The 57671-nt window shown below is 62.9% G+C and carries 49 protein-coding genes and 1 pseudogene (1 of these 50 running past the window's edge); 26 read left to right on the top strand and 24 right to left on the bottom strand.

Features of this window, described 5'->3' with window-relative positions; genetic code table 11:
- From G7020_RS09675 to G7020_RS09655, 5 genes are all read left to right on the top strand, one after another.
- A protein-coding gene (locus G7020_RS09675; protein WP_058151153.1) for an ABC transporter substrate-binding protein crosses the window boundary here: on the top strand, window positions 1-875 show its 3' portion. Its footprint begins 322 nt before the window's first position; only the last 875 of its 1197 coding nucleotides appear in the window; its start codon lies off the left edge, out of view; it ends in the stop codon at window positions 873-875.
- 97 nt (window positions 876-972) lie between these two features.
- Window positions 973-2625: a GMC family oxidoreductase gene (locus G7020_RS09670; RefSeq protein WP_100548552.1), complete on the top strand. Its 1653-nt coding sequence runs from the start codon at window positions 973-975 to the stop codon at window positions 2623-2625.
- A 17-nt stretch (window positions 2626-2642) separates the two neighbouring features.
- Window positions 2643-4133: an aldehyde dehydrogenase family protein gene (locus tag G7020_RS09665; RefSeq protein WP_100548551.1), complete on the top strand. Its 1491-nt coding sequence runs from the start codon at window positions 2643-2645 to the stop codon at window positions 4131-4133.
- 83 nt (window positions 4134-4216) lie between these two features.
- On the top strand, window positions 4217-4984 hold the full coding sequence (locus G7020_RS09660) for an enoyl-CoA hydratase-related protein (protein ID WP_100548550.1): 768 nt from the start codon (window positions 4217-4219) through the stop codon (window positions 4982-4984).
- 53 nt (window positions 4985-5037) lie between these two features.
- Complete coding sequence (locus tag G7020_RS09655; RefSeq protein WP_258189290.1) at window positions 5038-6225, top strand: CaiB/BaiF CoA transferase family protein; 1188 nt, start codon at window positions 5038-5040, stop codon at window positions 6223-6225.
- Window positions 6226-6330: 105 nt separating this feature from the next.
- On the opposite strand, the gene G7020_RS09650 is transcribed toward G7020_RS09655, so the two are convergent.
- From G7020_RS09650 to G7020_RS09630, 5 genes are all read right to left on the bottom strand, one after another.
- A complete protein-coding gene (locus G7020_RS09650) occupies window positions 6331-6981 on the bottom strand; it encodes a TetR/AcrR family transcriptional regulator (protein WP_058151162.1) in 651 nt (216 codons plus the stop codon).
- An 8-nt stretch (window positions 6982-6989) separates the two neighbouring features.
- Window positions 6990-7166 carry a hypothetical protein gene (locus G7020_RS09645; RefSeq protein ID WP_160328080.1) on the bottom strand — a complete coding sequence of 59 codons (177 nt, stop codon included), beginning with the start codon at window positions 7164-7166 and terminating at the stop codon, window positions 6990-6992.
- Between the two features lie 115 nt (window positions 7167-7281).
- Window positions 7282-8109, bottom strand: coding sequence for an SDR family NAD(P)-dependent oxidoreductase (locus G7020_RS09640; RefSeq protein WP_100548549.1), 828 nt, complete (start codon window positions 8107-8109; stop codon window positions 7282-7284).
- Window positions 8110-8129: 20 nt separating this feature from the next.
- Entirely contained in the window at window positions 8130-8990 is an 861-nt protein-coding gene (locus tag G7020_RS09635) for a MaoC/PaaZ C-terminal domain-containing protein (RefSeq protein ID WP_100548548.1), read from the bottom strand.
- A gap of 19 nt (window positions 8991-9009) precedes the next feature.
- Window positions 9010-9906, bottom strand: coding sequence for an alpha/beta fold hydrolase (locus G7020_RS09630; RefSeq protein ID WP_100548547.1), 897 nt, complete (start codon window positions 9904-9906; stop codon window positions 9010-9012).
- 175 nt (window positions 9907-10081) lie between these two features.
- Here G7020_RS09630 and G7020_RS09625 point away from each other — a divergent pair, with 175 nt between their 5' ends.
- From G7020_RS09625 to G7020_RS09610, 4 genes are all read left to right on the top strand, one after another.
- A complete protein-coding gene (locus tag G7020_RS09625; RefSeq protein WP_100548546.1) occupies window positions 10082-11233 on the top strand; it encodes a thiolase in 1152 nt (383 codons plus the stop codon).
- A 63-nt stretch (window positions 11234-11296) separates the two neighbouring features.
- A complete protein-coding gene (locus G7020_RS09620) occupies window positions 11297-12115 on the top strand; it encodes an enoyl-CoA hydratase-related protein (protein WP_230875422.1) in 819 nt (272 codons plus the stop codon).
- A gap of 57 nt (window positions 12116-12172) precedes the next feature.
- Window positions 12173-13306 carry an epoxide hydrolase family protein gene (locus G7020_RS09615; protein WP_100548545.1) on the top strand — a complete coding sequence of 378 codons (1134 nt, stop codon included), beginning with the start codon at window positions 12173-12175 and terminating at the stop codon, window positions 13304-13306.
- Between the two features lie 175 nt (window positions 13307-13481).
- On the top strand, window positions 13482-14288 hold the full coding sequence (locus G7020_RS09610) for a metal-dependent hydrolase (RefSeq protein ID WP_100548544.1): 807 nt from the start codon (window positions 13482-13484) through the stop codon (window positions 14286-14288).
- A 194-nt stretch (window positions 14289-14482) separates the two neighbouring features.
- Here the strand turns inward: G7020_RS09610 and G7020_RS09605 are convergent, their stop codons facing one another.
- The gene (locus G7020_RS09605) at window positions 14483-15562 is read right to left on the bottom strand and encodes a glycerol dehydrogenase (protein WP_100548543.1); all 1080 of its coding nucleotides are present in this window, start codon (window positions 15560-15562) and stop codon (window positions 14483-14485) included.
- Window positions 15563-15774: 212 nt separating this feature from the next.
- On the opposite strand from G7020_RS09605, the gene G7020_RS09600 reads away from it, so the two are divergent.
- From G7020_RS09600 to G7020_RS09585, 4 genes are all read left to right on the top strand, one after another.
- Complete coding sequence (locus G7020_RS09600) at window positions 15775-16569, top strand: enoyl-CoA hydratase/isomerase family protein (protein WP_100548542.1); 795 nt, start codon at window positions 15775-15777, stop codon at window positions 16567-16569.
- A 6-nt stretch (window positions 16570-16575) separates the two neighbouring features.
- Window positions 16576-17472 carry an alpha/beta fold hydrolase gene (locus tag G7020_RS09595; protein ID WP_100548541.1) on the top strand — a complete coding sequence of 299 codons (897 nt, stop codon included), beginning with the start codon at window positions 16576-16578 and terminating at the stop codon, window positions 17470-17472.
- A complete protein-coding gene (locus tag G7020_RS09590; RefSeq protein ID WP_100548540.1) occupies window positions 17465-18244 on the top strand; it encodes an enoyl-CoA hydratase/isomerase family protein in 780 nt (259 codons plus the stop codon). Before G7020_RS09595 ends, G7020_RS09590 begins: the two co-directional genes overlap by 8 nt.
- Window positions 18245-18345: 101 nt before the next feature.
- Entirely contained in the window at window positions 18346-19410 is a 1065-nt protein-coding gene (locus G7020_RS09585) for a dihydrodipicolinate reductase (RefSeq protein WP_100548539.1), read from the top strand.
- 15 nt (window positions 19411-19425) lie between these two features.
- On the opposite strand, the gene G7020_RS09580 is transcribed toward G7020_RS09585, so the two are convergent.
- From G7020_RS09580 to G7020_RS09535, 10 genes are all read right to left on the bottom strand, one after another.
- Window positions 19426-20391 carry a flavin reductase gene (locus G7020_RS09580; RefSeq protein WP_100548538.1) on the bottom strand — a complete coding sequence of 322 codons (966 nt, stop codon included), beginning with the start codon at window positions 20389-20391 and terminating at the stop codon, window positions 19426-19428.
- A 67-nt stretch (window positions 20392-20458) separates the two neighbouring features.
- Window positions 20459-20833 (bottom strand): limonene-1,2-epoxide hydrolase family protein, encoded by a 375-nt coding sequence (locus tag G7020_RS09575; protein ID WP_058151180.1) that lies wholly within the window; start codon window positions 20831-20833, stop codon window positions 20459-20461.
- Window positions 20834-20870: 37 nt separating this feature from the next.
- On the bottom strand, window positions 20871-21590 hold the full coding sequence (locus G7020_RS09570) for a TetR/AcrR family transcriptional regulator (RefSeq protein ID WP_058151181.1): 720 nt from the start codon (window positions 21588-21590) through the stop codon (window positions 20871-20873).
- Between the two features lie 57 nt (window positions 21591-21647).
- A complete protein-coding gene (locus tag G7020_RS09565) occupies window positions 21648-22892 on the bottom strand; it encodes an acyl-CoA dehydrogenase family protein (protein WP_181083947.1) in 1245 nt (414 codons plus the stop codon).
- A 339-nt stretch (window positions 22893-23231) separates the two neighbouring features.
- Window positions 23232-24245 (bottom strand): Rieske 2Fe-2S domain-containing protein, encoded by a 1014-nt coding sequence (locus tag G7020_RS09560; protein ID WP_058151183.1) that lies wholly within the window; start codon window positions 24243-24245, stop codon window positions 23232-23234.
- 145 nt (window positions 24246-24390) lie between these two features.
- Window positions 24391-26598, bottom strand: a complete 2208-nt coding sequence (locus G7020_RS09555; protein ID WP_100548536.1) for an acyl-CoA dehydrogenase — start codon at window positions 26596-26598, stop codon at window positions 24391-24393.
- Between the two features lie 13 nt (window positions 26599-26611).
- Complete coding sequence (locus G7020_RS09550) at window positions 26612-28171, bottom strand: class I adenylate-forming enzyme family protein (protein ID WP_100548573.1); 1560 nt, start codon at window positions 28169-28171, stop codon at window positions 26612-26614.
- On the bottom strand, window positions 28164-29330 hold the full coding sequence (locus G7020_RS09545; RefSeq protein ID WP_100548535.1) for an acyl-CoA dehydrogenase family protein: 1167 nt from the start codon (window positions 29328-29330) through the stop codon (window positions 28164-28166). The genes G7020_RS09550 and G7020_RS09545 overlap by 8 nt, the downstream gene beginning before the upstream one ends.
- Window positions 29331-29332: 2 nt before the next feature.
- A complete protein-coding gene (locus G7020_RS09540; protein WP_100548534.1) occupies window positions 29333-30535 on the bottom strand; it encodes an acyl-CoA dehydrogenase family protein in 1203 nt (400 codons plus the stop codon).
- Between the two features lie 33 nt (window positions 30536-30568).
- Window positions 30569-32581 (bottom strand): FAD-dependent oxidoreductase, encoded by a 2013-nt coding sequence (locus G7020_RS09535; RefSeq protein ID WP_058151188.1) that lies wholly within the window; start codon window positions 32579-32581, stop codon window positions 30569-30571.
- 574 nt (window positions 32582-33155) lie between these two features.
- Between G7020_RS09535 and G7020_RS09530 the strand changes: the two genes are divergently transcribed.
- From G7020_RS09530 to G7020_RS09505, 6 genes are all read left to right on the top strand, one after another.
- Entirely contained in the window at window positions 33156-34901 is a 1746-nt protein-coding gene (locus tag G7020_RS09530; protein ID WP_330165519.1) for a DUF1302 domain-containing protein, read from the top strand.
- A 39-nt stretch (window positions 34902-34940) separates the two neighbouring features.
- Window positions 34941-36320 carry a DUF1329 domain-containing protein gene (locus tag G7020_RS09525; protein ID WP_100548532.1) on the top strand — a complete coding sequence of 460 codons (1380 nt, stop codon included), beginning with the start codon at window positions 34941-34943 and terminating at the stop codon, window positions 36318-36320.
- Window positions 36321-36431: 111 nt separating this feature from the next.
- Window positions 36432-37496 carry a YCF48-related protein gene (locus tag G7020_RS09520; protein WP_100548531.1) on the top strand — a complete coding sequence of 355 codons (1065 nt, stop codon included), beginning with the start codon at window positions 36432-36434 and terminating at the stop codon, window positions 37494-37496.
- A gap of 48 nt (window positions 37497-37544) precedes the next feature.
- Window positions 37545-40040 carry an efflux RND transporter permease subunit gene (locus G7020_RS09515; RefSeq protein WP_058151192.1) on the top strand — a complete coding sequence of 832 codons (2496 nt, stop codon included), beginning with the start codon at window positions 37545-37547 and terminating at the stop codon, window positions 40038-40040.
- 88 nt (window positions 40041-40128) lie between these two features.
- Window positions 40129-40923, top strand: a complete 795-nt coding sequence (locus tag G7020_RS09510) for an SDR family oxidoreductase (protein ID WP_100548530.1) — start codon at window positions 40129-40131, stop codon at window positions 40921-40923.
- Window positions 40924-40928: 5 nt separating this feature from the next.
- A complete protein-coding gene (locus tag G7020_RS09505; protein WP_100548529.1) occupies window positions 40929-42470 on the top strand; it encodes an AMP-binding protein in 1542 nt (513 codons plus the stop codon).
- Window positions 42471-42526: 56 nt separating this feature from the next.
- Here G7020_RS09505 and G7020_RS09500 read toward each other — a convergent pair whose 3' ends face one another.
- Entirely contained in the window at window positions 42527-43138 is a 612-nt protein-coding gene (locus tag G7020_RS09500) for a cysteine hydrolase family protein (RefSeq protein WP_058151195.1), read from the bottom strand.
- Between the two features lie 122 nt (window positions 43139-43260).
- Between G7020_RS09500 and G7020_RS24275 the strand changes: the two genes are divergently transcribed.
- Window positions 43261-45603: an acyl-CoA dehydrogenase gene (locus G7020_RS24275; RefSeq protein WP_100548528.1), complete on the top strand. Its 2343-nt coding sequence runs from the start codon at window positions 43261-43263 to the stop codon at window positions 45601-45603.
- 22 nt (window positions 45604-45625) lie between these two features.
- A complete protein-coding gene (locus tag G7020_RS09490) occupies window positions 45626-46810 on the top strand; it encodes an acetyl-CoA C-acyltransferase (RefSeq protein WP_100548527.1) in 1185 nt (394 codons plus the stop codon).
- Between the two features lie 609 nt (window positions 46811-47419).
- Here G7020_RS09490 and G7020_RS09485 read toward each other — a convergent pair.
- Genes G7020_RS09485 through G7020_RS09465 form a run of 5 tightly spaced genes read right to left on the bottom strand, consistent with a single transcriptional unit; the run spans window position 47420 to window position 52556 of the window.
- Window positions 47420-48565 (bottom strand): acyl-CoA dehydrogenase family protein, encoded by a 1146-nt coding sequence (locus G7020_RS09485; RefSeq protein WP_100548526.1) that lies wholly within the window; start codon window positions 48563-48565, stop codon window positions 47420-47422.
- A 2-nt stretch (window positions 48566-48567) separates the two neighbouring features.
- Complete coding sequence (locus tag G7020_RS09480; protein WP_058151198.1) at window positions 48568-49767, bottom strand: acyl-CoA dehydrogenase family protein; 1200 nt, start codon at window positions 49765-49767, stop codon at window positions 48568-48570.
- A gap of 54 nt (window positions 49768-49821) precedes the next feature.
- Window positions 49822-51024 carry an acyl-CoA dehydrogenase family protein gene (locus G7020_RS09475; protein ID WP_100548525.1) on the bottom strand — a complete coding sequence of 401 codons (1203 nt, stop codon included), beginning with the start codon at window positions 51022-51024 and terminating at the stop codon, window positions 49822-49824.
- A gap of 7 nt (window positions 51025-51031) precedes the next feature.
- Window positions 51032-52138 (bottom strand): acyl-CoA dehydrogenase family protein, encoded by a 1107-nt coding sequence (locus G7020_RS09470; RefSeq protein ID WP_100548524.1) that lies wholly within the window; start codon window positions 52136-52138, stop codon window positions 51032-51034.
- Window positions 52139-52148: 10 nt separating this feature from the next.
- The gene (locus tag G7020_RS09465) at window positions 52149-52556 is read right to left on the bottom strand and encodes a Zn-ribbon domain-containing OB-fold protein (protein WP_100548523.1); all 408 of its coding nucleotides are present in this window, start codon (window positions 52554-52556) and stop codon (window positions 52149-52151) included.
- A gap of 253 nt (window positions 52557-52809) precedes the next feature.
- Here G7020_RS09465 and G7020_RS09460 point away from each other — a divergent pair, with 253 nt between their 5' ends.
- From G7020_RS09460 to G7020_RS09450, 3 genes are all read left to right on the top strand, one after another.
- A complete protein-coding gene (locus tag G7020_RS09460) occupies window positions 52810-53505 on the top strand; it encodes an SDR family NAD(P)-dependent oxidoreductase (RefSeq protein ID WP_100548522.1) in 696 nt (231 codons plus the stop codon).
- A gap of 38 nt (window positions 53506-53543) precedes the next feature.
- Window positions 53544-54251: an enoyl-CoA hydratase-related protein gene (locus tag G7020_RS09455; protein WP_235569245.1), complete on the top strand. Its 708-nt coding sequence runs from the start codon at window positions 53544-53546 to the stop codon at window positions 54249-54251.
- A 109-nt stretch (window positions 54252-54360) separates the two neighbouring features.
- Window positions 54361-54789 carry a universal stress protein gene (locus tag G7020_RS09450; protein ID WP_058151204.1) on the top strand — a complete coding sequence of 143 codons (429 nt, stop codon included), beginning with the start codon at window positions 54361-54363 and terminating at the stop codon, window positions 54787-54789.
- A 22-nt stretch (window positions 54790-54811) separates the two neighbouring features.
- On the opposite strand, the pseudogene G7020_RS09445 reads toward G7020_RS09450, so the two are convergent.
- A pseudogene (locus G7020_RS09445) lies at window positions 54812-56197 on the bottom strand (malate synthase G); the annotation flags it as partial.
- On the opposite strand from G7020_RS09445, the gene G7020_RS09440 reads away from it, so the two are divergent.
- Together G7020_RS09440 and G7020_RS09435 are read left to right on the top strand one after the other, a co-directional pair.
- Window positions 56181-56483 carry a hypothetical protein gene (locus tag G7020_RS09440; RefSeq protein WP_125852341.1) on the top strand — a complete coding sequence of 101 codons (303 nt, stop codon included), beginning with the start codon at window positions 56181-56183 and terminating at the stop codon, window positions 56481-56483. The pseudogene G7020_RS09445 and the gene G7020_RS09440 overlap by 17 nt on opposite strands.
- Before the next feature lie 49 nt (window positions 56484-56532).
- Complete coding sequence (locus G7020_RS09435; RefSeq protein WP_100548520.1) at window positions 56533-57138, top strand: hypothetical protein; 606 nt, start codon at window positions 56533-56535, stop codon at window positions 57136-57138.
- A gap of 423 nt (window positions 57139-57561) precedes the next feature.
- On the opposite strand, the gene G7020_RS09430 is transcribed toward G7020_RS09435, so the two are convergent.
- On the bottom strand, window positions 57562-57671 hold a 110-nt coding region (locus tag G7020_RS09430; RefSeq protein WP_219852637.1), incomplete at its 5' end, for an ATP-binding protein.

The following is a 57671-nucleotide window of genomic DNA, read 5'->3' as shown; positions in this document are numbered from 1 at the left end:
GCGCGCGCAAGCTGCGCTTGCCGTACTTCGTCCCCACCGCCTATGCCAACCGGGTGACCGGGCGTGCCGGCCACGACTATCTGTTCCGTGAAGGCGCGAGCGCGCGGATGGCCAATAACCTGCTGATGGAGTACCTGGAAACCACGTTGCCGGGAACGCGCTACTTCATCATCACCGGCGACGATGTCATCCCCAGTGGTCGCAGCAGCGACCTGGACGTGGCTTCGCGCAGCCGCGACCGGTCGACCCGGGGTCACTACCGCGAGGCGCTCAAGCAGGCGGAGCAGAGCAATGCCGATGTGCTGATTCTGATGCTCTACGGCACGGACGTGGTGAATGCCATGCGCATGGTTCACGACCTGCGGCTCAACGAGCGCATGCAGGTGGTGGTGCCCAACCTCAGTCAGGACATGGTCGAGCAGGCCGGACCGGCACTGATGAGCGGGGTGATCGGTACCGATACTTGGACTTGGCGGGTGCCTGAGCGTGAGGGTAATGATCGTGGCAAGCGCTTCGTCGCCGACTACATCGGGCGCTACCAGGGTTACCCGTCCAGCGCTGCCGCGTCGGCCTACGGCATCGTGCGGCAGTGGGCCGATGCCGTGGCGCGTGCTGGTACGACGGAGTCGGCGGCCGTGATCGCAGCCTTGAACGACCACACTTATCGCCTGCTCAAGGACGAGCAGAAATGGCGTGCCCTGGATCACCAGAACCTGCAGAGCATGTATGTGGTCAGGGTCAAACCGCGGGCCGAGGTCATCAAGGACGAGCTGAAACAGGATTACTTCGAAATCCTCGACTGGATGGAGGGCGAGGTAGCTGCGCCCACCGAGAAGGAAGTGCGCTGGGAGCGTAGTCCCGAAGGGCCGGAATGATCCCTTGACTTTGCTGTGAAAAGGCATTGGTGCAGGCGTAAAACTGATGATATGTTACTTGCTGGTAACGTAAAAGAACAAGAATCAGGTACCTGCCATGCAAGAGCAATATGACTTCATCATCGTTGGTGCAGGCTCGGCCGGTTGTGTGCTGGCCAACCGGCTGTCCGCCGATTCCGGCGTTTCCGTTCTGCTGGTCGAGAGCGGCCCTGCCGACACCGACCCGATGATCAGGATGCCGCGTGGCATCGGCAAACTGCTGGTCGCGGGCAACAGGCATGTCTGGGATTACCAGATCGATCCGGGTACCGGCCAGCCCGAAGAACTGTGGCTGAAAGGCCGTACCCTGGGCGGCTCCAGTTCGATCAACGGCATGGTCTATGTGCGCGGCGCTCCGGCCGACTATGACGCCTGGGAGGCTGCCGGTTGCGTTGGCTGGGGCTGGAAGGATATCGGTCGGCAGTTCGTTGCCCTGGAGGATCACCAGCTCGGTGCTGCGCCGTGGCGTGGCGTCGGCGGCCCGCTCAAGGTCAGCATCCATCCTGCCGGCTCGCCGCTGTGCGAGGCGGTGATCTCCGCCGCAGAGCAGTGCGGCACGCCACGGGTAGCCGACACCAACGATGTCGCCACAGTGGAGAGCGGCGCGTTCGGCTACCAGCCGCAGAACACCTGGCACGGCCAGCGCTTCAGCGCTGCGCGAGCGTTCCTGCAGCCCATCCGCGGGCGCGCCAATCTCACCGTGCTGACTGCCACCGATGTGCTGAAAATCAACTTCACCGGCACGCGCGTCGCCAATGTCAGCCTCAGGGACAAGCGCGGCACGCGCGAGATCGGTGTTGGCCGCGAGGTGATCCTCAGCGCTGGTGCCATCGAGTCGCCAAAACTGTTGCAACTCTCCGGCATCGGCCCGGCGCAACTGCTGCGCCAGCATGGCATCGACGTGGTCGCCGACCGTGCGCAGGTCGGCCGGAACCTGCGCGAGCACGTCTGCCTGCCCCTGCAATACCGGGTGCGCAGCGGCAGCCTCAACCGGGCCTTCCGTGGCCTTGGCCTGCTGGGTTCGCTGTGGCAGTACTACACGGCCAGCGGCGGCCCGCTCAGCCACGCCGCGCATGAGGCGGGCGGCTTCGTCAGGACACGCCCGGAGGTCGAGCGTGCCGATGCGCAGATCGGCGTCAGCCTGCATTCCCTGGCGGTGGCCAGGAACAACCAGGTGGTGCCGGAAAAGGAGCATGGCCTGACTTTCTACAGCTACTTCACCCGTCCCGAGAGCCAGGGCGAACTGACGATCCGCAGCGCCGATCCCGCCGCCGCGCCGGCGATCAAGGCCAACTACCTGGCATCGCAGGTTGATCGAACCGCCGCCGTGGCCCTGATCCGCTGGGTGCGCAGGCTGGTCGCACAGCCGGCGCTGGCAGCGCTGGTGGTCGAGGAGCTTGTGCCTGGCCCGCAGTACCGCAGCGACGAGGAGTTGCTCGAGGCGGCACTGCGCATCGGCCGAACCGCCTACCACGTCGCTGGCACCTGCCGCATGGGCGGCGATGCCGATTCGGTGGTCGATCCCGAGCTACGTGTGCGCGGGGTGGAGGGCGTGCGGGTGGTCGATACCTCGATCATGCCGACGCTACCCTCGGGCAACACCAATGCACCGGCCATGGCCATCGCCTTGCGCGCCGCGGAGATCATCACTGCCGGCCTGGCCAAGCCGGCCGACGCCACTCGCCAGGTCTTGGCGCAACTGCACGAATAATCACAAGAGAGACAGCCATGAGCATCGCTTTTACCGATATCCAATCCTTCTACATCGATGGCGAATGGGTGCAGCCGACCGAGGGCTACGAGCCGGTGATCAACCCTGCCACCGAGGAAGTCATTGGCGAGGCACCGCTTGCCGGTCGCGCGGAGCTGGACCTGGCCCTGGCGGCGGCGCGGCGGGCCTTCGACGAAGGCCCATGGCCGCAGCTGCCAGTCGAGGCGCGGATCGAGGCGATCCGCCGCCTGCGCGCGGCCATCGTCAAGCGCGAGGCGCTGATCAAGCAACTGCTGACCGCCGAGGTCGGCGCGGTGCAGATGCTGTTCAACAGCGCCCAGTACAACGGGGCGCTGGAGGCCATCGATTATGCGATCCAGCTGGCGCAGCGCCTGGAGCCGGAAGGCGTGGCCATCGAACTGAAACCCAATCCTTTCGACCCCGCCGCTGGAGAACTGCTGGGCTCGGGCATCGTGGTGCGCGAGCCGTATGGCGTGGTGGCGGGGATCACCCCGTACAACTACCCCTTCCTGCTCAACGTGGTGAAGGCGGTGCCCGCGTTGCTGACCGGCAACACCGTGGTGCTCAAGCCCTCGCAGTTCACTCCCTTCTCCGCCCTGTTGCTGAACGAGATCATCATCGAGGCGGGGTTGCCGCGTGGCGTGCTCAGCGTGATCAATGGCGGCCCTGATCTCGGCGCCATGCTCAGCGAGGACGCGCGGGTGGACCTGGTGACGTTCACCGGCTCCGACCAGGTTGGCCAGGCCATCCTGCGTCAGTCGGCCGGCACGCTGAAGAAAGTCCACCTGGAGCTGGGCGGCAAGTCCGCGCTGATCGTCCGCCATGACGCGGACATCGCCAAGGCCGCCGCCACCGCCGCCTTCAGTATGTCACTGCATGCCGGGCAGGGTTGCGCGCTGCTGACTCGCTATATCGTGCATAACTCGATTCGTCCGGCTTTCGTCGAGGCGGTGAAGGCTACCCTTGGCTGCCTGAAAATCGGCGACCCGGCGGATCCGACCGTAGTGGTCGGCCCGCTGATCCGAGAAAGCGCGCGGCACAAGACTGAGCGGTTCGTGCAGGCCGGACTGGATTGCGGGGCTACGCTGGTCTACGGTGGCCAGCGTCCGGCACACCTGACGCGCGGTTTCTTCCACGAGCCGACGCTGTTCGACAACGTCGACAATGCTTCGGTGATCGCCCAGGAGGAAGTCTTCGGCCCGATCGGCGTGGTGATCGGTTTCGACAGTGACGAGGAGGCGATCCGCCTGGCCAACGCCTCGAAGTTCGGCCTCAGTGGTGCGGTGATGTCCGCCGACCGCCCGGCGGCTTTCCGCCTGGCGATGAAGCTGCGTACCGGCGGGGTGGCTATCAACGGTGGCACCGGCGACTTTTTCGTCAAGGCACCGTTCGGCGGCTATAAGCACTCCGGTATCGGGCGTGAGCTGGGCAAGGATTGGCTCAAGGAGTTCCTGCTGGAGAAATCCATTACCTATCCGATTGGATGAATTCCGGCGGGGCCAGGCGGCCTTGCCGTGGCTGCTGGCATTCCGCTCGCAACGAAACAAGAGCATGAGTTTATGGAGGAGACATGTCCATTCTGTTGCGTAGGCGCGAGGGTTCTATCGAGATACTGACCCTTAACCGACCCGAGCAGCGCAATGCCCTGACGCCCGAATTAATGGAAGAGCTTTCCAGCGCTTTCGAGCAGGCCCAGCATGCGGACGAAGTACGCGTGGTGGTGGTGACGGCGTCAGGAGACAGGGCATTCTGCGCCGGCATGGACTTGAAGGCCTTTGCCGCTGGCCCAGGCGATCGCGTGCCCCGTTCCACCGCATATTTCGAGGCGTTCATCGAGGGACGCTTTCCCAAGCCGATCATCGCTGCGATCAATGCCACGGCGGTGGCGGGGGGGCTCGAGTTGATGATGGGATGCGATCTGGCAGTGGCTTCACGGGACGCGAAGTTTGGTCTTCCCGAAGTGAAATATGGCCTGTTTCCCGCCGGCTCCGGTGTATTGCTTCCGGCAAGAGTTCCATTGGCGATTGCCCTAGAGCTCGCGCTGACTGGCGACAGCATCGATGCTGAGCGCGCTTACCAGTTGGGCTTGGTGAACCGTGTGGTGGAGCCGAACGCGGTGCTGGACACGGCACTCGAGCTGGCACGACGCATTGCCGAAAACGCTCCGATGGGGCTGGCCGTGAGCAAACGCCTGATGTGGGCATGTGCGCAGGAGGGCATAGACGCCACCAGACCCCAGGTGAAAGAGTCAATCGACCAAGTATTCAACAGCGAGGATGCGTTGGAGGGGGCTCAGGCCTTTGCCCAGAGGCGCGTTCCGCAGTGGAAGGGGCGCTAAGCACCGGATGATGAAGGCATGATCCTGCCAACGGAGGAGCTATGTACGACTTGATGAGCGGCATTCGCGTGATCGAGGTGGCCGAGCATACCTATGTGCCGGCCGCAGCCATGGTTCTGGCCGATTGGGGGGCAGATGTGATCAAGGTCGAGCGTGCCCAAGGGGGCGATGCCTCTCGCCACATGCGGCTGCCGGGGGCAGACGGAAGAGTCAACCCGTTCTTTGAAACTGGCAACCGTGGCAAACGTGGAATCGCCCTGGATCTGACCCAGGAGGTGGGGAGGGAGCAGCTGTATCGTTTGATAGAGGAGGCTGATGTTTTCCTCACCAATATGCGCGCCGATGCGCGGATGAAGCTGGGCATCGAGCCGGCGGATCTGTTCAAGCGCAACCCGAAACTGATTTATGCTCGTGGCAGCGGCTACGGTTTGCACGGGGCTCTGGCCGGCGATGGCGGATTCGACTATCCCTCGTCATGGTGCCGTTCTGGGGCTGGTTTCAATCAGACCCTGCCCGGCGAGGCGCCTCCCAAACAACCAGGCTCTATTGGCGATCTCACTGGCGGCGTGACTCTGGCGGGGGCGATTGCCGCAGCGCTGTTCCGGCGCGAGCGAACGGGCAAAGGCGCAGTGGTGGACAACGCCCTCTACATGGTCGGAACCTACCTGATGTCACAGTCGCTACTGGCCACCAGCATCGGCGTGCCGACCATCCCAGTCGAGCGGCAGGCGGAAAGCTCCTTTGCCCTGGCCAACAACTACCGCACCCGCGACGGCCGCTGGATCGCCCTGTGCCTGCTGATGGAGAAGTGGTGGCCGGATTTCGTCGCGCATATCGAAAGGCCAGAGCTGCTCGACGATCCGCGCTTCAAGGATGCCGCCACGCGTCATGTGAATTCCCAGGCCTTAGTCATGGAGCTGAATGAGGTGTTTGCCACTCGTGACTACGCCGACTGGTGCACCCGTTTCAAGACGCTGGAAGGGGTCTGGGCCCCGGTTCAGAGTCCGGCGGAGGTGCTCGCCGATCCCCAGGCTCTGGAGAACGGCTTCGTCAGCCCGGTAGATGTCGACCAGGCTGGGCAATATCTGGTGGGGGTGTCGCCGGCACAGTTCGATGAGAAACCGATTGGCAAGTTGAAGGCGGGGCCGCGCTTCGCTGAACACACCGACGAAGTACTGCGCGAGATCGGCGTGAGCGATGCCGAATTGGCCGCCCTGCGGGCAATGGGGGCGATCCGCTGAGCATCTGTTCTAATCGCGGCGGTGGGCAGCAGGCTAACTCGCCTGTTCCTATCCGTCATCGTGGTAGTGCGCTAGGTGGGGGCTACCCGCCTATTTTTCGACGACCTATCGGCCGTCTGTGCCTTCGTTTGTCGTAGGGGAGTACCCCGCGAGGAAGAAACGCACCAGTTCGCGTAGGTACGGCTCGACCTTTTCATCGGGCACGACCACCCCCAGCAGGCGTTCCAGAGGGCGTCCGGTCAGTGTCGAGAAGATGATTGCCCCCTCGAGGGTGTCCGGCATGCGGGTCACACGGCTGTCATTGAGCCATTGAAAATAGGCGGTGATAGGCCCCATGAAGCCTTTCATCACAGTTTCGCGAAAATGTAGGATCAACTTGGGGAACTTGGCGCTTTCCTGGGCGCCGAGCCGAGTCATGGCGATCACCCTGGAGGAGCCCAGCTTTTCGTGGAATAGGCGCGCCAAGTCATACAAGGCGTCCGCGACTGGCCGGGACGGATCGAGGAAACTCAGGTCCAGCTCGAAATCTTTGGCCATGTGATCGAGCGTGGCCTTGAATAGTGCTTCCTTGCTTGGATAACGCCGATACAGGGCCGGTTTGGTGGTTTCGCTGGCAGCGGCGATGCGCTCGAGATTTGCGTCGGTGTAGCCATATTCAAAGAACTCCGCGGCGGCTGCCTCCAACAGAGCGGCATCGAGCTGCTTGCGGGGGCGCCCTTTGGCTTTGGTGGTTGCAAGGTGTGCTTGGTTGGTCAATGGAACACTCATTCGTCAAATGGGGCTCTGGTGATGCCCAGCGTATCGGTCGATGCTTGGCCGCCGTCGGAGTCTGCGGCCGAATTCGCCGGCCGTGATATGGCGGTTGGGCGAATGTCGAAAAGGTCGATATTCGCTTCGTTTGACAGGACAATGCCCAAGACCGCGCCGAGGCCTTCGTCCATGATTCTATGCCCGTCCCGATTCTGACGAGACGTTGACTATATCGCCACCGCCACGCTGGCACATCAGCTCCTAGGCCTCCCGCGAACGGTGGGCGAGCTTGCGGCCGGGGGCCGTTCACTGCGCATGGTACAGATCCCAGGCGCCGGTCTGCGGCGAGCGGGTCCAGCCGCTGGAGGCGATGGCGCCACCGTCCACCGGCAGGGTCAGACCGGTGACGTAGCTGGCCAGGCTGGAGACCAAGAATATCACCACGCCGGCCAGTTCGTCGGTCGAGCCCAGTCGGCCCATGGGGATGTAGCGGTTGCGTGCAGCGGCGCCGGCTTCTCCCACCGCGTCGAAATACGGCTTGAGGCCGGGAGTGAGGATCATATCCGGGGCCAGCGCGTGCACACGTATATCGTGTTCGGCCAACTCCAGGGCCATCGAGCGGGTGAAACTGATCATCCCGGCCTTGCAAGCCGCGTATACGGCGAATCCCGGCGCGGCGCGCAGGCCCTCGCTGCTGGCGATATTGACGATGGTGCCGCCGCGCCCGCCCTCGATCATGACCTTGGCGGCGGCCTGGGTGGCGGTGAGTGTGCTGATCAGGTTGAAGTCGATGTGCTTGCGCCAGCTTTTCTCGGTCTGCTCCAGGAAGGGGGTGCGGCGCACCCCGCCGGCATTGTTGACAAGGATGTCGAGACGGCCGAAATGCTCGGCGGCACGTGCCACCGCGGCGATGATCTGCTCGCTGTGGTTGACGTCGGTAGGCACGAACAGGGCGTCACCGCCTTTCTCGCGAATGGCTGCGACCAGGCGTTCGCCCGCTGCGGCGTCGATGTCGGCGATCACCACGCGGGCACCGAAATTGGCCAGGTTCTCGGCGATGCCGGCGCCCAGGCCCCCGGCGCCACCGGTGATGAAGGCGACCTTGTCGTTCAGACGAATGTCTTGGGGTGTCATCGGCGTTGCTCCTTGGCGGGTCAGTCGCGCAGCTCGACGCGGCCGTTGTTGATGACGATCACGTCGCGCTCCAGGGCGCGCACGCGGAACGAGACGAGAGGGCCGTCGACCCAGATTTCCGTGCGGAAGGTCTCGCCCGGATAGGCGGGCGCGGTGAATCGGCCGAATATCGAGGCGATGCGGCTGCCGTCGAAATCGCACACCGCCTGCATGATGGCCCGGCCGGCGATTCCCCAGGTGGCCAGGCCATGCAGAATCGGGCGACCGAAACCGGCCTTGTGCGCCACGTCCGGGTCGGCATGCAGGGGGTTCCAGTCGCCATTCAGGCGATAGAGCAGGGCCATGTTCGGCAGGGTCGGCAGATCCACGCAGTGGTCGGCGGCCCGCTCCGGTACCGCCGGGGGCGGTGCGACGCTGCGTTGCGGGCCACCGAAACCGCCATCGCCCCGGGCCAGCATGGTCTGGGTGATGGTGCACAAGGGGTCGCCGCTGTCGCGTTCGAGAATGCGCCGCTCATAGGTAATCAGTGCGCCCTTGTCGGCGCCTTTGTCGATGATGTCCACCACCCGCGACTTGCCGACCACCCGTGCTTCGGCCGGCAGCGGTTTGTGCAGGGTCAGCCCCTGTTCGGCGTGCACGATACGCACCCAGTCCAGGCCGGTGTTCAGGGTTCGTGGCCAGTAGCCGGGGTGGGCGAGCACCACGCCCATGGTCGGCACGGCCTGCAGATCCGCTTCGTATACCAGGGGCAATTGCCGGCGGTCGAGCGGGTCGCTGGCATAGCCCAGGCTCAGGGCATAGAGGATGGTGTCCTTGTGCGTGTAGCTCTGCTGGGTGTCGGGGATCTGCAGCTCGAGGAGCTTCTCGTAGTCGATGGCCATTGTGGTCTTCCTGGGGGCTTCAAGGCTGCGTGGCGAGGAGCGCACGCAGAGTACTGATCAGGGCGAGGGGCTGGTCGAACATCAGATGATGATGGCCAGTGGGGATCGCTATTGGACCGCGGGCCTGGGGCAGGGCCTGGACGATTCGCTCGGCGCGCTGGCGATTGACCACGACGCTGAGCTCGCCATAGAGGTAGTCGACCGGGCGGGTCACCCGCGCGAGCATTCGTCCGCCATCGGCCTCACGGGCACCGCCCGGGGGCAGGCTGGTGTCGAATTTCCAGCACCAGCCACCTGCGTCGCGTCGCAAGGAGTGCCGGGCCACATGCTCCACCAGTCCTGGCACGGCATCCGCCTGGGCGGGAATCAGGCGAAAGCGTGCCGCGCCGCTGGCGAGGTCCGGATACTGGTGGTTGCCACGTACCTTGATGGGTTCGGACGGCAGGCTTTCACCCTCGAACACGACATAGCTGTCGACTATCACCAGGCGCTGGAACAGCTCGGGCCTCTCGCTGCAGGCGCGCAACAGGCGCGAGCCGCCATAGCTGTGACCGATGGCGATCACCGGGGACTGGCTGATGTGCTCGGTGATTGCTGCGATGTCACCGCTCGGGGTGCTGGCGTCGTATTGCGCACGGTGGGAGCTGTCACCCATACCGGATAGATCCATGGCCACCACCCGGTAATTCTCGGTGAACCAGGGGGCGATGAAGTCCCACCAGTGGGCATGACCGCGAAAACCATGGACGAACAGCAGGGTGGGCTTATGCCTGTCCTCGAAGCCCCAGGACAGGAAATGCAGGCGCGCACCGTTGGCCTCGACATAATGCGAACGACCTGGCTGCGCCAGGGCTTTATCGAGCCACTCGGGATGGGCTGCAGCAAGGGGGGGGGGGCTACTTGGCAACTCGCTCATGTAATGCTCTTGTCCATCATGGAGGCTGAACGTTCGACAGATATCCCACTTCAGGTGCGGCTTGCACCAGCTGCAGGCATGGGTTAGCTTGGCTATTAACTGATATTATGTTAGTTATTGTAATCAAGTCCAGAACAATGCGGCCCACCTGAAAGGTCGCCAGTGGAGTGGGTCAATGGAACAGTTTCCTCGTGGTCGAGCGGCCATAGTTGGTGCGGCCACCTATGGCATGGGCGAGTCTCCCGGCATGCGTCCGCTGGATCTGGCGGCACAGGCTGCGGTGCTGGCGCTGCAGGATGCCGGCCTCGGCCTGGCCGCTGTCGATGCGCTCTTCGTCTGCACTCCGGACGATGCGTTGTCCGGGCTGAGCGCGGCGGAATATCTGGGTATCACCCCGCGCTTCACCGAGAACAATCGCACGGGAGGTTCGGCCTTCCACTCGCATGTGATAACCGCCAGCCTGATGCTAGATGCGGGGTATTGCGATACCGCACTGATCATCTACGGCAGTAATCAGCGCACTGCGTCCGGTGGTCTCGTGTCGATGCGCCTGCCGTCACCCTACGAGAAGCCCTATAAGCCGCTGACGCCCTTGTCGTCATATGCCTTGGCGGCGTCCCGGCATATGCATGAGTACGGCACCACGCGCGAGCACCTGGCGGAAGTGGCGGTAGCGGCGCGCAGTTGGGCCCGGCTGAATCCCGAAGCCTTCGCCCGCGACGAGTTGACCATCGAGGACTGCCTGAAGGCGCGCATGGTTTCCGATCCGCTCAGCGTTCGTGACTGCTGCCTGGTCACCGATGGCGCCGCCGCCATCGTGCTGACCCGCGCCGACCGTGCCCGTGACCTCCATGCGCAACCCATCCACGTTCTGGGCGCCGCCGCCGCGACCTGGTATTCGGGGGTGGATCAGTCTACCGACTTCACCGTCACCGCCGCCCGCGAGTCGGGCCAGCGGGCCTACGCCATCGCTGGCGTCGGCCAGCAAGACATCGACGTCGTGCAGCTCTACGACGCCTTCACCATCAATACCATCCTGTTTCTCGAAGACCTTGGCTTCTGCCCCAAGGGTGAGGGCGGGCGTTTCGTCGCCGACGGCAACATCGCCCCCGGTGGTTCGTTGCCGGTCAACACGAATGGCGGCGGATTGTCCTGCTGCCATCCAGGTATGTATGGGCTGTTCACCATGGTCGAGTCCTGCCGGCAACTGCGCGGCGAAGCCGGGGAGCGCCAGGTGGCTGGAGCACAACTGGCGCTTGCCCACGCCAACGGCGGCACCTTGTCCAGCCAGGCGACCATGATTCTGGGGACGGCGGACACGCTGTAGACCAGGCAAGAACCCAGGCTCCGGCAGCTCCGGCGCCCCGACCCGATAACGGAGACCCCTAGCATGAGCACCCTTTCCCGCCTGGCCGACATGCGCCACGTACGAACCGAGATCCGCGACCGCGTCGCCACCGTGACCCTGGATCGTGCACCGGTCAATGCGCTGGATTCGGTGGCCATTCGTGAACTGACGGCCACCTTCAATATCCTGGCGCGCACCACCGAAGCCAGCGTCATCGTGTTCACCGCCGCAGGGGAAAAGCTGTTCTGCGGCGGTATCGACCTGAACGATTCGGCACGTCGTCATGCGCGGCAACTGGTCGAGGACGACACCACCATCGACTTGCTGGACCCGGGCGCGGTGGTACGCGAGATGTTCCATGCCATCTACGATTGCCCGCTGCCGGTGATCGCCGCAATCAATGGCAAGTGCATCGGTGTGGGCGTGCTGATGGTCGCCAGTTGCGACATGCTTCTGGCCTCGGAGAATGCCAGCTTCTCGGTACCGGAGATCAAGGTTGGCGTGCTGGGCGGCGCCCGCCACCTGCAGCGCCTGGTGGGCCCGTTCAAGACCCGCCGGATGTTCTTCACCGGCGAGACGGTGCCGGCCCAGGAGTTCTACCGCCTGGGCGCGGTGGAAGAGGTGGTTGCCCCCGACGAGCTGCTCGGTGCGGCCCAGTCATTGGCGGCGCAGATCGCCCGCAACAGCCCGATCGGCCTGCGCCTGGGCAAGGAGTCGCTGAGCCGGGTCGAGGAACTGTCGTTGCGCGACGGCTACCGTATCGAGCAGGACTACACCGGGCGGGTGACCCGCTATAACGACTCCGCCGAGGCGCGCAAGGCGTTTATGGAAAAGCGCGATCCCGCGTGGTCCTGGTCCTGAGCGTTGTGGCAGGCATTACCTATTCAATAATCCGACTCGACGAGGCGAAGAATAAAAATGAAACAATTTCAGGTTGAGTGGTCGCAGGGCGAAATCGATCGTGTCTTGCACAAGGTGGCCGATTGTCGCCTACCTCCGGCACCAGTGGACAGCGGCTGGGCGTTTGGTTGCGATGCCGGGTTCCTCGCCCAGGTGCAGAAATACTGGGTGGAGAGCTTCGACTGGCAGGCCTGTATGGCGCGTCTGAACCGCTTCCCCCAGTATCAAGTGGAGATCGACGGCCAGCTGGTGCATTTCCTGCACGTCAAGGGTGAGGCGCAAGGGCGCCGGCCGCTGCTGCTGACCCATGGCTGGCCAGGATCGCATTTCGAGTTCTGGCAAGCCATCGAGCCGCTGGCCTATCCGTCGCGCCACGGCGGCAAGGCCGAGGATGCCTTCGACCTGGTAATACCCAGCCTGCCGGGTTTCGGCTTCAGTGGTAAGCCCGCCGGCGTGACTACTCAAAGGCAAACTGCGGTCATCTGGAACAAGCTGATGACCGAGGTGCTCGGCTACGCCCGCTATCGCGCCCAGGGCGGCGACTGGGGTGCCATCGTCACCTCCTGGCTGGGGCTGGATCATGGCGCTTCGGTGGAGGCCATCCACCTCAACATGCTCGGTTTCCGCTCGCTGACGCCGCCGCAGAACGATGCGGAGAAGGCCTGGCAGGCTAGTGCCGATGCGGCGCAGCGCCTCTACAGTGGTTACGCGGCGGTACAGATGTTCAAGCCGCAATCCATCGCCTGGGCCGCGGCGGACAATCCGCTGGGGCAGGCCGCGTGGATTCTCGAACGCTTCCATGACTGGGCCGACCTGCGTCAGCGCCCCTTCGAGACGGTATTCAGCCTCGAGAGCCTGCTGACCAACATCAGCCTCTATGTCATGACCGGCAGCTTCACTAGCGCCGCCTGGTTCTATCCGGGCGTGGTCAGGGACGGCTTCACCATTCTGCCGGCGGGTACTCGCTGCGAGACACCGACCCACTTCGCTGCCTGCAGTGGCGACGCGCTGGCTCCGGTACCGCCACGCAGCCGTGCCGAGCTGGTCTACAACCTGTCGGGCTGGAGTGACCTCGTCGAGGGGGGGCATTTCGCTGCAATGGAAGTACCGGGTCTGTTCGTCGAAGACCTGCGCAGCTGGGGCAGGGCCTGAATCTTTCCGGAACACCACTGACCGGTTGTCGCCAAGGCGATTGACGCGGGATCGCAACAAGCATACAACTGATAAACAGTCATTTGTGTTGTTGCGCCCGTTCAGGCTGCGAAAGCCGACGAGTACCGCCGAGGCCAATGCCGGTGCATCACATGACAACAAGAGGAATACTGGGATGAAAGTCCGCCAACCTGTCTTTGATTTTTCCAGCATCCGCCCCCATTGGGCGCCTGTCCGCGAGTTCGCCCAGAGCTATAACGCCTTTTCTACGGTGCCGGCCCATATCGAACCCTTCCTGGTCAAGGTGATGATGCGGGTCAAGGATGCTCTGGGCGACAAGCATCAGGCGCTGCGCGATAGCATTGAGATCTTCAACAAGCAGGAAGTGCAGCACTGCAAGCAGCACGTTGCTTTCAACAAGATGCTCTACAAGTCCGGCTATGCCGGCATGCAGGAACTTGAGAAACCCTACAAGGACGACTACACGCGTTTTCTGGCGACCAAATCGCTGCGCTTCAACGTCGCCTACTGCGAAGGTTTCGAGGCGATGGGCTCGTCGGCGGGTCAGGTGTTCTTCGAGGAGCTGGATGAGTACTTGGAGGGTGCCGACCAGGCTGCAGTAGATCTGTGGAAGTGGCACCTCGCGGAAGAGTTCGAGCACCGCGAGGTCTGCTTCCAGGCCTATAAGGCGCTGTACGGCAGTGGTCCGTTCGCCTACCTCTACCGTCTATGGGGGTTTGTTTACGCGGTCAAACATATCGGCACCCATACCGCGAAGGTTTCCGCCTATCTCATCGGTGTTGACCGTGATGGCATGACCCCGGAAGAGCGGGAGCGCTCCATCGAGCGGCAGAAGATTCTCAAGGCGAAGATTTCCAAGGCCAGCCGCAAGCGGCTGCTCAAAGTGCTATCGCCTTTCTACAACCCCGGAAAAATGGTGCCTTCGCCTGGCATGGCGGCGCTACTGGAGCGCTTCGGCTGACAGACTGTCTGGAAAGGGTACTCGGGGAGCTTGGGCTCCTCGAGTCGTTTCTAGCGGGCGGTTAACAGGCTGTTGAAAAGCTACCTGCGTTGCCATTGCTGCGTTAAAAACAGGCTCAAAATGCTCATTTACAGCTCGTAAACTGCGCTTTTTCGCCTGTTTTTGCCTTGCACTGGCTGCCTCGCCTACGTTTTTCAACGGGCGGTTAGAGTCTCGACCCGTTGAATGGCGACTTCTAGTTGATCGGCGTCTACCGCCGGAGCGAAGCGTGCGGCGCTGGGGCTGACCATGGATTTCTCCGCCAGTTCGCGAATCTCCACCGGAGTTGGTCGCTCCAGACCGAAGTCTGTCAGCCGGGTAGGCAGGCCCAACCCACGGTAGAATTCGCAGATGTCCTGGATGAACGCGATATCGCGACGCTCCATGACAAGCTGCACCAGCAGGCCGTAGGCGACATGGTCTCCATGCAGGGTGCCCTTGGCCCGTTCCAGATAGGAGAAACCGCGTGCCAGCGCGTGGGCCAGGGAAAGGCCACCGTTCTCAAAACTCAGAGTACTGAGTAGTACCGTGGCTTCGATCAGGGCTTCGAGGTCATCGTCGACCCGCTTTTCCTGAGCGGCGCACATGGCGGCCACAGCGTGTTGGCGAATGACTTGGTAGCAGGCTTCGGCCGCCATCAGTCCGGTCAGTGACGCTGGTGTACCGAGCAGAGTGGTAGCACCCGCCGCTGCACAGGCCTCGGCCTCGAACTTCTTCGAGATGGCATCGCCGATACCGGCGCGCAGGAAGCGCACGGGGGCATTGGCGATGATCTGACTGTCCACGAGTACCAGTTCCGGGTTGCGTGGCAATTGCAGGATGTCCTGCATGATGTGGTTCTCGTCGTAGACGGCGATGGCTGCGCTGGCGGGCCCGTCGTTGGAGGCAATGGTCGGCACGCTGACGCTACGTGCACCAAGCTTGAGCGCAACACCCTTGGCGGTGTCCAGCGCCTTGCCGCCTCCCAGGCCAACGATCATCTGCGCCCCGAACGCCAGGGCCTGCTCCGCCAGTTCGGCAATCGCGGCGTGGGTGATTTCTCCGGGAAATACCCGCAGTTCGGAGGTCAGGCCGGCTGCCTGGAAACTTGCTGTCACCCGCTCGCCGAGTAACCTGGCCATGTCCGTATCCGTCACTACGAACGCATGACTGCCCAGAGGCCGGCAATGCTGGCCCAGGGCGTCCAAAGCACCAGCGCCCTGAACATAACGGGAAGTTGCCGCGAAAATCCTCATGAAAAACTCCTGGGACATGGGGGGGCAGCGTCTGCCTTGATGGCTACGGGGCATCAGGGCAGAGGCCGCCTGCTTGGGTATAACTGACCTTTGATCATCTCATCTCACCGGCTTTTCTTGCATGCAGGTAAGTAGTGCTATACATTCTACACAGAACTGACCAAATGTCAGCTTTTGAAAAACCTACCGCCCGCATGACCTGGAGAGCGACGATGAATTTCGCTGACTACAAGACGATGACCTTCGAACGCCGTGGCCGCGTTCTTACCGTGACCTTCAACCAGCCCGAGAAACTGAACACCTTCGCCGGGGAGTCGCATACTGAGCTGTCCTGGCTGTTCTATGACCTGGTGGAGGACAAGGAGAGCGATATCATCGTCCTCACTGGTGCTGGTCGTGCCTTCAGTGCTGGTGGCGATATCGAGTACATGCAGTGGCTGCATGACAATCCGGTCGAGTTCTACCGTTGCGTGCGCGAAGCCAAGCGCATCGTCAATGGCATGCTGGAATGCGACAAGCCGATCATCTGCAAGGTCAACGGCGATGCCATCGGCCTGGGTTCTACCGTTGCAGTGTTCGGCGACGTGATCTTCGCCGCCGACACCGCTCGCTTCGGCGACCCGCACAACAATGTCGCACTGATCAGCGGTGACGGTGGCCAGATCATGTGGCCGTACCTGATGGGCTATGCCCGCGCCAAGCATTACCTGTTCACCGGCGAAAAGCTGACTGCAGCGGAAGCCGAACGCTTCGGCCTGATCAACAAGGCCATGCCAGCAGCAGAACTGAACGACTTCGTCGATGCCTACGCCGACAAGCTGGCTGCCATGCCGGTGCAGTCGTTGCGCTGGAGCAAGTCGACCATCAACGTGCCGCTGCGCCAGATGGCCTCCAGCATGATGGACGTGGGCATGGCCTATGAGGCGATCTCCTCGCAGCATCCAGACCACGTTGAGGCCATCGCGGCCTTCCGTGAGAAGCGCAAGCCTGTGTTCAACAAGAAGTAAGCGCTAATGGGCATTGCACAGGAGCACGAGCAGGCGCAAGTACCCGCCTGGCTCACCTGGGCAATGCAGCGTCCGGGCCGTTCATGCTTTCTTGAGGTGGACGGTCGGCGCCTGCATTACCTGAGCTGGGGCGAGGACAGACCAGAGCGGCCAGTGTTGCTGCTGGTACACGGCATGCGTGCCCATGCTCACTGGTGGGACGCCATCGCCCCCTATTTCAGCGAAGATTATCGGGTGGTCGCTCTGGACTTGTCCGGCATGGGCGACAGCGATCACCGGCAGAGCTACCCGGATCAATTCGGCGCTCTGGATATCATCGACCTGATCGAAGGTGCCGGACTCGGTTCGGTGATCGGCGTGGGTCACAGCTATGGTGGTTCACGGTTGCTGCGCGCCTGCGCCGACCGTCCCGAGCTGTTCAGGCGTCTGCTGGTGCTGGATTCGTTCATCGTGCTGCCCGGTGCCGAGATCCCCGTCGATACTGCCAACACCGCCAGCAAACGCTACTACCCGGATCTACCCAGCGCCCTGCGGCGCTATCGGTTGATGCCGGAGCAACCGAACCCGGTGCTGCCGATCCTGGCGGCCATTGCCCGTCACTCATTGCGTGAGGAGGATCAGGGCTGGTGCTGGAAATTCGACCTCAACCTGCCGCTTGGCGTGGCCCATGAAGAAGTTGGCGTCAGCCTGCTACCTCGTGTGCCGCGTCCGGTGGATGTGATCTATGGCGAGTGCAGCCCGGTGGTCAGCCGTGATGATGCGCAACAGGCGGTGGACCTGCTGCCCCTGGGGCGTGGTCCGTTCGGAATGCCCGGAACCTACCACCACATGATGATCGACCAGCCCCTCGCGGTGATCGCGATCCTGCGCGGGCTGCTGGCTTCTGGAGAGAAACATGAGTGAACTGGTCCTGCAGGAGAGGCACGGCGCTGTCGCCGTCGTCACCCTGAACAACGAAAAGACCCGCAATGCCTTGTCACGGGACATGCTGTTCGCCCTGGCCGAATGCCTCGAGGGCCTGAACGACGATGCCGACGTGCGGGCCATCGTGCTCAAGGGGGCCAATGGGCATTTCTGCTCGGGCGGCGATGTATCCGGTATGTCTGCCGAGCGACCACTGCCGGTAGGGCGCGGGCGGATGGTACTCGGTCATCGGGTAATCCGGGCGGTACTGGAAGGCACCAAACCGGTGGTGGCGATGGTGGACGGCTATGCCGCCGGGGCCGGCTTCTCCCTGGCGATGGCGGCCGACTTCGTAGTGGCTGCGCCCACTGCCAAGTTCGTTTCGTCCTTTGCCAAGGTGGGCCTGATCCCGGATCTCGGTCTGCTCTGGACCTTGCCGCAGCGCATCGGCCTGGCCCAGGCCAAGCGCATCTTCTACAGTGCGCGGGTCGTCGCCTCGGGCGAAGCGGCACAATTGGGCATCGTCGACGAACTGCTGGCGGAGGGTGCCGACTTGCAGGCTCGCAGCCTGGAAATCGCCGCCGAGTTCACCGCCAATGCGCCATTGTCGGTCGCTCTGGTGCGCTCGGCTCTGGCCCGTGGTGTGACCTGCCTCGGCGACGCCCTGGACTACGAGATGGACAACCAGGCTGCACTGTACCTGACCAAGGATCATCGCGAGGCGGTGGATGCCTTCCTCAACAAGCGTGCGCCCGGCTTCGTCGGGCTGTAGAGCAGGGCGGCAGTCGCCACAGTGATTTTGCCAAGGCCCCGGCTCAGACGACCGGGGCTTTGTTTTTCGGGTATGCACAGCCAGGCAGTGGGAGACAACAGATGACTTTGCGCGTTATCGTTTGCTACACCGGTGGCGTTGGCCGGGAACTGATCCGCCAGCTGCTACGCAATCCGGCTTTCGAGCTGGTCGGGGTGCTGGTGCATGGCGCGGACAAGGACGGGCAAGACGTTGGCGAAATTGTCGGGGGCGCTCCGGTTGGCTTGATGGCCACGCGCGACATCGCCGCGCTCACGGCGTTGCGCGCTGACGTCATGTCCTGGCATGGGCTGAAGTGGGAGCCGGAGGTGGTCGCCCACTTTCTTCGTGGCGGAACCAGCGTCTATTCCGGGATCGGCGGCTGGTACCTGCCGAGCCAGGCGGAATACCGGATGCTGCAGGAGGCCGCCGGGCAAGGTGGCGCTGCGCTGGTTGCCGGCGGCAACATTCCCGGCCTGATCAGCGATGTGCTGCCGCTGTTCTGCTCGGGCTATTCCAGCGATATCCGCATGGTCAGGGCCTGGCAGCGCAACTACATTCCCCACTATCCGTCGGCCGTGCAGATGGGCCAGTACCTGGGCATCGGTCAGCCCTTGCCCGATGCGCCTTTCGACCCTGCGGCGGCACCGGCGGAGATCGACCGGTTGTGGATGTGGGGCATCGCCCAGTCCGCCGCCCTGGTGGCCCAGGGACTGGGGGTGGTGATGGATGAACTGCGCCTGACCAACAAGGAATTTGGCCCATCGAAAGCCGATATGATCCTGCAGCCCAGCGGGCTGGCCGTGGCCAAGGGCACGGCCGCGGGGGTGCGCTGGACCTTCACCGCCTTCACCCAGGGCACGCCCTTCTACGAGCTGGTCAATGAGCAGACCACGCGCCTGGACATCGGCCCGGGCTGGCGGGATACGCAGCAAGCGCTGAATTGGCGGGTGGTCATCGAAGGTTCGCCAAGCATCCAGTGCGAGCTCGGGCTACTGGCCGAGGCGGATGCGCCAGACCACGTCGCCGCCCTGAATGCCGCTCGCGCGCTGAACTTCCTGCCGCGCATCGCTGCGGCGGCTCCCGGCTGGCGCAGCGTGCTGGATGTACCGGCCCCGGTCGGCAGCCTGCGTCGAGCGGGGGCCTGACGGCGTGAGCGGCACCTATGTTGGTGATGGACTCCGGGCAAGGAGCGGCTCGCTGGAGGCGTGGGTGTTGCGGATCACCTTCCACAGCAACTCCTTGAGCAGCAGGATTTCGCAGGGCTCCATGCCACGTTCCGCCTCGTCCTCCAGCGCCTTGGTGGCAGCGATCAGGTCGATAGCCACGCTGCGCCCCGCGTCTGAAAGCCGTACGCCATCGCCTTCGCGCAGCAGGATCAGGCCGCGCCGGGATAGCTCTTTCAGCACCGTGGGAATATTCAGGCAGGGATCGTCGATGAGGGTACGAATCTGCTCCGGCGGCAACTGACCCTGGGCCAGCAGGATGTTCAGTACATAGGCGTCGGCCTCGTCCAGGCCATGCACCTTCAGGATCGGTCGATGGCGCTGGATGAACTGGCGTGTCGTGCGGTAGGCCAGGTAGTTCAGCCAGTTGCGATCGAACCCGCTGGCGGTGCCATCCGCGAGACGTGCACCGGAGGCTGGCGCCGGCTTGTGCAGGGTATAGGCATAGCGCCCGGCCAGGTAGGCCAGCGGCTTGCGCTCGCAGTGCTCGACGTCGAGCACCTGGCCAATCAGGATGATGTGGTCGCCGCCTTCGTAGCGGTGGGCGACACGGCACTGCAAGCGGGCGGCGCAGTCGTGGAGCAGCGGTATCCCGTCGTGGCCACGGGCGATGGTGAGTTCGGCGAACTTGTCGGCGCCGCGCTGAGCGAAACGGTTGGAGAGGGCTTCCTGATCCGCTGCCAGGATGTGCACGGCAAAGTGCTCCGCCTCGCTGAAGGCCGTCAGGCTTGCGGAACTCTTCGCCAGGCTCCACAGGATCAGCGGCGGATCGAGCGATACCGAGTTGAAACTGTTGGCGGTTACGCCAGTGTCCGTGCCTGCCGCATCTCGGGTGGTGACGATGGTGACGCCGGTGGCGAACTTGCCCAGGGCGTTGCGTAATTCTTTCGTATCGATTGGCATCCTGGCTCAACTCCGGTGGCTTTGAAGGTGGGCGGGCAGGGCCGTTCACGGCCCGACCCGCGTCGGCTCACTTGAACGCCGAACCGTCGAAATAGTCCCGCCAGCTTTTGATCCGGCCATTCTCGATGGTGAAGATGCCCATGCAGGGCAGGGTGAGCAGCGTATTGCCCTCTTTGTCGACCATGTAGTCGATGCGCTCGGTCAGCACCTGGTTGCCGTCCTCGGCGATGCTCAGGCACTCGATGCGGATGCCGCGCAGTTTTTCGTTCAGGCGGTGCAGGGCTTCGTGGGCCTGCTCCAGGCCATGGTGGGTCGGGAAGCCGCTGTTGGCCCATTCCAGGTCTTCGGTGACGGTTTCGCCCAGGGTCAGCAGGTAGCTGTCGATGTCGGCGAAGCCTTGCAGGTGCTTGAGGACGAGTTCCTTGTTGCTGTTGTCGCTCATCGTTCTTTCCTTTTTGGGTGGGGGAGGTGAGGGGTATTCATGGTTGCTGGTGCCAGTCGCAGTCGGCGCGCCACCAGCCCAGCCGCGGGGCGTACTCGGCAATGCGCCGCCAGGCCGCCTGGGTGATTGCGGCAAGCGCCTCGGGCTGCATGCCCAGCCCGAGGAACAACCGTTGCAGCATTTCGTCGACATAGGCATGGGGCGCTTCGACGCCGTTGACCAGGCGTCGTCGGGCCTGAACCGTGGCACCGACGATGAGATCGAAGGCGACGTCGAGCGAAGCGAAGTGCATCTGCCCCTGGCGGCGTGCCTCGGCCAGGCATTCGCGCACGACCTGGTTGGTGCTGCTGGCGCGGGTGAAGTACTCGACATGATCGACGTGGGTGGTAAAGCCGCCCCAGCGGGGGTCGTGCCAGGCGCGGCTGATGGTCATCGCGGTACCGCCGATGGCCTTGAGCGCCGGATCTTGTGCCTGGCCGAAAAGCAGCTCGAACGCCCGCATGTTCTCCGCGGTGAAGCGTTCGCCGAGGGCGGTGACGGCGTGTTCCACCGATTCGAAATACTTGTAGAAACTGCCACGCGACACGCCGGCGGCGCGGATCACATCGTCGATCAGCGGCTGCGTACCACCATGTCCAGGCTGGTAGAGATCCAGCACGGCGTCGAGCAGGCGGGCCTGCATCCGCTCGCGGCGTTCGGCCGCCACGCGGGAGCGGAAGTCTCCGCTCTTGCCGTCGGTGGTGATGGCGATGCTCATGCGCTTCTCTCCTTGGCTTGCGGTTGGCCGTTGTGGGTCGTCACTTGGCTGTGGCAATCAGCGCGGCGCCGCCCAGTCCGGCACCGGACCGATATCGGCGAGCAGGTTCAGGCTGGAGTCCAGGCCCAGCAGAGCCCGGCCATACAGCTCGATCGACAGCCCCTGGTTCATCGCGTTGTGCCGGGTGCCTACGTTGAGGTCACGCCAGAACCGCTGCAGCGGGCTACTCAGGGCGAAGGCGCCGGGACCGGCGATGTCCGTCAGACGATTGCCCGCGTCGCGAAGCAGGCCCATGGCATAACCGCAATCGGCCTGGATGCGCGCCTTCTCGAATCCTGTGAGCAGTCTTTGCTGGGCGGTTTCATCGAGCATCGCGGCCGCGCGGCGCACGTGCAGCCAGGCCGAGTCGATCTCCAGGGCCGCCTGGCCGGCGGCGCCGACCAGGCGCTGCGAGTCCTTCTGGCTCGGGTAGCTCCACCAGACCACAGGACGCTTGTCCATCGTCTGTACGACGCTCTCCAGCATGGCGCTTGCGGCTCCCAGCATCGGCGGCAGCACGATCAGGGGGAACAGCGGCTCCGTCGGCCAGCGGTCACGTGGCTCCAGGCCGGGCATCGCCAGCAGCGCCTCGGCGGGCGGGCGCCGGGACGCGCGCAGCAGCAGGGTTTCCGGCACCACCAGGTTATCCACCGCGATCATGTTGCTGCCCGATCCGGACATACCGGCGACCTGCCAGTTGTCGAGTATCTCGACCTGCGGCTGTTTGAGGTCGATCAGGGCGAAACCGCCGTCCACCACCTGCCCCGCCGCGTCACGGATGGCAATGCCATTCAAGGCCCAGTTGGCGTGTCGGCAGCCCGAGGCGAAGCCCCACTTGCCACTGATCCGGTAGTGGCCATCGCCGGCGGGATCGGCAAAGCCGGTCTGTGCCGCGACGCTGCAGAACAGCTCGTCGCCATTGCGCAATACCTGTTCCCGAATCGGTGGTGGCATAGCCTTGACGCTGGCGGTCACGCTCGACAGCAGGGAATAGGCCCAGGCGGTACCGACGCAGCCCTTGGCCAGTTCCGCCACCGTTTCTATGTGGGTGATCAGTTTCGCCCCCGGACCACCTGCTCGCAGCGGCGCGGTGATGGCGAACAGTTCCGCTTCCCGCAGCGCGGCGAATACTTCGTCGGTTATCCGGCCATCCTGCTCGCATTGTTGCGCGTGGTGAGCCAGCAGGGGGCGCAAGGCCCGCGCCCTGGCTTGCGGGTCGAAGGCTTCGGTGACGTTCGGGCGTATTGTGGTGGCGTCGGGCATTGCGCTACTCCCAGATGCATGCTTCATGAGTTTAAATGACTAAATGTCATTTTTATCATTACGACATTTTTGTCATTTGTAAATAGGGAATGCAGGGGGGCGTGAAGAGGAAAGGTTGGTCAGTATTGCCATGAGCTTGCCAGGCAAGGCGTAGAGCGCTGAAAATGGCTATGCGTCAGGAGGCGGGTGACGGGAAGATAGACGTGGACGCATCGACGTCAGGCGTTGGATTCAACGCCGTTGCCGATGCCATAGGTGATTGTTAGTCAGTATTGAATGGCGGTGGCCTGGGGGGCGTAGTCATGCTGGAGCGAGGGTTCCCGGTATTCCGCCAGGTTGTTACAGATCGTCTTCCATGACCCGCAGCGGACCGCGTGGAAAGCCTTCGGCCTCGTAGAATTGCGCGCACCATTCACGCAGGGCGCGATAGCCGGCGACATCGCGCCTGGCGAAGATCGGTTGCTGGCGAAATTTCTGGTGGCGCCACATGCGCGCGTCTTCCTCGAACAGTTCCTCGGTCTGCGCCGACAGTTCGCGCAGGTGCTGGGGCATGACGTCCGGCGATAGCCGGTCGCGGGGGAAGAAGTAGCTGACCCGCAGGTCGGAGGTTTCGTCGTCCACCGGGGTGCAGGACAGCACCAAGCGACGGCCCAGCGTGCCATGCTCGAAGATGGTGAAGGACAGGCCGACCCCGGCATTGCGCGCATGCAGGCGCAAGGCGATTTCCCTGGTGCGTTTGCTGAGGAAACCCATCTGCGATTTCCATACCGTGGTGCTGGTATCGAACTCGAGCAGCACCGGGTCTTCTGGCGCGCGGTGGGTAAAGCGGAAATGCGCGGTGTCGGCGGCGTTCTCGGTGATCAACTGCGGGTGGATGCGCTCATTCGGCTTGAACACGATGTTGTCCGGGTAGCAGGGATAGAAATCCCTGGGGTCGGCCGGCAGCTCCGGGTGGTCGAACAGATCCGGCAACTCCCAGCCCTCGCGCGGAGCGCCGCAGGACGGGTCGTGCCAGAGAAAGATCATGCCGTGGCGCTCGAGCACATGGAACTTGCGCATCTTCCTCGGGATCTTGCGTTCCTCCCCGGGGATCAGGGTGTTCTGCCCCTCGGTGCCCCATTCCCAGCCGTGGTAGGGGCAGGCGATGCACTTGCCGTTGACCTTGCCGCCGTAGCCAAGGTGGGCTCCCATATGTGGGCAGTGGGCATCGAGCACCGACAGCTCGCCCTCGTCGGTGCGAAAGGCAACCATGTCATGACCGAAATACTTCATCGGCTTCACGCCGCCCGGAGGTATTTCACCGCTCCAGCCGATCTGGAACCAGCCGGTGGGTTTCATCGATAGATTGAGCATGTTGCTCCCCTTCTTGTTATTGGTTTTTGCCGATGGAGAACGGATCAGCCAAGTCGCCAGCACCGCTGGCGGCGATGCTCCCACCGCAATTAGCGCTCCTCGGGAATGGGCCGGGCGCCACCTTCCCTGGCAGCAGGGGCCGGGTTCAGGTACGCGAGCGCGGCATGCCCAGCCCCTGCTCGGCGATCAGGCTGCGGTGGATTTCACTGGTACCGCCATAGATCGTCATGCCGATGGACTGGCGGTAGCCCAGTTCCACATGGCCCAGGCCATGGTTGCTCTGCAGCAGCGAGAAGGGTGCGCACAGTTCCATCAGGTCGATGGCGTCGCGCTGATACTGCTCGGTGGAGAACAGCTTGGACATGGGGCCATAGGCGGCCCGGTCGGGGGCCTGCGCCAGCACCGACCAGGTGGCGCGGTAGCACAGGTCACGGGCGATGGTGGTGTGCACCGCCACCCGCGCCAGGCGGCGGCGCACGTCCGTTTCGCCCAGGCGACCGCTGGCGCGGGCCCATTCCAGCGCGTGCCTGAACATGTTGCTGAAACTGATGCGGTACTGGTCGCCGCTGTGCTCCAGCTCCAGGGTGGCGGCCATGACCGAGGTGCCGGCGTTGATGGCGCCGATGCGGTAGCGGTCGGGGACTCGCACATTGCTGAAGTAAGTGATATTGGTGCGTTCGTCCTGCAGGGTATGCACCGGGTGCACCTCGATGCCCGGCAGGTCCATCGGCACCAGAAACAGGCTCAGGCCGGCGTGCTTGGGTGCCTGCGGGTCGGTGCGCACGAGCAGGAAGCAGTAGTCGGCCAGGTTGGCGGCGGTAGTGAAGATCTTCTGCCCCTCGATCAGCCAGTCGCCGTCGGCGGTCTGCGTGGCGCGGGTCTTGGCGGCGAACACGTCGGAGCCGCAGGACGGCTCGCTGAAGCCCAGGCAGGCCAATGCCTCGCCACGGGCGAAGCGGGGCAGGGCCTCGGCCTTGGTTTCCTCGCTGGCGAAGCGCATGACGATCTGCGCGACCTGGTTGGTGATCGGTGCGGTGATGCGCTGCCAGCCGAATTCCTCGAATACTTCCTGCAACGCGTGCATGTCGAAGGGGCTCTTGCCGCTGCCGCCCCATTGCGTCGGCCAGTGGGGGAACAGCAGTCCGGCATCGGCCAGTTGCCGGTTGAATGCGGCGTGGTAGCCATCCACCGAGTGGTGCGCATGGGCCTTGAGTTCGTCGGTCAGGTTGGCGCGGAAAAAGGTTCGGGCCTGTTCGGCGAACTCGGCGGCTTGCTGGCCATAGCCGAATTCCAGAGTGGTTTCTCCTGCTTGCGGTAGGGGCTGGTCGGCGGCCGGGCTCCACAGCCGGTCGGCGATGGTGTCCAGTTCCCGCACGGGATCGCCGGCCTGCAGCGACCAAGCCCGAGCGCGGCGGTAGTAGAGCTGGATGTCGTATTCCAGCGATACACCGTAGCCGCCGAAGCTGTGCAGGGCGCGGGCTACGGCACGGGTGGCGGACTGTCCGGCCCACCACCAGGCCATTGACACTTGGGCAGCGGCGTCCGGCTCACCGTGGGCGATGGACGCAATGGCGTGCCAGAGCAGCAGTTGCGCGCCATCGACCTCGGTCAGGGCGTCGGCCAGCGGGTGGGCGATGCCCTGGAAGCTGCCAATGGGTTTGCCGAACTGCTGACGTTCGCGAGAGTAGTCGGCGGCCAGCTGGATGGCCTGGTGCGCCAGGCCGACCAACATGGCGGCCTTGAGCAGCTTCCATTCCTCGACCGCGGCGAGGAAGGCGCCGTGGGCGGCGGCTCCAGAGGCCAGGTGGGTGCGTTCGAGACTGGCCAGTTGCGCGCCATCGAACACGACACTGCCGTCGCTGCCCAGGGTCGCCTGTCGGTTGTGCAACGCCGAACCACTGAGGGCGAGCACCTGTTTACCCTCCATGGCCAGCACCACTTCGGCACCGTGGGCACCCGGCAGCAGGCGTGGAGTATCACCCTCCAGGGCGCAGGGCAGCAGGCTGATCACGGCGCCTTGCTGAACCTTTTCCAGCAAGACGCTGGCTTCAGGGCTGTCCAGCCGGGCCAGCAGGCGGGCCGCCGGCAGGCTTTCGGCCAGGGGGATCGACGCCAGGTGGCGACCGGCTTCTTCGGCCACCAGCGCCGCCTCGAGCAGGCCCATGTCGCTGCCGCCCTGCGCGGCAGGTGTGCGCAGCAGGTTGATGCCCAGTTCGACGGCGTGCTGCCAGAGTTCGGCATCGAAGCCGCTCGCCTCGGCGGCGCGGATGCGCGCGGGGTTGGACTCGCTGGCGAACAGGCGGGCACAGGTCTCGCGCAGCAGTTGCTGTTCTGCGGAAAAGGCTAGATCCATGAGAACACCCCGATCAGTGCGCCGGCCTGGCGTAGAGGTTGCGTAGCTCGATCTTGTTGATCTTGCCGGTGACCAGCTTGGGCAGCGCCTCGACGGCGATCACCTGCTTGGGCTTCTTGTAGCTGGCGATCAGGTTGCGGCAGTGTTCGATCAGTGCATTTTCGCTGGCGTGCTGCCCGGCCTTGAACACCACCACCGCACAGACGTTCTCGCCCCACTTGGGGTCGGGGACACCGATCACCGCGCATTCGGAAACCGTCGGATGTTGCAGCAGGGCTTCCTCCACCTCGCGGGAGTAGACGTTCTCGCCACCGGTGATGATCATGTCCTTCTTGCGGTCGACCAGATACAGGAAGCCGTCCTCGTCGAACTTGCCCATGTCGCCGGTGTGGCACCAGCCGTCGCGCAGGGTTTCCAGGGTGGTCGGGTGGTTGTTCCAGTAGCCGCGGAACATCGCGCTGCTCTTGACCACGATCTCGCCGGGTTCGCCGTTCGCGCATTCCTTGCCGTCTTCGTCGAGGATCCGCGCCAGCATGTTGGGGTAGGGCTTGCCCACCGAGCCCAGGCGCTTGCGGTCACGTTCGTCGCCATCTGGACGATGATGTTCGGTGGACAGGCAGAACATGCACACCTCGCTCTGGCCGAACAGGTTGACGAAGCCGCAGCCGTCGAAGATTTCGATGGCGCGCTTGAGCACCGGCACGGGCATCGGCGCGGCGGAATAGATGATGGTGCGCACACTGGACAGGTCGGCCTCGGCCACATAGGGATGGTCGAGGACCATCTGCACCATGGTCGGGGCGAGCAGCAGGATGCTGAGCTTTTCCTTCTCGATGGCCTTGAGCACATCTAGCGGCTCGAACTGACGCTGCAGGTAGGCCGCGCCGCCACGCACATGCTGGGACAGACTGATGACCATGCCGCCGAGGTGGAACATCGGCATGACGATCAGGATCACGTCCGGTTGCTGCATGTCGCACAGCCAGGTATCGACCTGGATCAACTGTCGGTACTCGCGATGGCCCCAGATCACGCCCTTGGGTTTTCCGGTGGTGCCGCTGGTATAGATCAGGCAGCAGATGTCTTCTTCGCTGGCGCGTATCGGCGGGCCGGTCTCGTCACCGCTGGCGGCGAAGGCGGCCAGGCTGATGGCCCAGTCGGTTTCGCCGTCGATGCAGACGTAGGTTTCGATCGACGGCAACTGCTCGCGGAGCTGCTCGATCACCGCCTGGTACTGCTGCTCGAAGAAGAACAGCCTGGGTTTGCTGTCGTTTATGATGCTGGCGATCTCGGCCGGTGCCAGGCGGAAGTTCACCGGCGCCAGGATAAAGCCGGCCCATTGGGTGGCGGCCATGATTTCGCCGAACTCGATGGAGTTCATCGACAGGATGCCGACCCGGTCCTGATGGCGGATGCCGGCCTTGTACAGGGCCGAGCCGAGCTGCAGCGCGCTGGCCCGTAACTGGCTGTGGCTGATGCGGCGCTCGTCCTGGATATAGGCCGGCTCGTTGGCGTAGAAGCGCGCGCGCTGGTCGAGGTCGTCGGCGAACGACAGGGGCAGGTAGTCACGCATAGAGGGCACCTCGCAGCGGCTGGCCATCGCTGGCCCTGAGGTCGGCGTTGGAGCGCTCCAAGTGGAACTCGTTGTCGCCGAAGCGCTTGTCGTAGACCACGGCGGCTTTGTAATGGTGGCCCACGGCGTACTCGTCGGTGGTGCCGATACCGCCATGCAACTGGATGCCCTGGCCGCTGACGAAGTACTGGGCGCGGGCGACGATCACCTTGGCCCCGGAGATCGCCAGACGGCGCTGCACGGGATCACCGGACTCCACGGCGCGGATGGCGCTGTAGAGCATGGAACGCGCCTGATCCGTCTCGACGAACATCTCCGCCATGCGGTGTTGCAGGGCCTGGAACTGGGCCAGCGGCTTGCCGTATTGCACGCGCGTCTTCAGGTAGTCCGCGGTCAGCGCCATGACGAACTCCATCGAGCCCAGGCACGCCGCACTCATGGCCAGCACGGCGTGGTCGAGGGCTTCATCCAGGGCCGCCAGAGCCGCATCGCCGCGAATCAGCAGGGCATCCTCGGGGACCACGACATGCTCGAGGGTGATGTCGGCGGCGCGGGTGCCGTCGATCAGCTCATAGCTGTCCAGGGCCGCTCCCACGGGGTGGCGGTCTACCAGGAACAGGGCGAAGTCACCGGTGCCTTCGATCTCGGCGCTGACCAGCCAATGGTCGGCGCTGGCACCATGGAACACCCGGTGCTTGACGCCGGACAGGCTCCAGCCGTTGGCCACAGGGCGGGCCTTGGTGTTCACCTCGACGTCGTATTCGTGGCGCATCTGCTGTTCCTGATGCGCCAGCGCCAGCAGCACTTCGCCGGCCGCCACCTGGCCGAGCAGGCGTTCGCGCAGCTCGGCGTTGTCGCAGGCCCGCAGCAGCCGAGCGCAGAGCACCGCGGTATCCACCAGCGGCTCGGCCACCAGGCCGCCGCCCAGTTGTTCCATCAGCAGCGCCAGGTCATGGTTGCTGCCGCCCAGGCCGCCGCAGTCCTCGGGAATGTCCAGCGCGAGCCAGCCCATTTCGGCAAAGGCGTTCCAGTGCTGGCGGGAAAAACCCTCGGGGTTCTTGAACAGGTGCCGGCGTTCCTCGAAGGAATATTTCTCGCGGATGTAGCGCTCAGCGCTGTCGCTGAGCAGTTTCTGTTCATCAGTCAATTCGAAGTTCATGGTCAGAATCCGAACGCCAGTTTGGCGATGATGTTTTTCTGGACTTCCATGGCGCCGCCATAGATGGTGCAGGCGCGCAGGTACATGAGGTCGGTGGTGACGCCGGCCGTATAGGCCGGCCACAACGGGTTGCCGCTCGGCTCGGCGTAGGCCTCGTCGCGGCGGTACTGGCGCAGGCTGCGCTGACCCAGGGCCTCGACCATCAGCTCGGTGAGCTTCTGCTGCAGGCCCGATCCGCACACCTTGAGCACCGAAGCGCAGGCTGCGATCGGGTGGCGGCTCGGCGCCTCGTGCATCACGCGCAGCACCGACCATTCCAGGGCTTCCACTTCCAGGCGCAACATGGCGAAGCGGCGGGCGAAGCCCTCGTCCTCGATCAGCGGCAGGCCGTTCTTCAGCTCGTGGCTGGCGATCTGGCGAATGCGCTCTAGGTCACCGCGCGCCTTGTACAGATCGGCACTGGACGTGCGTTCGTTGGACAGCAGGAACTTGGCCTGGGTCCAGGCACTGCCCGGCTCGCCGATCAGGTTGCTGCGCGGCACCCGCACGTTGTCGAGGAACACCTCGCAGGTGGAACCCTCGCCATTGATCATGGGGATCTGGCGCACGGTGACACCGGGCGTCCGCATGTCGATGATGATCAGCGAGATGCCTTTCTGCGGGCGATCGCTGTTCTCGGTACGCACCAGGAAAAAGCCCTGTTCGCAGTACTGGCCCTCGGTGGTCCACAGCTTCTGGCCGTTGATTACGTAATGGTCGCCGTCCACCACCGCGCTGGTCTTCAGCGAAGCCAGGTCGGAGCCGGCGCCGGGCTCGGAGAAACCCTGCGCCCACATTTCCTCGCCCTTGAGGATGGCCGGCAGGTAACGGGCCTTCTGTTCCGGGCTGCCGAAGGTGTAGAGCACCGGGCCGATCAGGCGTAGGCCCTGCCAACGCAACTCGGGCGCGCCGGCCAGCCAGGATTCGTACTCGAAGATATGGGTCTGGATATGCGACCAGCCGGTGCCGCCATATTCTTGCGGCCAGTGCGGGGCGGCCCAGCCCTTGTCGTGCAGCACCCGGTTCCACCAGCGCCGGTCGTCTTCATTTGGCGGATGCATGCCGGTGCGGCTGCGACGAATCACGTCGCTGGTCAGGTTGGCCTTGAGGAAGGCGCGAACTTCGTCACGGAAACGTTCGTCTTCCGGGGTGAGATGCAGTTGCATGGCAATTTCCTTCGACAGGGTTGCTGTTCTCGTTCAGCAGGCCAGCGGGCGCAGTGGCGCCGCGCTGGCACAGAGGCTGTGGACGGCGCGGTAGGCGTCATGCACCGCATCGCCGATGCGGCCGCCGCGCCGGGCGTCGCCGATCACGGTGACCGGCAGTTGCGCCTCCAGCAGGCCGCGCAGCAGGCTTTCGTCCGGGCGTCGGCCCTGGGCGATAAGCACGGCGCTGGTCTGCAGTTCGCTGCTGCTGCCGTCCTGATGGCGCAGCAGCACAGCACCGTCGGCGTCGATACGCTCGATGCTGGCGTTGTCCTGGATGCGGATGCGCGGGTTGTTCAGCAGGCGTTGTTTCAGCACTCCGCGGTAGATCACCTCTGCCGAGCGAGCCAGTTGCTCAGCCGGCGAGCGGCTTACCAGCACCACCTCATGGCCCTGCTCGCTAAGCAGTTCGGCGGTTTCGCAACCGGTCTCGCCACCGCCATAGACCAGTACCGGCTTCTCGCCGACCGCGAGCGGCAGGCGCGCGCTGTCACCCATCAACAGGTCGTAGGCATCGCGGACGATGGGGTTGTCGGCTCCATCTATGGGCATGCGGATGGCGTGGCCGCCGGTGGCCAGCATGACGATGGCCGGTTTTGCGCCGGCATCCAGATCGACCAGCTCTATACGGCTGTCCAGGCGCACCGATACGTTGCTGTGTTCGAGCTGGCGATGTAGGTAGTCCAGGTACCAGGTGAGCTTGTCCTTGAACGGGGGCGCAGCGGAGGCGATCAGGCCGCCGCCGAGGACAGAGCGCGACTCGTGCAGTTCGGTGGCGAAGCCGGCCTGTTGCAGCATCAGCGCCGCGGCCATGCCGCCAGGTCCGCCGCCGATGACTATGGCGCGCTGGCCGCGCAGGTTGCCGGCTTCCGGCAGGCTGTCCAGCTCGTGGCCGGTGCGTGGGTTCTCGGCGCAACCGATGGCGCCGTCGGCGGCAGAGCTGATGGCGACGCAGTAGTTGCAGGACGTGCAGGGGCGGATGCCGTCCCGCTCGCCAAGTCGGGCCTTGTTCGCCCATTGTGGATCGGCCAGCAGGGGGCGGCCGAGGGCGATCATGTCAGCGTCGCCTTCGCGGATCGCGCGTTCGGCGGTTTCCGGCCAGCGAATCTGGCCGACCGTGATCACCGGTACGTCGACCACCGCGCGGATGCGCCGGGAGTAGGGCAGGCGCCAACCTTCGGGAGTCGACATGGGTTCGATCACCTTGTCGAAGCTGGTCCAGCCCAGACCGATGGAAACGTGCAGGGCATCCACCCCGGCGGCGGCCAGCTTGGGTGCGATGCGTTCCATGTCCTCGATGCTCAGCCCGTCCGGAGTGAACTCGTCGGCAGACAGGCGGAAGATCAGCGGGCGGTCGCCGATGCTCTGGCGTACTCGCTGGATCACCCGGCGGGGGAACTCGAGCCGGCGCTCCTCGTCCCCGCCCCAGCGATCGGTGCGCTGGTTGGAGTAGGGCGAGAGGAAGGACGTGAGCAGGTAACCATGGGCGCCATGCAGTTCCACGGCCTGGTAGCCGGCCTGTACCCCCAGTTCGGCGGCGCGACCGAACGCCTCGACCAGACGCTCCACCTCGGCGTCATCCATCCCGCGCGCCATCAGGCGCCCGGAGCGTGTCGCGACGTCGCTGGGGGCGATGGGCATGCCATCGGCGAGCAGGTCGCGCTTGGCACCACGGCCACCGTGCTGCAGTTGCAGGCAGGCCACGGAACCGGCCGAGGTGATGGCTTCCACCAGACGCTGGTGTCCAGCCACCTGGGCGGGAGATTCCAGGGTGAGCTGACGATGCTCGGAACGCCCGGTGGCGCCCTCTACACAGCAGAACTCCACGATGATCATCCCCGTGCCGCCGCTCGCGCGCTCGCGGTAGAACGCGACCTGTTCGGGAGTCACGAAACCTTCCTGACTGCCCAGGTTGGTGGACATCGGAGCCATCACCGTGCGGTTGGGGATTCTCAGGTTGCGCAGGAGAATTTCCTGGAACAGATGGGGGTATGGAGCGTCGGGCATTTTTGCCTCCTTGGAGATCCGCTCTTGACCTTCGAATATCCGGCAGGCGCTATCCTGCTGTCGTCGAGGCGCTTGTTTATGACATATAGCTGACAATATATCAGTTATGTGTGTGGCGCCAGAGGATTTTCCGGTGAATCGCCAGTCTCACCATGGTTTGTAATCGGTCACTGGTGCGAGTTTTGAGAGGGGGAGGAGGGGGGGAGACCAGAAGACCTCAGTTCGCAGGGACGCTTCATGCTGCGCAGCGCTCGGTTCTGAATGGCTCGATGACTGGGTTTATGGTTCGCAATCGCTCGGCAGGGGAAGCGTATTTCTGGGGGAGGATTGGGTGGCGGGCTGTGACAGTCTCGGCACCAACGTTAAATGGCTGATTGGAAACGAAAACGCCGAAGGGTATTTTTTTGAGGGAAAGCCTTGCGCAAAGCTGACTATATGTTAGCTTGTGACTCGAGAGTCTTGATTGGTAGGCATCCGCCAAAAGCTGAGGAGCTCTCTACCCTGCCGGTGCTTCATTCTCCTCGCTGAGGAGGCGAAGCCGACAATAAAAACCGATCTGAATCGGAGCAGCCAAGTGAACAAAGCAAATACAAGAAGTGCTCGCGGTCGTTCCAATGACCGTCCATGCCTTTCCAAGCTGTCATGGTCCATCGCATTGGTTCTCGGCGCGACCGGAAGCGGCTCCGTGCATGCGATGGCGATCGAAACTGGTAACCCGGATTTCGAGGCGCGTTGGGATAATACGGTTCGTTACACCGCGGGCTGGCGCATGGAAGGGAAAAACAAGGACTTCACCAACTCGCATTTCTACGACGATACCGAGAATAAATTCGGCCGAGGCGACCTGGTGACCAACCGGGTGGATCTGCTGTCGGAGCTCGATCTGGTGTGGAAGCGTGCCCACGGCGTGCGTGTGAGCGCTGCGGCCTGGTATGACGAGGCATACCAGGGCAAGTCGGAGCCGAACAAGCAGTTGGCGGGCAGTGGCAACTACACCAATGACCACTACACTTCCTATGCGAATCGCTATATCTCCGGCTTGTCGGGAGAGATCCTTGACGCCTTCGCCTTTACCAGCTTTCAGGTAGGCAGCGTGGGTGTGAACCTCAAGGCGGGGCAGCACAACGTCTACTGGGGCGAGTCGCTGTATTCCATCGGCAACAGCATCGCCTACTCCCAGGGGCCGGTGGATACCATCAAGGCTGCGTCCAGCCCGGGTTCCGAGGCCAAGGAACTGTTTCTCCCGCTCAAGCAGATCTCCACGCAGATTTCGCTGACTGACGAGCTCTCTCTCTCAGCTCAGTACCTGTTGGACTGGAAGCCCTTCCGTACCATTCCGGCAGGCAGTTTCTTCGCGCCGGCTGACGGTTCGCGTTCCGACCTGGGGGCTTCGCCCGCGGTGGGGATGCCGGGAGGGATTCCAAACGGTGATGATCTGGAGCCCGGCAAGAAGCGTGGCGACTTTGGTTTGAGCCTGCGCTGGAGCCCCTGGTGGCTGGGCGGCACGGCGGGTCTCTACTACCGCAAGTTCGACGAGAAGGTTCCGTGGAGCTTCACGCAGATTGGCCTGAGGGAGATGGCGCCTGGTGTCGTGCTTGCGGGGATGCCCAATGCCATCCGTCTGAATTATGCGCGTGACACCGAGCTGTACGGCTTCAGCCTGACCAAGAACCTGGCCACCATCAGCCTCGCGGGCGAGCTGTCCTATCGCAAGAATACCGCGCTGAACTCGGCGTCCGGCTACACCGTGCTGGCGGGGGGTAACGGTGCTGCGGCCGAGGCCAGCTATGGCGAAGCCGAAGGCGCGCGGGGCAATACCTGGCATGCACTGGTAAATGGCATTTACCTGCTGCCGAGAACGCCTCTGTGGACCGGCGGGACCCTGCAGGCCGAGCTGACCTACAGCCGCCTGGACAAGATCACCGAGAATGAAGGGCGCTTCAACGGCTATGGTTACGGCTGCACCGGGCCCAAGGCCTACTGCACCACCAAGGATGCCTGGGGCGTCCAGGTGGGCTTCACCCCCGAGTGGCCTCAGTTGTTCCCCGGTTGGGATGTATCGATGCCGACAAGCCTCGCCTATGGCCTGGATGGCAATGGTCCGGCCATGGCGGGTGTACGCGAGGATGTCTACAGCTACTCGATCGGTGTCACCGGCAAGTACCGCGGAGTACACAACTTCACCTTGCGCTGGGCCGACTCGTATGCTCCCTACAAGATCAACCGGGCCCAGGGTATCGTCACGAGCGACCATACCGGTGGCGATGCGGTGCTGAACAACCACGGCTGGCTGTCCTTGTCCTACAAGGCGACCTTCTAGTCGATACTCTTTATCCCGCTTGATTCGAGGGAGTGGTCAATGAATTACAAGAAGATGATCATGCTGGGTGTTGCCAGCGCACTGTTCGCCGGCCAGGTTGTCGCTACGCCGACGGATGAGGAAATCAGCCAGCTCGGCACCACCCTGACGCCCATGGGGGCGATCAAGGCCGGCAATGCCGATGGCAGCATTCCTGCTTGGGATGGTGGTTTGTGTACGGCACCGGCCGATTACAAGCCGATCATGGGGGCCAAGGGCGGTTCGCCCTATGCCGATCCTTTCAGCAACGAGAAACCGTTGTTCAGCATCACTGCAGCCAATATGGCCCAGTATCAGGACAAACTGGACGAAGGTACCCAGGAGTTGTTCAAGCGTTATCCGGAAAGCTTCCGCGTGGACGTTTATCCGACTCAGCGCTCTGCCTGCTTCCCGCAGTGGGTATATGACAACACCATCAGTCGAGTGAAGAACCCGCGTCTGGTGGGTGACGCCCCGGGGCTGGAAGGTGCTCATGCGCAGGTTCCCTTCCCTCTGCCGAAGAGCGGTTACGAGGTGATGTGGAATGCCAATACCAAGTTTGAGCTGCCATATACCGAGGGTACCCAGGCTGCCTATCTGATCGACAGCTCGGGTGGGGTGACGCTGTCCAGTATCCAGTTGATCGAGAACCGCAATTACTTCTGGGACAACAGCCTCGACAAGGTGCCGGCCAACCAGCCTTACTGGGCGCTGATCGCCACCACCACCGCACCGGCTGCCTCGGTGGGGGTGAAGCAGATGCGCTTCAACTTCCTGGAAACCCACCAGCGTGACGCCATGGCCTGGTCCTATGTGCCTGGGCAGCGCCGTGTCCGGCTGGCGCCGGAGTTCAAGTACGACACGGTGAGTACGGCCAGTGGCGGCATCCTGCTGTTCGATGAGATCAACGGCTTCGACGGCAAGATGGACAAGTTCGACTTCAAACTGGTCGGGCGCAAGGAAATGTACGTGCCTTACAACACCTACAAGGCCTGGAGTGCCGATCCGAAACTGGCTAATACGCCGAAGCACCTGAACCCCGACATTCTGCGTTGGGAGCTGCACCGCATGTGGGTGGTCGAGGCCACCCTCAAGCCGGGCGAGCGCCATGTGCAAAAGGTCAAGCGCTTCCTGATCGATGAGGATAGCTGGGCCATCCTGGCGTATCACTCCCTGGATCAGGCGGGTAAGGTGCATCACCTGATGTATCAACTGTCCGTCCAGCAATACGAGAAGCCCGCCTACCGTAACGGCCACTATGTTCTGTACGACATGACCAAGGGTGTATACGGCAATGGCTCGCTGATGGCTGCACCGGGCATGACCGGCTTCTACCAAGTCGATCCTTTCCCGGGCAACTACTTCACTTCGGGATCCATGGCAGGCAGCGGGATTCGCTGACTGCCCCATGGCAAGGCTTGAGCGTTGAGCGTAGGAGGGGGAGCCATTCCCCCCTCTTTTTTCCCAAAAGCTCGGGCGTTGAATGTGGCTAGGTATTGCTGTGAGGGTGAAATGGCTGTTGTACGCAATCTGCTTTTCCTTACCTTCTTGTCCCTTTGCCTTTCGGCAAACACGAGTATGGGAAGTGATTTTCTGGACCCGCTGGACCGGCCTGCATCCGAGGTCAGGAATCTGGCCGGAGCGCATCTCAATGCCGTGACCCTAGCTGGCTCGCGATTGGTCGCGGTAGGCGCTCGCGGTCTCATCATGATTTCTGACGATGCCGGCGCCAACTGGTCCCAGGTGGCATCCCCGGTATCTTCCGATCTTCTGTCTGCATATTTCCCCACTGTTCGGCAGGGCTGGATAGTGGGTCACGAGGGTGTGGTGCTGCACAGCAGTGATCAGGGCCAGACCTGGGTCAAGCAAATAGACGGTCGGGTGACGGCCAGGCAACTCGAGGAATACTACGGCCAGCGCGCCGCGAGCGGTGATCAGCAGGCCGCCGGGTACCTCGAAGGCATCAAGTTGAATTACAAGGATGGCCCGGAGCAGGCGTTGATGGACGTCTGGTTCAGCGACGAGAACAACGGTATCGCCGTTGGCACCTTCGGCACCCTGCTGGCTACCCGCGATGGGGGCAAGAGCTGGGAGTCCTGGATGGAGCGGGTGGACAACCCGGAACTCCTGCATTACATGGCGATTGCCGGCGTGGGGGATGAAGTCTTCATCGTCTCCGAGCGCGGGATCGTATTTCGTTTCGACAGGGACAGTGACCGTTTCGAGACGCTGGAGACCGGCTACGCCGGCAGTTTCTTCAGTCTGGCGGTGAGCAAGAAAGCCGTAATGGCGGCGGGGCTGCGAGGCACCCTGTATCGCTCGCTGGATCAGGGGGGCTCCTGGGAACAGGTGCCCACGGGTCTGAATGTCGCGCTGACCGCTGTTCAGACCCTGCCTGACGGGCGCTTTCTGTTGGCTAGCGTCGATGGTCGGGTGAGTGTTAGCGATGCCGGCCTGACAGGTTTCGAGGCAGTACCCGTCCCACGTCCGGGGCGTTTTTCCAGCATGGTGGTGTTGCCTGGAGGAAAGGCCGTCACGGTTGGCTATTCCGGCGTGCGGGTCATCGACCTGAAGTAGAGTCGGCCTGAAGCAGGGAATGGCGTTTTAGAACAACAAGAGGCAAATATGGCTTTTTCAAACCCGATCGACATGCCCGTCATCAAAGACCCTCGCCAGTTCGATAGAGCGAGTGGGAACTGGCTGGAGAAATTGGTGTTCAATCACCGGGGTATGGTTATCCTGCTGTGTGCGCTGATGACGCTGTTGCTCGGCTGGAGTGCGCTCAAGTTGCCGGTGAACACCAGCTTCGAAAAGATGATCCCGCAGTCGCACCCCTATATTCAGAATTACTTCCAGCACCGTGACGCCTTGCGCGGCATGGGCAATGCGACCCGTATCGTGGTCGAAAACACCAAGGGCGATATCTTCGACAAGGAGTATCTGCTGACCTTGCAGAAGGTCAACGATGCCGTGTTTCTGATGCCCGGCGTCGACCAGGGCTGGATGCGTGGCCTGTGGACCAGCAGTCTGCGCTGGACGGAAGTGACCGAGGAAGGCTATCGCGGTGGCCCGGTGATTCCCGATCGCTGGGATGGCAACCCGGAGTCGATGGAGCGCTTGCGGGAGAACATCAACCGCTCTGGGATCGTCGGCAGCTACGTGGCCAACAACATGCGCTCTTCGATGATCTTTGTGCCGATGCTGGATATCAACCCGGAGACGGGCCAGGCACTGGATTATGCGGATTTCTCCCGGCAGTTGGAGAGGAATGTCCGCTCCTTGGAAAACGATGGTGTCAGGATTCACATCATCGGCTTCGCCAAGCTGGTGGGGAATCTGATTGATGGCCTTTACGATGTCATGGCCTATTTCGCTTTTTCGGTGCTGATCGCCAGTGCGCTAGTTCTCGCCTATACGCGCTGCCTGCGCAGCACACTGCTGCTGGTGTTCTGCGCGCTGCTCGGAGTGGTCTGGTTGCTGGGGTTGCTCAGCGTGCTGGGCTATGAGCTCGACCCCTATTCGATCCTGGTGCCGTTTCTGATCTTCGCCATTGGCCTGTCCCACGGCGCGCAGAAAATGAACGGCATCATGCAGGACGTGGGCCGAGGCACGCACAAATACGTAGCCGCGCGTTATACCTTCCGCCGTCTGTTCATGGCTGGACTGACCGCGTTGCTGGTCAATATCGTCGGTTTCGCGGTGCTGATGATCATCGACATTCCGGTGATCCGTGACATGGCGCTGACCACCAGCCTGGGTGTGGCGGTACTGATCTTCACCAAGCTGTTCCTGATTCCAGTGCTGCTGTCCTATTTCGGTGTGAGTGCCGAAGCGGCCCGGCGCAGTGTGCAGAGCGCGGAGCAGATCGAGGCCGGCCTCAGCCCCATGCAGAAGGTTCGGGCCTGGCTGATTCGCCTGACCGAGCGTCGGCGTGCCTTGCTGGCCATAGGCGTTGCGGCGCTGTTAACCGTGGTGGGTTTCTCGATGGGCAGGCAGGTGCAGTTTGGCGACCTGGATGCCGGGGCGCCGGAGCTGCGTCCCGAGTCCCGCTACAATCGCGATATCGCCTTCGTCGGCGAGAACTATGGCCTGTCCACCGACCAGTTCGTGGTAATGTTGAAAACCCCGCTGGGAAAATGCACGGAGTTTGCTTCACTGACCGAGGCGGATCGACTCAGCGCCCGTTTGCGTGAAGTGCCCGGTGTGCAGACGACCTTTTCGCCGGCCGACGGCATTCGCCTGGCGAGCTCCGGATCCTTCGAGGGCAATCCCAAGTGGTTGACCATTCCGCGGAACGACAGCAACCGCACCCAGTCCTTCAACATGTTCTCCACGGATCGTCCGGAGTTGACCGACCGGAGCTGCGGCATCACCCCGATCATCGCCTACCTGACTGACCACAAGGCGGCCACCCTGAATCGGGTGGTACAAGAGGTGGAGAGTTATGCGGCTGAGTTCAATAGCCCTGATCGCGAGTTCATGCTGGCCGCTGGTAGTGCCGGTATCGAGGCTACGACCAATATCGTGGTCAAGCGCAGCTTCTGGACGTTGCACTTCGTGCTGTATGGCGCGGTAGCCCTGTTGTGCTTCATCACCTTCCGCAGTTGGCGAGCTGTGGTGGTGGCGCTGGTGCCGCTGATCATCACTTCGATCCTGTGCGAAGCGCTGATGGGGATGCTGGGGATCGGGATCAAAGTTGCCACTCTGCCGGTAATTGCCGTTGGCGTGGGGGTAGGGGTGGACTATGCCCTGTACCTGCTCAGCGTACAGCTCAGCATGCAGCGCCAGGGCATGACACTGGCGAAATCCTATGCCGCTTCGTTGGACTTCGTCGGGCGCATCGTTGCGCTGATCGGGTTGACCATGGCGGCGGGTGTGCTGCCCTGGATCTGGTCGCCGATCAAGTTCCAGGCCGACATGGGCATCCTGCTGGCATTCATGTTCCTGTGGAACATGTTGGGGGCACTGATCCTGATCCCGGCTCTTTCCCATTTTCTCCTGCCATCTTCCGCGCACGGTGAGCCGGCCCTCGTTTCGTCTGAAGACGAGCGACTGGCAACTCTTGAGACGGAGGAGAGCAACGAGGGGCATCGTGCCCGACATTCCCGGGCCACTGTCTGAAGCGAGAACTGCAGGCAGGGTAGGGCGAGGCTTGTGCCACGCCGTCCTGCAGGCTTTGGCGCTACTGGAACACTTTGGAAGACGAATCATGAAGCTTGGATTGACCGGACGTGTGGCCCTGGTTTCGGGGGGGAGCAAGGGCATAGGCCGTGCCTGCAGTGAGATGCTTGCTGCCGAAGGTTGTCGGGTCGTGGTGGTGGCTCGTGGTCAGGAAGCCCTGGATGAAACCGTATCGGCCATTCGCGCCAACGGCGGTACGGCCATTGCCGTCAGCGCCGACCTGACCCGCGAGGCCGACGTGCAGGTGGCTGTGGCCAGGGCGCGCGAGGCATTCGGTGCGCCGGATATCGTCATCACCAACGTCCATGGGGGTGACCCCGGTGACTTCCTTGAGGGCAGTGCGGATGTCTTCACCGACTCCTTTCAGGGCTTGGTGATGAGCGTGGTGCACTTGGCGCGGGCGACTTTGCCCCACATGCGCGAACAGCGCTGGGGGCGGCTGCTGACCATCGGCACGGCTGCCGCCAAGGAGCCCGCCCCCGGGCTGCGGCTGATGGCGGCCAACACTGCGCGTGCCGCCGTGGTCACCCTGAACAAACAGCTGGCTGACGAATTCGCGGCCCATGGCATCACCGTCAACACCCTGGCCACCGGCTGGATCGCCACCGAGCACATGCGCGACCAGGTGGGCAAGATGGCGGCGGCCAGGGGCATGGCCCTCGATGACATGCTCCAGCGTCTGTCCCGTGGTGTGCCGGTGCAGCGCATGGGCAAGCCGGAAGAGATCGCCTCACTGGCGACCTATCTCTGCTCGGGGCTGGGGGGGTACCTTACCGGTTGCCTGATACCCGTGGATGGCGGCGCCCACCGCTCGGCCTGGTAGGCATCATGGCAGCGCAATTGCTGGAGGCGCCGACCCTCTGGGCCCTGCTGCAGCGCCGGGTAGCGCTTACCCCGCAGGCCACCATGCTGATCGACGGGCGTCAGCGTCAGCGCATGACCTTCGCCCAGGCCCTGGATATCTCGGCGCGCCTGGCTGCGGGTTTCCAGCGCTACGGCATTGGCCAGGGCTCGGTGGTGACCTGGCAATTGCCCACCGGCATCCCGGCGGTGATGACCGCCTTCGCGCTGGCGCGCCTGGGGGCCGTGCAGAATCCGATCATTTCGCTCTATGGCGAGCGCGAAGTGCATGGCGTGGTGGCACGCAACCGATCGGACTTCCTTCTGGTGCCCGGTGCGCAGGAACGGGACTTTCCGCTCATGGCCGAGCGTATCCGCGACAGCCTCGAACATCCACTGCGCGTTATCGTCATGGCGGGCGACCTGCCCCAGGGCAAGGCGGTCGATCTGCCGCCGGCGCCGGAAGACGGCGAGGCGGTGCGCTGGGTCTACTACACCTCGGGCACCACGTCGGAACCCAAAGGTGCCTGCCACAGTGACCAGACGCTGATGATCGGCGGGCGCAACCTGGCGCGAGCCATGCAGGTTGGATCTGCCGACGTGGGCACCGTGGCGTTCCCCTATGCTCATATCGGCGGCGCCATGTATACCGCCATGCTGCTGGCCAGCGGTATGAGCGCCGTGCTGCTGGACAGGTTCCAGGCGGCCGAGGCTGCCGCCATCTTCCGCGAGTTCGGCGTCACCACCACGGGAGGCAGTACGGCCCATTACGAGGCCCTGCTGGCCGAGCAGCGTCGCCAACCTAGCGCGCGGCTGATCCCGTCGTTGCGTCTGCTCTGTGGTGGGGGGGCGCCCAAGCCGCCAGAGCTCTACTACCAGGTAACGGCCGAACTGGGTTGCGCGCTTACCCATAACTACGGCATGACCGAGGTACCGCTGATCTGCGCCGGTTCTCCCAGCCATGGAGACGACCAGCTCGCCTGTTCCGAAGGTCTGCCCGTCGACGAGGTGGAGCTGCGTATCGTGCGTCTGGACGGCAGTCTTGCCGATATTGAGGAGAGTGGCGAAGTCCGGGTGCGGGGTCGAGGTGTGTTCAAGGGCTATACGGACAAGGCCTTGGATGAAGAAGCGTTCGATGCCGATGGCTACTTCCGTACGGGTGACCTTGGTCTGCTGCGCTCCGATGGACGGGTAACGCTGACCGGACGCCTCAAGGACGTGATCATCCGCAAGGGCGAGAACATCTCCGCACGAGAGCTGGAGGATCTGCTCTACAGCCATCCCAAGGTGGGCGCCGTGGCCGTCATCGGGCTACCCGATGCCGAGCGAGGCGAGCGGGTGTGCGCCGTGGTCGAGCCCGCGCCGGGCAAGCCCCCCCTGGAGTTCTCGGAAATGGTTGCCTACTTCCGTAGTAGCGGGATCATGCTGCAGAAGATTCCCGAGCAGTTGGAACTGGTAGATAGCCTGCCGCGCAACGAGACCTTGAACAAGGTGCTCAAGCATGTGCTCAGGCAGCGCTTCACCACCTGAGCGGTTGCGCTGACTGACGCGGGGCTCATCCGCGAATGGATGCCCCCGCGCTACCGTCAGCCGATTGCCTGTATCACCGCCTCGCTGTCGCACACGGTGCTGTAAAGCGGCAGCAGGTTGCGCAGAATGAACTCATGGCTCTCTGCCGACGCGCCTGCGATGCAGTCCTCGGGGACTACCACTTGGTAGCCGAGATCCGAGCCGCACAACGAGGTGCCCGATATCGCCACGTTGGTCGAAACGCCCACGGGAACCAGGGTCTGCACGCCCATGTTGCGCAACATGGCATCCAGGTCGGTGCCGTGGAAGGCCACCAGGCTGAAGCTGCGCGCATGCACGATATCGCCTTCGTGAGGCGTCAGCTCCTCGACTGGCAGGACATCCCGGCTACCGGCGATCATGCGCTGATCCTTGATCGAGCGGACGATGATCGCGCTGGTGCGGGGCAGGTCGACGTAACCTGGTCGATGCACTACATGTAAATGAATAACAGGCAGCTTTGCCTTGCGGAACGCTTGGGCCAGCCTGGCTATCCGCGGCACGATGGCGCGCGCTCCGGCCTGCTCGGCCAGACTCTGGAAAGGAGAGAGCTGCGGGTCGATTACGCCCAGCTGGCACTCGCTGATCAGCAACGCAGCACGCTGCCCTTTGTCCAGTCCTCGAATCATTGTTGCCCCTCTTGTTCGTTGTTTCGGTGAATGAAGCATGCAGCCGGCCTGGTTGACAAGCTGTAAGGCTGAGGCATTATAGCTGATAAATCGTTAGTTTTTAATCGGCGAGATGACTGAGCATGAATGATGAAGTGGGAGTGGCCGAGCTGTTGCAGGACTCGGCGAACGACTATCTGGCTGGAACCCATGCGCCTGCCAGGTTACGTGGCTGGATCGGGCGCGTACGACCGGTGGAGCGTGCACTGTGGCGCGGCATGGCTGAGCTGGGCTGGACAGCGCTCATGTTGCCGGAGGAGATGGGTGGCAGTGGTCTGGGCTTACGCGAAGCCTGTGCTTTGAGCGAGATAATGGGAGAACGTTTGCTCGCGGAACCCTTCGTCGCCTGCTGCGTACTTCCTTCGGTGCTGCTGGCGGCGAGTAAGGCTGACAACGCGGCGAGCGGACGCGAGCAACTGGCTGGCTGGTTGCAGTCAGGCGAACGCGTGTTGACCTTCGCCTGGCAGGAACGGGCCGCTCAGCTCGATATCGAACAGCCGACATGCCTCCTGCGCAATGGTGTGGTGACTGGTGAGAAGCGCTTCGTCATTGGTTGTGAGGCGGATTCGGTATTGCTTGTGCTGGCCCAGGAAGCCGGTCAGACGGTGTTGGTGGCCGTGGCCGCCGATGCTTCGGGGGTCAGTTGCGAGTCATTCGCTGCTGGTGTCGGCAGCCAGGCCCATGTGCGTTTTGAGCAGACCCCTTTGTTGTTTGGTGAGCCGCTGCTGCGTGGTGAGGCCGCCGAACAGGCTGCGCGTCAGGCGCTGGTCGCCGGGCGTATCGCGCTGTCTGCCGAACTGGCCGGATTATCCGCTGGCTGCCTGCGACAGACCATCGACTACGTTAGCCAGAGGGTACAGTTCGCACGCCCCATTGGTAGCTTCCAGACCGTGCAGCATCGTTGCGTTGACCTGCACATCGAGGCATTACTGGCGCGTGCTTCCTGGCAGCATGCTCTGGACTGTTACGAGCAGGCTCCGCTGTCCGCAGCCACCTTGGCGGCCACCAGCGCGGCCAAGGCGCGTAGCGGAGCGGGTGCGGTAATCACCGGCAAGCAATCGGTGCAGTTGCATGGTGCCATGGGCTTCGCCGAGGAAGTCGATATCGGCCTGTACCTGCGCTCTGCGATCTTCGGTTCGGCCTGGCTGGGGGCGGCGCAGAGCCACCGTCGCCTGTTCGCCGAGCGTTATCCGGCCCTGCGTAGCGAAGAACTGGACGATAGCACCCTGACGCAGGTGGCGCTTAGTGATACCAGTGACCCGCGGGAGTGGGGCGACGACGAATTCCGCCTGCGCCTGCGCCGCTGGCTGGAGGCGAACTACCCGCTGCACCTGCGTCAGGACGACCGTCGCCCATTCCTGCGTCTGCGCGGTGACGACCTGTGCAACTGGCTGCGCTTGCTCAACGAGCACGGCTGGCGGGCACCGGCCTGGCCGCGGGAATATGGTGGTATGGGTATCTCGTTCCGCAAACAGATGATCTACCAACAGGAAATGGAACGTGCCGGGGTCGGGCGGATCATCGACAACGGTGAAACCCAGCTTGGCCCAACCCTGATGAAATGGGGGACACAGGAGCAGCGTGCCTACTACCTGCCGCGAATCCTGCAGTGCGACGATGTCTGGTGCCAGGGTTACTCGGAGCCGGGGGCCGGCTCCGATCTGGCCAGTCTGCGTACCCAGGCGGTGCTCGAGGGCGACGAGTATGTGGTGAGCGGCCAGAAGATCTGGAGCACCCATGCTTTGGATTGCACGCATATCTTCACTCTGGTGCGTACCGGCAAGTTCGAGAAGAAGCAGCAGGGCATCAGCTTCCTGTTGATCGATCTCAAGGCGCCAGGCGTGAGCATCCGCCCGATCGCCAATATCGCCGGCGAAAACGAATTCTGCGAAGTGTTCTTCGATGCCGTGCGGGTGCCGGCGGTGAACCTGGTGGGCGAGTTGCACCAGGGCTGGAGTGTGGCCAAGGCGTTGCTCGGTCATGAGCGTATCTGGCTGGGCAGCTCGGCCATGGCCGGTAGTGCACTGGATCTGGCCGAACGCCTGGTGGTGCAGCTGGGCCTGATGGATGACAGGGGCGTGCTCGACCGCCTGGCTGCTCTGCAGGCTGACTTGCATGACTACCGTCGACTCTATGCCCAGGTGTGTGACCGCATCGCCAATGAAGGGGCCGAACCTGACGCCGAGGCTTCGGTGCTGAAGGTTTATGTCTCTGAGCTGTTGCAGCGGATCACTGAGTTCAACGTCGAAGTCAGCAGCGAGTACGGCGGTGTAGTTGGTGATGTCAGCATTGGCGATCTGGAGGTCGATCCGCACTGGGCTCTGATGATGGCCCGACCGGTGACGATTTATGCCGGTGCCAATGAAATTCAGCGCGATATCCTGGCCAAGGCCGTCCTCAATCTTCCCAATCTACCGCGCGGCTGATGCCGGCTATCTGGAGCAACACATGAGAGAAGCTGTCATTGTTTCCACCGCCCGTACTCCTATCGGCAAGGCTCATCGAGGTGCGCTGAACAACATCAAGTCGCCGAGCATGACCGCCCATGCCATGTTGCAGGCTGCTTTGCGCACAGGCGTGGAGCCAGGAGCAATCGAGGATGTGATCATCGGTGCGGCGATGCCCGCCGGCACGGCGGGTAGGAACCTGGCCCGCGCTGCTGCGCTGCGCGCGGGATTCGGTGTGCAGGCGGCCGGTTCTACGGTGGATCGTCAGTGTGCATCTGGCCTGATGGCCATCGCCATCGCGGCCAAGCAGATCATCGTCGACGGGATGGACATTGTCATCGGAGGCGGTTCGGAGAACGTCAGCGCACTGACACCGAGTTATCTGGAGCTGGCCATCCGAGAGAAGGATGAGGTTCTGGCGGATATGCTGCCACAGGCCTACATGCCGATGATCGAGACTGCCGAGTTCGTTGCCAGGAAATACGGTATCAGCCGCGATGCGCAGGATGAGTATGCGCTGCTTGCTCATCAGCGGGCCGCCGCCGCCCAGGCCGATGGCAAGTTCGACGAGGAGATCGTGCCACTGCGGGTGCAGCAGAAACTGGTAGACAAACAGACCAAGGAAGTCAGCTACAAGGAGTTTCTCTTCACCGAGGACGAATGTCTGCGCCCGGATACCAGCGCTGCAGGGCTTGCCAGCCTCAAACCAGTGATCGAAGGGGGGAGTGTCACTGCTGGCAACGCCAGCCAACTGTCTGACGGTGCGTCGGCCTGCTTGCTGATGGATGCTCGCCTTGCCGAGCAGCGCGGTCTGCGCCCACTCGGTGCGTACCGTGGTTTCATCAGTACTGGCTGCGCACCGGAGGAAATGGGTATCGGGCCGGTGACCGCTATTCCGCAACTGCTGAAGAAGCATGGTCTGACGGTCGGTGATATCGGCCTGTGGGAGTTGAACGAGGCGTTCGCCTGCCAGACCCTTTATTGTCGCGATCGGTTGGGCATTGATCCCGATCGTTTCAACGTCAACGGCGGCGGCATCGCGTTGGGGCATCCCTTTGGCATGACCGGCTCACGCCTGGTCGGCAGCGCGCTGCTCGAAGGTCGCCGTCGTGGTGTGCGCTACGTGGTGGTGAGTATGTGTGTCGGTGGCGGTATGGGGGCTGCCGGCTTGTTCGAGGTTTACTGATTCTTCTGCGTTTTTTGTGCTGTTTGAGCGTGACACCTGCCTTTCGATCTTGGGGGGCAGGTTTTTTTGCTCAGAGGATTTAGCTGATCTGATTTTCCTGCATGACGGGCAGCGCGGGGAGTGGCGCAGGGAGCCGCGGCTCAGGGCTTGCGGCAATACTACCCAATCATTCAGCCTCAGCCGTCTTGCTGCGGCAGCAAGCATGCACGCAACCCCGAGGGGGTGAGCCTGGGTGGAGCCCCCGTGAGCTGGCGACGAACTACGTGAGGTGGCGCGAGATGTGTGGTGCCTCTCGCTCGATCACTGGCGTACTGCTGCCGATGATTGCAATGGAGGATTAGACACTGTTTCAGTGGTTGATCTACCTGTCTACCGCAGTGCTCCTGGAAGGACAGGTTGTCATGGAGGTGCTCGGGGTGGCGGTGTTCGAGATCGACATGGTGCACGAACCATCCATTCGTGCTCTACCCGCAGTGGCTGGCCCAATCCACGGACGTGGAGAAACAAGGCATGCATGAGGTTGCGGAATGCCCTGTTAGGAAGCGTTCTCCGACAACATTAGAAGCGACCCAGTACACCCGGATGCGGGATCCGGGCGACATATGGGGCTCAGTTCAGGCCAATCGTGCGTTCCAGCTCCGCCAGTTTCTCGAAGTGGTGCATGCTGCTACCTAGCGCACTGTTGATCAGTGTCATACGCTTGAAATAGTGGCCGATTACGTATTCTTCGGTTACGCCAATGCCGCCGTGCAACTGGATTGCCTGGCCGCAGACGTATTGGCCACTCTTGCCGATATGAGCCTTCGCCATTGACAGTATCTTGGCCCGCTCATCTGAATTTTTGTTGAGGCTGGACAGCGCGTAGTGCAGCATGCCGCGCGATAGTTCCAGTTCGATCAGCATCTCACTCATACGATGCTGAAGGCTCTGGAAGTCGCCGAGCAACTGGCCGAACTGCTTGCGGATCTTCAGGTAGTCGCGGGTGATCCACAGTGCGCGCTCCATCACACCGATGGCTTCGGCGCAGAGCGCCACCGTGGCGTGTTCGAGGCCGTGGCGGATAGCGCCGAAACCCAGGCCGACGGCACCCAGTAGATTCTTGCGGCCAACCTCGACATCGCGCAGATAGAGGTGAGTGGCCCAGCGGTTATCGATCAGGCGAATGTCGCGCCGCTCCACTCCTGCGCCCTTCGGATCGACGACGAACAGGCTGATACCCTGTTCGTCGTCGTCGCTGCCGCTGGTGCGTGCCGAGACGATCAGTAGTTCTGCCACGTTGCCGGCCACTACCACAGCCTTTTCGCCACTGATCCGCCAGCGCTCGTCATCGATGGCGACTGCCCGGGTTTGTACGTACGCCGGCCTGCCATGCGCCCCAGCTTCCTCGTGGGCGAGTACCGGCAGCAGTTCGCCTGTGCACAGGGTCTGAAGTATCGTCGCCACCTTGGGATCGCGCGTGGCCGCCAGGGTCTGCGCGGCGAGCACTGCTACTGCCCAATAGGGTTCCACGCAGAGCATGCGGCCGTTCTCTTCCATCACCAGAGCGGACTCCAGGGCGGAGCAGTTCATTCCACCGAACTCTTCCGGAATCGCCAGGCCAAGTAGGCCGAGTTCGGCCAACTGCTGCCAGTGACTGGAGTCGAATGAGCCCTTGTCGACCACCGGGCCGCGTTTTTCGAATGAGCAGTTGTCTTCCATGAAGCGACGAACGCTGTCTCGCAACATGCTCTGTTCTTCGTTGAGTTGGAAATCCATGTTCAGAGCTCCAGGAATGAACGGGCGATGATGGTGCGCTGCACTTCATTGGCCCCACCGTAGATAGTGGTTGCACGACGGTAGAAGTAGTCCGCCATGATGCCTGGGGCATAGTTGGGACCAGGAGGCCAGGCCTCCTCACGCTGTGCATCCCCGAGCGGGTCGGGGTAGACGTAGCTGGCGTAGCAACCGAGCGCTTCGACCTGGAGCTCGCCAATCTTCTGCAGCAGTTCGGAACCACGGATCTTCAGCAGCGAGCCGACCGGTAGCCTGCTCTGGCCGCCAGCCTTCTCATGCAGCGCACGCAGGCTAAGCCAGCGCAGGGCCTGCAGATCGGTTTCCAGCTGGGCAAGGCGGGTGGCGAAGCCCGGACGGTCGATCAGTCGTGAGCCGTCGGCCTGGTTCAAGCTGAGGAACTTACGCAGACGCGCCAGGTTAGCGTTGTTGCGTGGCCACTCGGCGCTGAAGGCGCGTTCGTTCTCTAGCAGGAACTTGGCGTAGGTCCAGCCTTTACCTTCTTCGCCTACCAGGTTGGTGACCGGCACACGCACGTCGTCAAAGAACACCTCGTTGAGGCTATGGCTTTCGCCGATGTCATGGATCGGGCGGATGGTCACGCCTGGGGCCTCGCGCTCCACTAGGATCATCGAGATGCCGCGCTGGCGTGCTGCTGGGTCGGTCTTGACCAGGACGAAAATCATGTCGGCGGTCTCGACGAACGATGTCCAGATCTTGCGGCCGTTGATCACATATTCGTCGCCGACGCGTTCGGCCCTTGTGCTGAGTGAGCCCAGGTCGGAGCCAGCGTTGGGTTCGGAGAAGCCCTGCCCCCAGAATACGTCGCCGCTGAGGATGCGTGGACCGTACTCCTGCTTCATCACCTCGCTGCCAAAGGTCATGATCACTGGGCCGATCATCTTGAAGCCTGCGGTGTCCACGGCCGGGGCGCCGGCAAGCAGGCATTCTTCGTCGAAGATGAACTGGCGCAGAGGCGACCAGCCGGTACCGCCCCAGTGCTTCGGCCAGTTGGCGCCGGCATAGCCGTTGGCATGGAGAATCTTGGTCCAGCGCCGGGTGTCCTCGCGCAATGGGTGATAGCCGCGGTGGTTACGCTCGGCCAGATCTGCGGGGAGGTTGTCCTTGAGGAAGGCACGAACTTCCTGACGGAAGTCCTCGTCTTCCTGATCGAGAATGAAATCCATTGGGTCAGTCCTGTGGGCTGCTGGCGGGCTAGGCCCGCCGCTGTGGTGGTCGGGTTATTTCGGCGCGGCGTTGAAGGGGATGCCCTTGTCCGGCCGGTGGTCTTGGGGTAGCCCAAGCACACGTTCGGCCAGGGTGTTGAGCAACAGCTCGTCGGTGCCGCCGGCGATGCGCAGGCTGGGGTCGAGCCAGGCCCGGGCGAAGTCATTGGTCGCATGGCCGTGTGGCGCGAGACGTGCGCCGCTGGCACCCAGCAGATCCATGGCGGTGGAACCCAGCGCCTGGCGGGTTCGGCCCAGCAGTAGCTTGCGGATGGCCCCCTCTGGCCCTGGGGCCTGGCCATTGGCGAAGGCTTGCAGAGCGCGGCGATGGATGGCACGCAGGCCTTGGCGCTGTACGAATACCTCGGCAATCCTGGCACGGACTTCGCCGTCCTCCAGCGCCGGACGGCCATTGATCCGGGCATTGCCAGCCAGGTCGATGAAGTTCTCCAGAGTCGGGCCGTAGCCGGATTCGTCGGTCACCGCGTAGCGTTCGATCATCAGAGTTTCGACGGCGACCTTGAAGCCACCGTTGATTTCCCCTAGGCGCTGTTCGTCAGGGACGAACACTTCGTCGAAGAACACTTCGTTGAGATCTTTCTCCTCGCCCAGGCGGCGAATGGGCTGAACCGTGACGCCGGGTGACTTCATGTCGAGGAAGAAATAGGTCAGGCCGGAGTGCTTGGGCAGGTTCGGATCGCTCCTGGCCACTACCACGCCCCAGTCGGCGATCTGCGCCCAACTGGTCCAGACCTTCTGCCCGCTGAGTAGCCAGCCGCCCTCCGTGGGCACTGCCTTCAGGCGCAGGGAGGCCAGATCTGATCCGGCCGAGGGTTCGGAGAACAGCTGGCACCAGATCAGTTCACCGCGCACCGTCGCCGGGCCGAGTTTCTGTTTCCAGTGCTCCGGGGCATACCGCAGGAAGATCGGCAGCGGGTTGTTCAGGCTGATGCTGAAGTAGATCAGTGGCAGGTCGTAGCGCATCTCTTCCTCGCAGAAGATGACCTTTTCCAGTTCGCTACCACCAGCGCCGCCATATTCTTTAGGCAGGGTGATACAGCCATAGCCGTGCTGCACCTTGTGCGCCTGCCAGGCACGGGCCAGGGCCAGATCCTGCTCGAAGTCGAGGCCATGGCGGGCTCTTCCCGAATAGTTTGCCGCATGTTCGGCCAACCAGCTGCGAGCCTGCTCGCGGTAGCGTTGCAGTTCTTCGTTCATTTTCGTCTTATCCTGCCAGGCCAGTTGCAGATTCGAGTCCCAGGTCGCAAAGCAGTCGTTCCCGCCAGTAGTGGGAGCCTCCCAGCTCCAGGGCCAGGCTGCGCGAGCGGCGATAGTAGTGATGGGGCATGGCTTCCCAGGTGACGCCCATACCTCCGTGTACGTGTAGGTTCTCCTGGGCGGCCAGGTCGTAGGCGCGGGTAGCACCGAGACGGGCGGCAGCGGTCAGTTGGTTGCGAGCCGGCAGTCCCTGCTCCCAGGCATCCAGCGCGTCATGCGTACAGCCGCGAGCGATCTCCAGTTGGCAGTACATCTCCGCCAGCTTGTGCTTGATGCCCTGGAAGCCACCGATCGGCTGGCCGAAGGCGCGGCGCTCGCGGGCGTAGTCACAGGCCATGTCCAGACAGGCCTGGGCGCCACCGATCTGCTCGAAGGCGGTGGTCAACGCGGCAAGACTGCTGAGATTCGACAACTGCTCGGCATCGCCGAGGCGTAGCGCGTGCACCTGAACGAACTGCAGGGCCGCCGTCGCGCGGGAGTTGTCGAAACCATCGACCGGGATGCGCTGCACCCCGGGTTGGTCGAGTAGAACCAGGTAGAGGCCGTTGCCGTGCTCGTCTGCGGCCTGCACCAGGGCAACATCGGCGACCGTGGCGAAGGCTGCAGGGGCCTTTTCGCCGTTCAGTCTGCCGTTGCGAACCTGGGCCGAGTTATTGATCGAAAGTCCTCCATCGGCTGGGTCGGCCAGCGCCAGGCAGGCGATCCGGCTGCCATCGGTCAGGGCTTCCTGCAGGGCTGAGTGCTCCGCCCGCCCGGCTGCCAGCAAGGCATGCACGGCTAGCGTGTTGGCGATCAGGGGTAGCGAGGCAGTGATCCGGCCGAGCTCCTCGCACAGTACGCCAAGGCCGCCCCAGCCCAGGCCTAGACCGCCGGCCTGTTCCGGCACCGCGATCGCCGTCCAGCCTTGCTCGACGGCATGCCGCCAGAGCTCACGGTCGAAACCGCCTGGTTCATCGAGCATCGACTTGAGGTGCTCGGGCGTCGCCTGATCCTGTAGCAGGCGTCTGGCCTGCTCGCGGATGGTGGCGAGATCTTCAGCGTGTTCGGCTTGCATTCGGACTCTCTCAGACAGGGGTGAAGAGGGGGAGGTACACGTCCTCAACCGCCTCGAAGACGACTCGAACTCGCTGGCCAATAAAGGCCGAATCCGGGTGGCAGCCAACGATGTTGGTGGTCAATTGCAGGCCTGGTTGCTCGTCGAGGCTGACGATCGCGATTGCATAAGGCACCGCCTGCCCCGGGCTCCAGGGTTGGTGGTTGACCGTCAGGGCTTCGATGGTGCCAAGGCCGCTGACGGCTTCCGGGGCGAGCCGCTTGCTCAAGCACCTGGGACAGATGATTCCTGGCGGGTGCAGCCAGAGGCGGCAGTCCGTACAGCGCAAGATGCGCAACTGGTTGTCCGCTCCGCAGATCCAGAAGAAGCGGTTCAGGTCATCCAGTTCGGGAAGGGTGCGTTTCACGGCGTCAGTCATTGGGTTCTCCTGGGGCGGTGGCGCTTTCCTGCATCATGCGTCAGCTTCCGTCCGGCCTCCATAGGGTCGCGCGTTCAGGATTAAAACTAACACAATGTTATTTTTATTGTATAGTTTCCGCCAAGGCAAGTGGTGCCTCAGATAAATCAAAGCCAAAGGTTCACATGCTGATTACCAGGTTTGCGCGATGCTTTCCTGGGAATAATGGAGCTGGCTATGAGTCAGCTACACTTTAACAGTGGGAGATATCTGAATGTCCGGTCTGGTTGTGGTGACGGGTGCCGCTGGCGCTCTTGGACGCGCGGTGGCGCAAGCCTTCATTGAGCAAGGCAATCCGGTGTTATTGGTTGACTGCAATGAGCAGGTGTTGCGTTCTGCCTATGAAGGTGTAGAGGGCACCAAGCACTTTCTGGTGGCTGATCTGACCGACGGAGCGGCAACTCTTGAGGCTCTAGGGCAGGCGCTGCAGGCCCATGGTTCTGCAGCAGTGCTGTGCAACATCGCTGGGGGGTTCGCCATGGGCGTGGAGGTGCATGATGCCGACGCCAGTGTCTGGCAGAGAATGATGGATCTGAACGTGACCACTACCCTCAACGCTTGTCGAGTTGTAGTGCCGGGCATGTTGTCCGCTGGACAGGGCAAGGTGATCAACGTCGCTGCGGCTGGGGCTACCAGCGGCAAGGCGGGCATGGGAGCCTACTGCGCCTCGAAGAGCGTGGTCGCCAGGCTGACCGAATCGATGGCGCTGGAGTTGCGGGAGAAAGGAATCAACGTCAATGCGATTGCTCCGAGCATCATAGATACCCCGGCCAACCGCGCCGATATGCCGGATGCCGATTTCGCCAAGTGGGTGTCCACCCGGCAGTTGGCCGATGTCGTGGGCTTCCTGGCATCGGATCGTGCCAGCGCCGTCCATGGGGCGGTTATTCCCGTGGTGGGGCTGTCCTAGTGTCGACCAGTATCCAGGTCAGGCACAGGGGTGACGGAGTGTGTCTGATCGGCATCAACCGCCCGGAGCGTCGCAATGCGCTGGATACGGTGACCTACGTTCAGTTGGGTGAAGCGCTACAGGCGGCGGATGACGACGTGGGGGTGAGGGCAATCGTTCTGACCGGTGAAGGCGGGCACTTCACTGCAGGCAACGATCTGGCGGACTTCCAGCGTCTCAAGGACGCAGATGCTGTTCCCGGTATCGGTTTCCTGCGCATCTTGGCGACCGTTTCCAAGCCGGTGGTGGCGGCAGTCGAAGGTTATGCCATTGGTATCGGCACGACCCTGTTGCTGCATTGTGACCTGGCCTACGCGGGGCGTAGCAGCAAGTTCCGGCTGCCGTTCGTGGGGCTGGGGCTATGCCCGGAGGGCGCCTCGACCTACCTGCTGCCCAGGCTGGCGGGCAGTAAGGTAGCGGCAAATCTGCTTTTTTTCGGTGAGCCCTTCCTGGCCGATACGGCCCGTGAGATTGGCCTGCTCAACGAGGTAGTTGAGGATGGCACCGCCCTTGAGCGTGCTATCGAGCGGGCCGAGGCTCTGGCCCGTTTACCGGTTCAGGCCTTGGCGACTACCAAGCGCCTGCTTGTCGAGCAGCAACGCGACAAGGTCGGACAGATCATGGATGCGGAAGAAAAGGATTTTCTGCGCTGCTGCGCTGGGCAAGAGGCGCAGACGGCGTTTAGTTCGTTTTTCGCCAAGAAGTGACAGGATGGATCCAGTTCTGATTGACCCAGTTCACGGGTCTGTGCGTGCGGAGATAGGGAAAATTATCCGGCGATGCACAAGATCAACCCAGTCAACCCAAGGAGTTGTCATGCGTAATGTACTGCTTCCCTTTGACGGTTCGGCCTCGGCCAGGCGCGCTATCCAGTATCTGCTGGATCTGGCCGGCGAGTACCCGAGTATCCAGGTGCATGTGATCAACGTGCAGACCACCTCCAAGCTCCATGGCGACTATGTGTCTGCTGTCATGCTGGAGCAGCTGCATGCTGGGGCTCTCAATCATGCCCAGGAGATCGCTGCCGAGGCGGCTGCGCTGCTTGAAAAGGCGGGTGTTCGCGTCGAGGTTCATGCCCTGGTCGGTGAGGTCATCGACGAGATTGTCCAGGCCGTCAAGGCATACGGTTGCGATACCGTGATCATGGGAACCCGTGGTATGGGCAACCTGGGCAATCTGCTGATGGGCTCCGTCGCTACCCGGGTGGTGCATGAGGTGCCCGTACCGGTATTACTGGTGAAGTGATCCCGGTGCGGGCGTGGGCTGGTCAGTACGCCTCTTGCTTGAAGCGCAGGCGCCAGGCGTGCAGTTGCGGTTCGGTGTAGCCGCTGGGTTGCTCGCGACCCTTGAACACCAGGTCGTAGGTGGCGCGGAAGGCGTGGGAGGCGTCGACGTCCGGCGCCATCGGTCGGTAGGCCGCATCGCCGGCGTTCTGCCCGTCCACCACCTGGGCCATGCGTTGTAGGGTTTCGCGGATCTGCTGCTCGCTCACCACTCCGTGGTGCAGCCAGTTGGCGATGTGCTGGCTGGAGATGCGCAGGGTGGCGCGGTCTTCCATCAGGCCGACGTCGTGGATGTCCGGCACCTTGGAGCAGCCGACGCCTTGTTCGACCCAGCGCACCACGTAGCCGAAGATGCCCTGGCAGTTGTTGTCCAGCTCTTCCTGGATATCGGCGGCGCTCCAGTCGCGTGCGGCGGCCACCGGCACGCTGAGCAGGTCGCGCAGCAGGCCGTCGCGCTGGCTGGCGAGATCGATGAGTTCTAGTTCCTGCTGCACGGCCTGTACGTCGACCTTGTGGTAGTGCAGGGCGTGCAGGGTGGCGGCGGTGGGCGAGGGCACCCAGGCGGTGTTGGCGCCAGCCTTGGGATGGCCGATCTTCTGTTCGAGCATGGCCGCCATCAGGTCGGGCATCGCCCACATGCCCTTGCCGATCTGCGCCCGGCCGCGCAGGCCGCAAGCCAGGCCGACCAGCACGTTGTTGCGCTCGTAGGCGGCGATCCACGGGGTGGAGTTCATGTCGCCCTTGCGCAGCATGGCGCCGGCTTCCATGGCGGTGTGCATCTCGTCGCCGGTGCGGTCGAGGAAGCCGGTGTTGATGAAGGCCACGCGGTCCTTGGCCGCGGCGATGCAGGCCTTGAGGTTGACGCTGGTGCGCCGCTCCTCGTCCATGATGCCCATCTTCAGGGTGTGGCGCGGCAGGCCGAGCAGATCCTCGACGCGGCCGAACAACTGGTCGGCGAAGGCCACTTCGGTGGGGCCGTGCATCTTCGGCTTGACGATGTACACCGAGCCGCTGCGCGAGTTGCCGCGACGCTGGAGGTCGTGCAGGGCGATGGTGCTGGTGACCACCGCGTCGAGGATGCCTTCGGGAATCTCGTTGCCTTCGCCGTCGAGGATCGCCGGGTTGGTCATCAGGTGGCCGACGTTGCGCACGAACAGCAGGCTGCGGCCGTGCAGAACCAGCTCGGCACCGTCGGCGCCGGTGTAGACGCGATCCGGGTTCAGCCGGCGGACAATGGTCTTGCCGCCTTTGTCCAGGGTTTCGGCGAGATCGCCCTTCATCAGGCCCAGCCAGTTGCGGTAGACCACTACCTTGTCGTCGGCGTCGACGGCGGTCACCGAGTCCTCGCAATCCATGATGGTGGTCATCGAGGTGCAGCTTGTTCGCTATGTTTCGAAGCGTGGTCCCCAATACCGCGTGCTTGCCGCGAAGGCGAGCGAGAAAGTGCCAGGAGATCTGTTGCGCAAGGACTTCACCGAGGCGGTTCGCGTCTCTAACGGTATGGGTTTTACCCCGAGCGAAATTTTTATTCCTCGGCATCTGGTGGAGCGCTGCGAGATCAAAGACGGCCAGCAGGTTTCCGGTACAGCGGTACAGGCCTACAACAAGAAGCGTGAAAGCTGGGGATGGAAGGCCGTATCCATTCAACCTTTGTAGGCGGCTACTCGTTGGTCTTTCTCTGGCTCTTTTGAGAGTTGACGAATAATTGCGAAAGAAAATTCTGCAGTCTGGCTTTTTCAAGGCAGCACTCCTTGCGGTCGCCCCGAGCCTGATCATGGGGGGGCTGCCTCTGCTAGGTTATGCGCCATGGGAGCGTACCAGCCTGGAGGTAGTTGTTTTCTTCGTGGTGGTTTATTCCGCCATCCACGTGCTTGTTGCGCTGCTGGTTATGCTGGTGAGCCGAAAGTGGCGGGAGTATTTCCCGGCCATCATGCTGGGTGTGCTTCTGGGCGGCTTTGCCGGTTTGCAGGCGGGAGCAGCAATGAGAATGAAAGCCTATGAACTGGCGGGTGATCGTGCTGATGTTTTGATCCTCGCGATAGAGCACTACATTGAGGCTACCGGAGAGCCACCTGAGCGCTTGGAGCAACTGGTACCTGATTTTGTCCAGGCGATCCCAGTTAGGCTGCCGCTGCTTGAGATTGTAACGGGCGAGGCGGCACTCAAAGGTTTCTATGGCAATCCATGGGCTCTGTTGTTCAAGGCGGGGAGTGGTTTGAACTGGGACCAGCTCGTTTACCTGCCAAGGCAGAATTATGAGCAGGTCGAGTCGAAAACTTTGCTGGGGCGCTGGGCTTACATCCACGAGTAATCAAGCGGATGGTGACGTCGTTACCCGCCTCAAAAGCTATGGCGCCTCCAGCTTTTCCGGTGCTCGCGCCAACAGAGCCTATGGGCCGGTGTGAGGGGAATGCCAGATAAGCCTGGGATGCTGCGCAGGCGAAAAATCAGGAGGTCGAGGTACCTCCGTCATTGAAAAAGTCATCGCGAGCAACGCGCCCAAAATCACTGAGGTCCTTGTCCTCCTCGCTGAACATGAAGTTCACCATGCACTCTCGCCTGAGGCCAGAAATCGTCCTGAAAAAACAGGGTTCGCACAGATGGACTGCGGATTCCACGCCATCCGGCCACCCAGTCCGCTCTCATCTGGCCAGGCATTCCAGGGCCATCTGGCCACCTGTTCCACGGCCATCCGGCCGGGCAGTCGGAGCGCAGCGACGCAGGGGTGGCATTGTTAGTCCGGGTTGGCTGGCGTCGTCAATTTCTGCGTCCGTTTGCGCATTGATTCACCCTTCAGATTGATCCGGTAAGCGTTGTGCACCAGGCGGTCGAGGATAGCGTCGG

The sequence above is a fragment of the Stutzerimonas stutzeri genome (assembly GCF_013522825.1).
GTDB classification, from domain to species: domain Bacteria; phylum Pseudomonadota; class Gammaproteobacteria; order Pseudomonadales; family Pseudomonadaceae; genus Stutzerimonas; species Stutzerimonas stutzeri_AK.
Note: the sequence above shows the minus strand (reverse complement) of the source record. Positions and strands in the feature narration are given on the sequence as shown.

Bases quoted from the DNA above. Each gene is read 5' to 3' on its own strand.
- G7020_RS09670 (WP_100548552.1), top strand. From the start codon at position 973: ATGCAAGAGCAATATGACTTCATCATCGTTGGTGCAGGCTCGGCCGGT.
- G7020_RS09665 (WP_100548551.1), top strand. From the start codon at position 2,643: ATGAGCATCGCTTTTACCGATATCCAATCCTTCTACATCGATGGCGAA.
- G7020_RS09660 (WP_100548550.1), top strand. From the start codon at position 4,217: ATGTCCATTCTGTTGCGTAGGCGCGAGGGTTCTATCGAGATACTGACC.
- G7020_RS09655 (WP_258189290.1), top strand. From the start codon at position 5,038: ATGAGCGGCATTCGCGTGATCGAGGTGGCCGAGCATACCTATGTGCCG.
- G7020_RS09645 (WP_160328080.1), bottom strand. From the start codon at position 7,166: ATGGACGAAGGCCTCGGCGCGGTCTTGGGCATTGTCCTGTCAAACGAA.
- G7020_RS09640 (WP_100548549.1), bottom strand. From the start codon at position 8,109: ATGACACCCCAAGACATTCGTCTGAACGACAAGGTCGCCTTCATCACC.
- G7020_RS09635 (WP_100548548.1), bottom strand. From the start codon at position 8,990: ATGGCCATCGACTACGAGAAGCTCCTCGAGCTGCAGATCCCCGACACC.
- G7020_RS09630 (WP_100548547.1), bottom strand. From the start codon at position 9,906: ATGAGCGAGTTGCCAAGTAGCCCCCCCCCCCTTGCTGCAGCCCATCCC.
- G7020_RS09625 (WP_100548546.1), top strand. From the start codon at position 10,082: ATGGAACAGTTTCCTCGTGGTCGAGCGGCCATAGTTGGTGCGGCCACC.
- G7020_RS09620 (WP_230875422.1), top strand. From the start codon at position 11,297: ATGAGCACCCTTTCCCGCCTGGCCGACATGCGCCACGTACGAACCGAG.
- G7020_RS09615 (WP_100548545.1), top strand. From the start codon at position 12,173: ATGAAACAATTTCAGGTTGAGTGGTCGCAGGGCGAAATCGATCGTGTC.
- G7020_RS09610 (WP_100548544.1), top strand. From the start codon at position 13,482: ATGAAAGTCCGCCAACCTGTCTTTGATTTTTCCAGCATCCGCCCCCAT.
- G7020_RS09605 (WP_100548543.1), bottom strand. From the start codon at position 15,562: ATGAGGATTTTCGCGGCAACTTCCCGTTATGTTCAGGGCGCTGGTGCT.
- G7020_RS09600 (WP_100548542.1), top strand. From the start codon at position 15,775: ATGAATTTCGCTGACTACAAGACGATGACCTTCGAACGCCGTGGCCGC.
- G7020_RS09595 (WP_100548541.1), top strand. From the start codon at position 16,576: ATGGGCATTGCACAGGAGCACGAGCAGGCGCAAGTACCCGCCTGGCTC.
- G7020_RS09590 (WP_100548540.1), top strand. From the start codon at position 17,465: ATGAGTGAACTGGTCCTGCAGGAGAGGCACGGCGCTGTCGCCGTCGTC.
- G7020_RS09585 (WP_100548539.1), top strand. From the start codon at position 18,346: ATGACTTTGCGCGTTATCGTTTGCTACACCGGTGGCGTTGGCCGGGAA.
- G7020_RS09580 (WP_100548538.1), bottom strand. From the start codon at position 20,391: ATGCCAATCGATACGAAAGAATTACGCAACGCCCTGGGCAAGTTCGCC.
- G7020_RS09575 (WP_058151180.1), bottom strand. From the start codon at position 20,833: ATGAGCGACAACAGCAACAAGGAACTCGTCCTCAAGCACCTGCAAGGC.
- G7020_RS09570 (WP_058151181.1), bottom strand. From the start codon at position 21,590: ATGAGCATCGCCATCACCACCGACGGCAAGAGCGGAGACTTCCGCTCC.
- G7020_RS09565 (WP_181083947.1), bottom strand. From the start codon at position 22,892: ATGCCCGACGCCACCACAATACGCCCGAACGTCACCGAAGCCTTCGAC.
- G7020_RS09560 (WP_058151183.1), bottom strand. From the start codon at position 24,245: ATGCTCAATCTATCGATGAAACCCACCGGCTGGTTCCAGATCGGCTGG.
- G7020_RS09555 (WP_100548536.1), bottom strand. From the start codon at position 26,598: ATGGATCTAGCCTTTTCCGCAGAACAGCAACTGCTGCGCGAGACCTGT.
- G7020_RS09550 (WP_100548573.1), bottom strand. From the start codon at position 28,171: ATGCGTGACTACCTGCCCCTGTCGTTCGCCGACGACCTCGACCAGCGC.
- G7020_RS09545 (WP_100548535.1), bottom strand. From the start codon at position 29,330: ATGAACTTCGAATTGACTGATGAACAGAAACTGCTCAGCGACAGCGCT.
- G7020_RS09540 (WP_100548534.1), bottom strand. From the start codon at position 30,535: ATGCAACTGCATCTCACCCCGGAAGACGAACGTTTCCGTGACGAAGTT.
- G7020_RS09535 (WP_058151188.1), bottom strand. From the start codon at position 32,581: ATGCCCGACGCTCCATACCCCCATCTGTTCCAGGAAATTCTCCTGCGC.
- G7020_RS09525 (WP_100548532.1), top strand. From the start codon at position 34,941: ATGAATTACAAGAAGATGATCATGCTGGGTGTTGCCAGCGCACTGTTC.
- G7020_RS09520 (WP_100548531.1), top strand. From the start codon at position 36,432: ATGGCTGTTGTACGCAATCTGCTTTTCCTTACCTTCTTGTCCCTTTGC.
- G7020_RS09515 (WP_058151192.1), top strand. From the start codon at position 37,545: ATGGCTTTTTCAAACCCGATCGACATGCCCGTCATCAAAGACCCTCGC.
- G7020_RS09510 (WP_100548530.1), top strand. From the start codon at position 40,129: ATGAAGCTTGGATTGACCGGACGTGTGGCCCTGGTTTCGGGGGGGAGC.
- G7020_RS09505 (WP_100548529.1), top strand. From the start codon at position 40,929: ATGGCAGCGCAATTGCTGGAGGCGCCGACCCTCTGGGCCCTGCTGCAG.
- G7020_RS09500 (WP_058151195.1), bottom strand. From the start codon at position 43,138: ATGATTCGAGGACTGGACAAAGGGCAGCGTGCTGCGTTGCTGATCAGC.
- G7020_RS24275 (WP_100548528.1), top strand. From the start codon at position 43,261: ATGAATGATGAAGTGGGAGTGGCCGAGCTGTTGCAGGACTCGGCGAAC.
- G7020_RS09490 (WP_100548527.1), top strand. From the start codon at position 45,626: ATGAGAGAAGCTGTCATTGTTTCCACCGCCCGTACTCCTATCGGCAAG.
- G7020_RS09485 (WP_100548526.1), bottom strand. From the start codon at position 48,565: ATGGATTTCCAACTCAACGAAGAACAGAGCATGTTGCGAGACAGCGTT.
- G7020_RS09480 (WP_058151198.1), bottom strand. From the start codon at position 49,767: ATGGATTTCATTCTCGATCAGGAAGACGAGGACTTCCGTCAGGAAGTT.
- G7020_RS09475 (WP_100548525.1), bottom strand. From the start codon at position 51,024: ATGAACGAAGAACTGCAACGCTACCGCGAGCAGGCTCGCAGCTGGTTG.
- G7020_RS09470 (WP_100548524.1), bottom strand. From the start codon at position 52,138: ATGCAAGCCGAACACGCTGAAGATCTCGCCACCATCCGCGAGCAGGCC.
- G7020_RS09465 (WP_100548523.1), bottom strand. From the start codon at position 52,556: ATGACTGACGCCGTGAAACGCACCCTTCCCGAACTGGATGACCTGAAC.
- G7020_RS09460 (WP_100548522.1), top strand. From the start codon at position 52,810: ATGTCCGGTCTGGTTGTGGTGACGGGTGCCGCTGGCGCTCTTGGACGC.
- G7020_RS09450 (WP_058151204.1), top strand. From the start codon at position 54,361: ATGCGTAATGTACTGCTTCCCTTTGACGGTTCGGCCTCGGCCAGGCGC.
- G7020_RS09440 (WP_125852341.1), top strand. From the start codon at position 56,181: ATGATGGTGGTCATCGAGGTGCAGCTTGTTCGCTATGTTTCGAAGCGT.